This is a genomic window from Methylomonas sp. EFPC1 (assembly GCF_016925515.1).
GTDB classification, from domain to species: Bacteria; Pseudomonadota; Gammaproteobacteria; order Methylococcales; family Methylomonadaceae; genus Methylomonas; species Methylomonas defluvii.
Genome location: NZ_CP070494.1, coordinates 4,482,426 through 4,540,096 on the forward strand (window position 1 = coordinate 4,482,426; position 57,671 = coordinate 4,540,096).

The 57,671-nt window shown below is 49.4% G+C and carries 38 protein-coding genes, 2 tRNA genes, 3 rRNA genes and 1 pseudogene (2 of these 44 cut by a window edge); 18 read left to right on the plus strand and 26 right to left on the minus strand.

Features of this window, described 5'->3' with window-relative positions:
- The 14 genes from tssM to JWZ98_RS20730 all read right to left on the minus strand — a co-directional run.
- Positions 1-813: the 5' end (the start) of a type VI secretion system membrane subunit TssM gene (gene tssM, locus JWZ98_RS20665; RefSeq protein WP_240348119.1), read on the minus strand. 2,700 nt of this gene lie to the left of the window's left edge; the window shows 813 of its 3,513 coding nt (coding positions 1-813); its start codon is at positions 811-813; its stop codon lies off the left edge, out of view.
- A 45-nt stretch (positions 814-858) separates the two neighbouring features.
- A complete protein-coding gene (gene icmH / locus JWZ98_RS20670) occupies positions 859-2,169 on the minus strand; it encodes a type IVB secretion system protein IcmH/DotU (protein WP_205451575.1) in 1,311 nt (436 codons plus the stop codon).
- Between the two features lie 4 nt (positions 2,170-2,173).
- On the minus strand, positions 2,174-3,514 hold the full coding sequence (tssK, locus tag JWZ98_RS20675; protein ID WP_205451576.1) for a type VI secretion system baseplate subunit TssK: 1,341 nt from the start codon (positions 3,512-3,514) through the stop codon (positions 2,174-2,176).
- Positions 3,515-3,593: 79 nt separating this feature from the next.
- Positions 3,594-4,961, minus strand: coding sequence for a type VI secretion system-associated FHA domain protein TagH (gene tagH / locus JWZ98_RS20680; RefSeq protein ID WP_205451577.1), 1,368 nt, complete (start codon positions 4,959-4,961; stop codon positions 3,594-3,596).
- Between the two features lie 730 nt (positions 4,962-5,691).
- A complete protein-coding gene (locus JWZ98_RS20685) occupies positions 5,692-6,096 on the minus strand; it encodes a hypothetical protein (protein ID WP_033159243.1) in 405 nt (134 codons plus the stop codon).
- Positions 6,097-6,212: 116 nt separating this feature from the next.
- The gene (gene amoB, locus JWZ98_RS20690; RefSeq protein WP_033159226.1) at positions 6,213-7,457 is read right to left on the minus strand and encodes a bacterial ammonia monooxygenase, subunit AmoB; all 1,245 of its coding nucleotides are present in this window, start codon (positions 7,455-7,457) and stop codon (positions 6,213-6,215) included.
- Positions 7,458-7,546: 89 nt separating this feature from the next.
- Positions 7,547-8,296 carry a bacterial ammonia monooxygenase, subunit AmoA gene (gene amoA / locus JWZ98_RS20695; protein ID WP_192392144.1) on the minus strand — a complete coding sequence of 250 codons (750 nt, stop codon included), beginning with the start codon at positions 8,294-8,296 and terminating at the stop codon, positions 7,547-7,549.
- Positions 8,297-8,413: 117 nt separating this feature from the next.
- Positions 8,414-9,166, minus strand: a complete 753-nt coding sequence (gene amoC / locus JWZ98_RS20700) for a bacterial ammonia monooxygenase, subunit AmoC (protein ID WP_036280014.1) — start codon at positions 9,164-9,166, stop codon at positions 8,414-8,416.
- A gap of 1,978 nt (positions 9,167-11,144) precedes the next feature.
- The gene (grxD, locus tag JWZ98_RS20705; protein ID WP_171697299.1) at positions 11,145-11,465 is read right to left on the minus strand and encodes a Grx4 family monothiol glutaredoxin; all 321 of its coding nucleotides are present in this window, start codon (positions 11,463-11,465) and stop codon (positions 11,145-11,147) included.
- Between the two features lie 133 nt (positions 11,466-11,598).
- Positions 11,599-11,714, minus strand: a 5S ribosomal RNA gene (rrf, locus tag JWZ98_RS20710).
- Between the two features lie 164 nt (positions 11,715-11,878).
- Positions 11,879-14,773: ribosomal RNA gene (locus tag JWZ98_RS20715) — 23S ribosomal RNA — on the minus strand.
- A 368-nt stretch (positions 14,774-15,141) separates the two neighbouring features.
- Positions 15,142-15,217, minus strand: a tRNA-Ala gene (locus tag JWZ98_RS20720).
- A 117-nt stretch (positions 15,218-15,334) separates the two neighbouring features.
- Positions 15,335-15,411: transfer RNA gene (locus JWZ98_RS20725), tRNA-Ile, on the minus strand.
- A gap of 60 nt (positions 15,412-15,471) precedes the next feature.
- A 16S ribosomal RNA gene (locus tag JWZ98_RS20730) occupies positions 15,472-17,005 on the minus strand.
- Together the 16S, 23S and 5S rRNA genes with 2 tRNA genes alongside form the textbook arrangement of a ribosomal RNA operon.
- Before the next feature lie 486 nt (positions 17,006-17,491).
- Between JWZ98_RS20730 and JWZ98_RS20735 the strand changes: the two genes are divergently transcribed.
- Positions 17,492-18,667, plus strand: coding sequence for an integrase (locus JWZ98_RS20735; RefSeq protein ID WP_205450356.1), 1,176 nt, complete (start codon positions 17,492-17,494; stop codon positions 18,665-18,667).
- Between the two features lie 68 nt (positions 18,668-18,735).
- Here the strand turns inward: JWZ98_RS20735 and JWZ98_RS20740 are convergent, their stop codons facing one another.
- Genes JWZ98_RS20740 through JWZ98_RS20750 form a run of 3 tightly spaced genes read right to left on the minus strand, consistent with a single transcriptional unit; the run spans position 18,736 to position 23,842 of the window.
- On the minus strand, positions 18,736-20,310 hold the full coding sequence (locus JWZ98_RS20740; RefSeq protein WP_205451578.1) for a hypothetical protein: 1,575 nt from the start codon (positions 20,308-20,310) through the stop codon (positions 18,736-18,738).
- An 11-nt stretch (positions 20,311-20,321) separates the two neighbouring features.
- On the minus strand, positions 20,322-22,061 hold the full coding sequence (locus JWZ98_RS20745) for an alpha/beta fold hydrolase (RefSeq protein WP_205451579.1): 1,740 nt from the start codon (positions 22,059-22,061) through the stop codon (positions 20,322-20,324).
- A gap of 23 nt (positions 22,062-22,084) precedes the next feature.
- Positions 22,085-23,842, minus strand: a complete 1,758-nt coding sequence (locus tag JWZ98_RS20750) for a GMC oxidoreductase (RefSeq protein ID WP_033158180.1) — start codon at positions 23,840-23,842, stop codon at positions 22,085-22,087.
- 291 nt (positions 23,843-24,133) lie between these two features.
- On the opposite strand from JWZ98_RS20750, the gene JWZ98_RS20755 reads away from it, so the two are divergent.
- The 7 genes from JWZ98_RS20755 to JWZ98_RS20785 all read left to right on the plus strand — a co-directional run bounded on the left by JWZ98_RS20755 (position 24,134) and on the right by JWZ98_RS20785 (position 32,466).
- The gene (locus JWZ98_RS20755) at positions 24,134-25,366 is read left to right on the plus strand and encodes an NADP-dependent isocitrate dehydrogenase (protein WP_033158181.1); all 1,233 of its coding nucleotides are present in this window, start codon (positions 24,134-24,136) and stop codon (positions 25,364-25,366) included.
- Between the two features lie 135 nt (positions 25,367-25,501).
- Positions 25,502-26,161, plus strand: a complete 660-nt coding sequence (locus JWZ98_RS20760; protein ID WP_033158182.1) for a response regulator — start codon at positions 25,502-25,504, stop codon at positions 26,159-26,161.
- Complete coding sequence (locus JWZ98_RS20765; protein WP_205451580.1) at positions 26,161-27,558, plus strand: ATP-binding protein; 1,398 nt, start codon at positions 26,161-26,163, stop codon at positions 27,556-27,558. The genes JWZ98_RS20760 and JWZ98_RS20765 overlap by 1 nt, the downstream gene beginning before the upstream one ends.
- A gap of 456 nt (positions 27,559-28,014) precedes the next feature.
- Entirely contained in the window at positions 28,015-29,979 is a 1,965-nt protein-coding gene (locus tag JWZ98_RS20770) for a TonB-dependent receptor (protein WP_205451581.1), read from the plus strand.
- A gap of 8 nt (positions 29,980-29,987) precedes the next feature.
- Positions 29,988-30,764, plus strand: coding sequence for a hypothetical protein (locus tag JWZ98_RS20775; protein WP_205451582.1), 777 nt, complete (start codon positions 29,988-29,990; stop codon positions 30,762-30,764).
- The gene (locus JWZ98_RS20780; protein ID WP_205451583.1) at positions 30,761-31,798 is read left to right on the plus strand and encodes a 4Fe-4S binding protein; all 1,038 of its coding nucleotides are present in this window, start codon (positions 30,761-30,763) and stop codon (positions 31,796-31,798) included. The genes JWZ98_RS20775 and JWZ98_RS20780 overlap by 4 nt, the downstream gene beginning before the upstream one ends.
- A 2-nt stretch (positions 31,799-31,800) precedes the next feature.
- Entirely contained in the window at positions 31,801-32,466 is a 666-nt protein-coding gene (locus JWZ98_RS20785; RefSeq protein ID WP_205451584.1) for a sulfite exporter TauE/SafE family protein, read from the plus strand.
- On the opposite strand, the gene JWZ98_RS20790 is transcribed toward JWZ98_RS20785, so the two are convergent.
- On the minus strand, positions 32,456-32,962 hold the full coding sequence (locus tag JWZ98_RS20790) for a TlpA disulfide reductase family protein (RefSeq protein ID WP_205451585.1): 507 nt from the start codon (positions 32,960-32,962) through the stop codon (positions 32,456-32,458). The genes JWZ98_RS20785 and JWZ98_RS20790 overlap by 11 nt on opposite strands.
- Before the next feature lie 186 nt (positions 32,963-33,148).
- Here JWZ98_RS20790 and JWZ98_RS20795 point away from each other — a divergent pair, with 186 nt between their 5' ends.
- Genes JWZ98_RS20795 through JWZ98_RS20805 form a run of 3 tightly spaced genes read left to right on the plus strand, consistent with a single transcriptional unit; the run spans position 33,149 to position 35,904 of the window.
- A complete protein-coding gene (locus JWZ98_RS20795; RefSeq protein WP_205451586.1) occupies positions 33,149-33,892 on the plus strand; it encodes an SDR family oxidoreductase in 744 nt (247 codons plus the stop codon).
- A 29-nt stretch (positions 33,893-33,921) separates the two neighbouring features.
- Positions 33,922-34,647, plus strand: coding sequence for an SDR family oxidoreductase (locus tag JWZ98_RS20800; RefSeq protein ID WP_205451587.1), 726 nt, complete (start codon positions 33,922-33,924; stop codon positions 34,645-34,647).
- Between the two features lie 3 nt (positions 34,648-34,650).
- Positions 34,651-35,904: an MFS transporter gene (locus JWZ98_RS20805; protein ID WP_205451588.1), complete on the plus strand. Its 1,254-nt coding sequence runs from the start codon at positions 34,651-34,653 to the stop codon at positions 35,902-35,904.
- Positions 35,905-36,268: 364 nt separating this feature from the next.
- Here JWZ98_RS20805 and JWZ98_RS20810 read toward each other — a convergent pair whose 3' ends face one another.
- The 4 genes and pseudogenes from JWZ98_RS20810 to JWZ98_RS20825 all read right to left on the minus strand — a co-directional run bounded on the left by JWZ98_RS20810 (position 36,269) and on the right by JWZ98_RS20825 (position 43,280).
- Positions 36,269-39,103, minus strand: coding sequence for a pentapeptide repeat-containing protein (locus JWZ98_RS20810; protein ID WP_205451589.1), 2,835 nt, complete (start codon positions 39,101-39,103; stop codon positions 36,269-36,271).
- A 263-nt stretch (positions 39,104-39,366) separates the two neighbouring features.
- Positions 39,367-39,519, minus strand: a pseudogene (locus JWZ98_RS20815) (IS3 family transposase); the annotation flags it as partial.
- A 100-nt stretch (positions 39,520-39,619) separates the two neighbouring features.
- A complete protein-coding gene (locus JWZ98_RS20820; RefSeq protein ID WP_205451591.1) occupies positions 39,620-41,923 on the minus strand; it encodes a TonB-dependent receptor in 2,304 nt (767 codons plus the stop codon).
- Positions 41,924-42,053: 130 nt separating this feature from the next.
- The gene (locus tag JWZ98_RS20825) at positions 42,054-43,280 is read right to left on the minus strand and encodes a PepSY-associated TM helix domain-containing protein (protein WP_205451592.1); all 1,227 of its coding nucleotides are present in this window, start codon (positions 43,278-43,280) and stop codon (positions 42,054-42,056) included.
- A gap of 456 nt (positions 43,281-43,736) precedes the next feature.
- On the opposite strand from JWZ98_RS20825, the gene JWZ98_RS20830 reads away from it, so the two are divergent.
- From JWZ98_RS20830 to gltA, 5 genes are all read left to right on the plus strand, one after another.
- Positions 43,737-44,963 (plus strand): sialidase family protein, encoded by a 1,227-nt coding sequence (locus JWZ98_RS20830; RefSeq protein WP_240348120.1) that lies wholly within the window; start codon positions 43,737-43,739, stop codon positions 44,961-44,963.
- Positions 44,964-44,986: 23 nt separating this feature from the next.
- On the plus strand, positions 44,987-45,364 hold the full coding sequence (locus JWZ98_RS20835) for a copper resistance CopC family protein (protein WP_033158186.1): 378 nt from the start codon (positions 44,987-44,989) through the stop codon (positions 45,362-45,364).
- A 27-nt stretch (positions 45,365-45,391) separates the two neighbouring features.
- Positions 45,392-46,060, plus strand: coding sequence for a hypothetical protein (locus tag JWZ98_RS20840; RefSeq protein WP_205451593.1), 669 nt, complete (start codon positions 45,392-45,394; stop codon positions 46,058-46,060).
- A gap of 17 nt (positions 46,061-46,077) precedes the next feature.
- On the plus strand, positions 46,078-47,184 hold the full coding sequence (locus tag JWZ98_RS20845) for a HupE/UreJ family protein (RefSeq protein ID WP_225892970.1): 1,107 nt from the start codon (positions 46,078-46,080) through the stop codon (positions 47,182-47,184).
- Positions 47,185-47,532: 348 nt separating this feature from the next.
- Positions 47,533-48,828: a citrate synthase gene (gene gltA / locus JWZ98_RS20850; RefSeq protein ID WP_033158189.1), complete on the plus strand. Its 1,296-nt coding sequence runs from the start codon at positions 47,533-47,535 to the stop codon at positions 48,826-48,828.
- A 187-nt stretch (positions 48,829-49,015) separates the two neighbouring features.
- Here gltA and JWZ98_RS20855 read toward each other — a convergent pair whose 3' ends face one another.
- Positions 49,016-49,795: a WecB/TagA/CpsF family glycosyltransferase gene (locus JWZ98_RS20855; protein ID WP_205451594.1), complete on the minus strand. Its 780-nt coding sequence runs from the start codon at positions 49,793-49,795 to the stop codon at positions 49,016-49,018.
- Positions 49,796-50,824: 1,029 nt separating this feature from the next.
- Between JWZ98_RS20855 and JWZ98_RS20860 the strand changes: the two genes are divergently transcribed.
- Positions 50,825-52,936, plus strand: a complete 2,112-nt coding sequence (locus JWZ98_RS20860; RefSeq protein ID WP_205451595.1) for a right-handed parallel beta-helix repeat-containing protein — start codon at positions 50,825-50,827, stop codon at positions 52,934-52,936.
- A 169-nt stretch (positions 52,937-53,105) separates the two neighbouring features.
- Positions 53,106-55,199 (plus strand): right-handed parallel beta-helix repeat-containing protein, encoded by a 2,094-nt coding sequence (locus tag JWZ98_RS20865; protein ID WP_205451596.1) that lies wholly within the window; start codon positions 53,106-53,108, stop codon positions 55,197-55,199.
- 9 nt (positions 55,200-55,208) lie between these two features.
- Here JWZ98_RS20865 and JWZ98_RS20870 read toward each other — a convergent pair whose 3' ends face one another.
- The 3 genes from JWZ98_RS20870 to JWZ98_RS20880 form a co-directional block, all read right to left on the minus strand.
- Positions 55,209-56,270, minus strand: a complete 1,062-nt coding sequence (locus JWZ98_RS20870; protein WP_205451598.1) for an acyltransferase — start codon at positions 56,268-56,270, stop codon at positions 55,209-55,211.
- A 17-nt stretch (positions 56,271-56,287) separates the two neighbouring features.
- The gene (locus JWZ98_RS20875; protein WP_205451600.1) at positions 56,288-57,448 is read right to left on the minus strand and encodes a glycosyltransferase; all 1,161 of its coding nucleotides are present in this window, start codon (positions 57,446-57,448) and stop codon (positions 56,288-56,290) included.
- A gap of 116 nt (positions 57,449-57,564) precedes the next feature.
- Positions 57,565-57,671: the final stretch of a glycosyltransferase family 4 protein gene (locus JWZ98_RS20880; RefSeq protein ID WP_205451602.1), read on the minus strand. 1,021 nt of this gene lie beyond the right edge of the window; the window shows 107 of its 1,128 coding nt (coding positions 1,022-1,128); its start codon lies off the right edge, out of view; it ends in the stop codon at positions 57,565-57,567.

Sequence of the window (57,671 nt, forward strand, 5' to 3'; positions counted from 1 at the left end):
TAAATTGGCAAAAAAATCGCTAAATCCCGCCACGAGGTCCACTTTCGTGAACAGCACGTAGACTGGCAATTGCACACCCAATTGCGCATTAAGTTCCGTAATCCGCCGCCTGATTGCTGCGGCATGCTGGCGTAACTCTTCCTCTGTCTGCTGAATTAAATCGCTGACGCTCACCGCCACAAATACCCCGTTCAGAGGGCGGCGTGGTCGATATTTTTTTAACAGCTGCAAGAAACCGTGCCAGGCGGTAGCATCCACTTCTTGATGGCTATCTTGGGTGGTATAGCGACCGGCAGTATCCAATAACACCGCTTCGTCGGCGAACCACCAATCACAATCTCGCGTGCCGCTGACGCCTTTTACCGAATGCTTGCCCAAGCGTTCGGCCAAGGGAAAATGTAATCCGGAATTGATTAATGCAGTAGTTTTGCCGGAGCCTGGCGCACCGATAATGGCGTACCAAGGTAATTCGTAAAGATACTGCTTCCGAGCGCGTTGTTTGGCGCTAGTGGCTTTCAGTAAAGTCAAAGCCTCATCGAAACCGCGATTCAGCACATCCAGCTCGGCCGCCGAGGCCGATTGCGCATCGTTTGCATCAGTGCCGCCAGCCAAATCGGCCATCAAACGCTGCTCGCGTTTACGCGATAACAGCCACGCGACCAAGCGGTAAAGCAACCAACATCCGAATATGACGCTTATCGTTATAATCCGGCTTAAATCGGTTTCCAACGGCACACTGCCGGCAATTGCGATTAAAGGCCCGACAAACCAAATCAGTACCGACAAAATCACGATACCGATCAGTTCAAGCACCCACTTTGTTTTAAAAAAACTGATTATCCGTTCCACGCGGTATTCTCACTTAATCAAGATGTCGACGCGCCGATTTAGGGCTCGATGTTCGGGCGTGTCATTAGGCGCCAAAGGCTCGCCATCGGCCCGGCCTTCTGCTCTAGCCGCACCTTTTAGTTGGGCGGACGCAGTCAAAATTGCCAAGACGTTTTTAGCGCGTACCGCAGACAAATGCCAATTGGACGGAAAGCGGGCCGACACAATGGGCTTGTCGTCGGTATGTCCGGTTACCAAAATCGAGTCTTGTTCATTCTCGAGTTCTTTGGCGATTTTTTTCAACATCGGTAGAAACTCCGGTTTGACTTGATCGCTACCGGAGGGGAAGGAATTACGAACGCGAATGATGCTATCGTCGACCACTTCGACCATATTCTGGGCGATTTCATCGCGTAATAACGGTTTAAAGCGTTCCAATCTGTTGGCAATAACCGGTGCAGACGGAGTGATCGTAGCGGCCGCTGCCGCTTGTACCGGCTCCTTGGCCAATTTCAGTAATTCCCGATAGGCAGGATCGGATACCGAATTAATAAAAAACGCAAACCCCAGATAACAAAGCAGCAACAGGCCACCAGCTACGCTGGCAAAAACCCATAAGGGCACTTGCGTTATCAACGAGCTATTACCACTTTTTTGCCCGTGCCAGCGCGGCGACAGCTCCGCGGGGAAATCCCCTCTTACTCGCTGAATCAGTTGATACAACTCAAGACGTTGTTTTTCCAATTCGTTGGCGCCATTGGCCATGACCCGATATTTGCCTTCGAATCCAAAACTTAACAACACATAGCAAAGCTCAATGAGCGGTAAATTTTGCGCGGGTTGTTTCACCAGATGTTCGAGTATTTGGAAAAAGCGTTCGCCGCCCCAGGCTTCTTTATGAAAAAGGATAAGCAGGCTTTGATGCCCCCAATTACTCTGCGAACCCCAAGGCGTGTTTTGGATAATTTCATCCAGAAAAGTACATAAATCGTAGCTCGCCATTCGCATAGTTTCTTGCTGAAACCCTGCATTCAAGCCACGGTTCTCGAATTCTCTGACTTCTTTAGCCAACTTTTGCTTTAGTTCATCAACTCCAGAATATCTAACGGTTGTTCTGAGCCTAGCCGCCAAGGACAGAATGCCGGCTGATAAAGTCAATAATGAACCGCTATCCGCTCCGGAAAGCACACTGAGCGACGGAATGTTGATATTTGAGGTCGGCTGCTGGGGCGGCGGAGATGGCGGTATTTGTGTCACTGATGGCTGCTGCGGCATTCGTCCACCTGGCGAAGGCCGCAACACTGTTTTGTCGTCATCGCCGAAAGGTCCTTGTTGCACCATGTCATCACCCTTTTTTTATTGCCCAGAATTCCAATTCCAATCCCGGAAAATTACCCCCAATATGAAACGCAAAACCGCCGGAATCCATCATCTTCTTCCAGTACGGGCTTTGCTTATCCAATTCGAAATAAGAGCATCCGGCGTGATACGGCAATTGCCTTGGCGCCACGGGCAAAGGATGAATTGAAATACCGGGCAGGGCAGCAGTGACCAATTGCGTGATCTCTTCCACCGGGCCAATTTTCACCTGCGGTGGGAAATGCGTGCGCAACATCTCCGAAGATACTTGCGCACTGGCAGCCAATACGTAGATTGCCTGCTCCAATAATTTCACATCGGGGCGACCCGAGTAATAAACCGACTGGCTATGTTTGGTTAACGGAATTTGAATCGCATTTTGTTCAAGCACCATGCTTAACAGGCGCCGTAGCTCATCAATTAACGGGATAAAGCAAATACGCAAGTCGTCATGCCTATATTCGGGCAACACTGCGGGTCGCTTATTTTGACGGTAGAAGGTTGCTAGATCTCCCATCAACTGCAGGCATAAGGAAAACAAAGTTTCCGGATGTAGCAGCGCATCCCCCGCCAAATGTGCCAGCAAGGGTTCGTAACGATTGATGGTTTGCAGCAACATAAAGTCTGCAACCTCTGCGACGCCTGCACCTTGAGACGTTCCCGCCACGCGGGCTGCCAACGCCTCCCCTCTGGTATGCAACAGACCTTGCAACTCCCGGACGAAGCCGTTCAAAATATTACTGGCTGAAGACTGCAGCACCACGGGAATGTATTTCTCATCCAGTACGACTGTTTTGTCGGCGCGCACTTCAACGATATTGGCGACCCCTAAGCACAGATAGCCTGATCTTTCTTGGTTGCCAAGCATAAGTCTTGGACGAATACTGCCTATTTGCACGGGATAACGAGCGTCGTACCCCGCGTTGTTGTCTCTGACATCCCTATGAGTGATGCGGTATCTCGCCAATCCATCGGGGTTATTGTCGCTATCAACTTCAACAGAGTCAGGACGACTCAACGGCAATGCTAAATACACTACTTCATTGGCGATGTCTTCAGAGACATCAAGTGGTAGCGGCAGTTCGTCCTCGTTTGGCAAATGGAATGGGGTACCATCCTGGAAAATCCCTCTAGCAGCTGCCAGAGTGATTTTTCCTATCGCCAATTGTCCTGCATCTAGTTTTAGCGACGAAAATCCCCAATCATAAGCCCTGATTCCATAGCAACGACCATCAATACGACTTTCAAGATAACGATCATGTTGTTGAAAGTGCTGAGGTCTAAGGAACATGCCTTCTGACCAAACAATCCGGTTATTGATTGACATACTCTATTCGGTACCGTTTATTATTTATTAACAATGACTTATGAAATTTTCGCTACCAATTCAATTGAGTTGCAAACTTTCACCGCCTCGCAAATAGACGCATCTGCTTTTCATAAGCTTCAGCGAACTCTTCTCCAAAAAATCCTTCAATTGCTTGCGTTTTCAGTTCCGGATATTTTTCGCAAAAAAGCTCCCAACATTTGGCTTTTCGCTGAAAAACAATCCCTTCGCCCAACACCTTTTCGAAAGTGTCTGGGTCGAAACGATGCAAAATCTCCCCTAGTGCAGCCTGAATACCTGCCGTCATCGCCAATTGATGAAACTTAACATCCCTAAACGCTTCAGTTACCGCATCATTTGAATTTATAAACGCTGGATTATTCGGTGCGAGCATCAGCTTCAGCACGCTTTCCACATCTGGGTTGAATTTTAGCGGGTTATTGTCAAATGAGCGGATTGTGGTGACGGAAACTCGAAATTCACTTTTCATTTCCGCGCGTGCGCGTAGAACGTCCATCAAGCCTTCGATCAAATTTCGGAATAACACTCCGGTCGCTTTCATCGCTTCCGGCCACTGCTCTTCCGTCAAAAACGATTGATCTTTTATTCCCGCACCATCCAGAAACATCTTCATGAGCGTCGCATCACCCGATTTAGACCTGACAAATGGCTCCGTATTGGGTGCTAGCGTAATCTCTACACTGGCTTGCGAAGCCGCCTGCCCATCTTCACGCTCAATATTAGGCGTATTTTGGAATACGTCTTTAGAATCTAACGCTATGCTCGAAGGAATAGGCTCGGATAAATTTATTGCTTCCAAACTCGGGAACTCTAACCCGGAAGACTCGCTGAGTGGTGCATCCAACGCACCTAAGGAATCTAAGCCTTTTAAGAATTCGGCAATATCTTTACCATCTCTCTGGGGAGGTAGCACCTCGGGCGCGGTAAAGCTATCGTGAAAAGGGGAAGCAGGAGGACGCTCTCCGAAGGGAGAACTCGCTACGTTGTGCGGAATCGAGAAATTCAGAGGTTCGTTGACTATTGACTGTTGATCATTTTGAAACGGTTGGGCAAATGGTGAAGGCGAAATACTCTCGACGCTAATGGGTGAAGCTGGTGATATTTCGGCTGATGGCAGTTCTACAATAATCTCATATTCTCCGATCCGCAAAATTTCACTATCTAATAACCTTGCTTGTGCATCGTTTATATTCAGTCCGGCATTTGATAAATATGTACCATTTTTACTTGTGTCTTTTATTAAGTAACCACCGTCCTCATAAATGATTTCAGCATGGTGGCCTGATACAAAGTTTTCCCCATCAGGCAATACCAAGGTATTTCCTGCTTTTCTGCCTATTGTTCCGCCTAACTGACCGAATTCGGCACTCAATTCAGTAGATAGTGGTAAACCTTTATAAGAAAGTACTTTTAAGATAATTGGCACGATTGTCGTCCTACCGTTAACATTAGTTAAATAGCTTAGCAACTTACGTCAGCATTTATCTAAAAACTTAGTCATTTTATAGCAGTATAAACTTATCAATTGACGCGATTCTCAATCAGAAGAACAGTCATCGCAAATTGTTAGCTGTCGAAATTATAGTTATGTGATGAACGGAAAACTCCTGCTTTTGTAGCTTCTAAAATATGTCGCCTTTCAAACGAGGAATTCAAACTCAATCCGCCGACTTTGCCACTTTAATCTCACTGTAGGAACGCATTTCTATACAAAGAGATTCCTGTCGTTACTTAATATCCCGGCGAGTTGAGCCGGGATATTACTGGATCAGATTATCTTATGAGCTTGAGAGCTCCCAAACATCAAAGTAAGTAATTTACAGTTCTGTAAGATTAAGGATAACAACGGCGGTGACGCATTAAGCTAGCGGCAGTTTCGGTAACGTTTCGGGCCATTAGTTACCTTTCTGATGTCGTCGCTTTGGGAGTCTCTGATTAATTCGTAACATCGAATTTCAGCGTAAATTAAATCAATGATGGGCACCAAGTTGTCTTGCAAAACCGAAGTAATCAGAGGTTCTTTGCAACATAAACTCCTTTTTATTTCATTTTTTCCTGAATATACCAACAACCCTCCTAAGACTCGCCTTGCTCATATTTGGGTTTGCATTTCACTTTTGAGTAATAACCAAAATAGCTTTCGTTAATACGTCATCCTATTTTGTATTTTTTAACTTTTCCTCTCCGCCAGTCACTAAACCAGACATACATTCGACTACGCTTTCGACATAATTTGAATGTGCTTCTGCAAGCTCTTTGGCTGCACCGAAACTTTCTCGTAATTCGATTAATGTTTTTTGTGGATCCGTTGACTTATTAATATCCAACATTTTCGCGTAATTTTTATATGCTTTACGCCTTTCAGGATCTAATATGAATAACCCAGGCATAGCATTCGACGAAGTATCGACGACACATTTTGTCATTAATTCCGGCTCAATTCCGTAGTCCTTAATATCTTTATCTTGCTTCATCTGTTCCAATACTACGGACTGATATTCTTCTTTTTCCGAGCAACCGCTCAGCACTAAAACCCCCAAAATTACTAGCACTTTTTTCATTTTTAACATTTTCCTGCGGTTTCCGAGCATATTACCTAAAAAAAACCCCCGCTATCTTTCAATAGCGAGGGCTTTCAATTTCTTCCTAAGTATTTCGACTTAGAACACTTTCACTATTAGATGAAAGTTGGGATCAGAGGAGCATCAACTGTTACCAATTGACGGTTACCTTTTTCATCCCAGAAGAACAACAGACCTGCGAAACGGCTGTCTGGATCGTAGATCAAGTCAGCTAAACGATATACTTCCCATGCAGCGTCAGAAGCAGTAACTTCGATTGTGCGTGTTTCGCCTGGAGCCAGAGGGCTGTTATCGCTAACAGTTAAACCTTCTTCAGCCAGCAAATCGTCTGGGTAAGCTGTATCATCTTCATGAACAGCTGGATCCAAGAAACGTACACCTGCAGTGTTGAACTCGCCCAAACGTACAGCTGAGTCGCCGTTGTTTGTGATGGTCAAGGTCATTTGCATTGCACGACCTGGTACACGGTATGTAGCGTCATCAACTTTAACTGAAACGTTAGCTTCAGGCATTTGATAAGTTTTCATGCCGCGCAACAAACCAGCTTGCAAAGGAGTTGTTACAGGGTATTTTTCGTTGGTTGCACCCATAGAAGCAGCAACGATTACCATCGTACCGACAGCGAAGATCATACCAACTTTTTTGTCGCCGGCTGAGATCAGAGAATCTGCTTTACCCGTGCTAACAGCGATATGACGTGGAACGAACAATGGACGTTTGATCCAGAACAACAACCATGCGAACGCGATAGCAAACCATACTGCGTGCCAGAAATAAACGTTGTCCAGAGCATAGTTTTCCAAGTTGATTGTTTGACCAGTCAAAGTAGTAACTGGGTTAACAAACTCGCTCATAGAACCAGTAATGGTTACCCATTTACCTGGACCGATGATAGGACCACCGCCTTGTACGTTCATCATAGAGTGAACGTGCCAGTCACCTGGACGACGAGCTTTCAACAGAACTTTAAACTCATAAACTTCGCCCAATTCCAGAGACACTGAACGAGGAACCAATTGACCGCCGATCCAAGAACCTGCACGGATAAATACAGGACCAGGAATACCAACGTTCAAAAATGAAACTTCTGGTTTATCAACAGTTTCCGGCCAGCCTGCGAATACCAGGAATTTACCGGAAATTGTCATAGTTTCATTAACAGGCACTTCTTCTTTTGACCAGTTCAGGTCAAACCAGTGAATCGTCCGCATACGCATGAACGCAGCCTGTGATTTTTCACCGTGAGCAGATGCTGTTGGAGCATAGAACATCGCTGCTGTCATTGCGACCAACAGTGCGACAAAGGACAGTTTTGCAACTTTGTCTTTTATTATTTTCATATTTCCTCCTCTATCACTAGAGAATTTTAATTAAGACTTTCTGGTAGCTATCTAGAACCACCAGGTTCATTTTCTTACTATTCTTCTAATTAAGACGCGTCGTCAGCGATGAAGTCGGTTTTAGCGAACCATCTGCCGAAGAAGTGCCACAAGAAGTAAATAATGATAGAAACGAATCCAGAGAAGAACGCTGATACTGGAGCAACGTCTTTACCGAAAGTTCTTAATGTACCTTTCTCTACCATACGGATGTACTCAGGTGTACCGGTACGAACATAGTGGTAACCTTGCAAGTCAGCCAAAGTCATCATCATGCCGTTGTACTCTACAGGCACGTGCAATGGAGCGATAACAGGCCAGTTACCTGGGTAGAACAACAAGCCGTAAGCCAAACCACCTAATACAGCAGTCAGAGTCATGCTGTTACCCAACATCAGGATAACATCAAGAACGATAGCGCCTGGCAGCAGGTTAGATGGGAAGCAGATGTTAACTGGGAAGTATGTCCAACCCCAGAAGTTCATGTAACGGTTAATCCACTCACCAACCATCAGAGCAACAACAGAAATTGTAGCACCGATTGGCAAACGGTATCTCCACCACAAGCAAGCTTGAACAGCCGCAGGGAATGTAATAGAAACGATAGGAGCCACAGTTACCCATAGACGTCTATCTTTCCAGTCGGTCCAGAAATCCCAGTCACCGCCAGTCAACATATAGTGAATGTGATAACCGCCCAGAACCGCTGTGAACAGTGTAAAAAGAATCATCCAGTCGAACGTACGGGAAACTTGTACCGCTTCCGCACGTGAACGTACAGCTGATTGAGATGCGCTCATTAGCTTACCTCCTAAAGAATTAAAATTATATTTTTTTCACTTCTCTTTATCCTACCGCCACTTAAACAAAGCAGCGGCAGGAAAGGAGATAGTATTTTTACTTTTAAAGATAAGCTATTAAGCCAAATCTTTTTTCAGCAATTTTGCAATTGCCATTACTTCGGTGTTCACAACACCCATGATTGCAAGAGCAGCCCAACCAAAGAATACGAAACCGTAGTGCAATGGAGCAACGAACAACTCTTCCATAAACCAGAATGTGTGACCCCACTCATTCAAACCTACGTTAGGCAGAATCATGAATGGACCGATAACCGCAATCAGATACATCAAGTGCAGACCTTCATGGTAGGTAGGCAGTCTGGTTTTTGCATACATGAAAGCAGCTGAACCAGTGATGATGTAGATTGGGTATGACAGGTAGAACTCGATGATGTGACTTGGAGTAAAGTCAGTGTCACGAACGATAGTTTGGTGCCATGTACCGTCTTGCTCTGTGAAGTAAGAAGCGCCCCAATAGATCGCCCAACCGTAGCAAACCAACCATGTCCAGTGTGTGAAGTGACGACGCAATTCTTCACGTGGAGTGATTGACATGACTTTACGGTCACGAGTTTTCCAGATATAGCCATTGATACCAGCAAACAACAGTACTTCGATAACGATCTCGATATACAGCATGTTCATCCAGTATGTTTCAAACTCTGGAGCAAATGAGTCTAAGCCAGCTGACCAGCCGTAAACACCTTCGTACCAACGAATGAAAGAATAAAAAACCAAGTACAGGGTGATACCTGCCCACAGGTTTTTTTGATTTAAAAGCGGTGCTTCCGCAGCATCAGCCTTAACTGATTCAGTTGTAGCAGCCATTTCTACCTCCTAAAAGATTATCTAAATCCCCGATCGAATCGGGAGTTCTTTGTTTTTCCATGTTATTAGCCTTCATTTCGAAGACACCCCGGTCCCTTGAGGTGCGTGGCAGTCTACCACTTGCCAAATCCTTGTCAAGATAAATTAAGCTAATTTAGCTGAGTGCGTGCTGTCACCCATTTGCAATTTTACTGTTAACAAAACTCGAACACCTATTTAAGCGACGTTTCGATAAAACTCCCGTTCGAATTCAATTAGGATAGATAGGTTACCAAATACTGTGCATGTGATAAGTCGCAGCCTAATTGATTGGATCCAAACTCCGCCATCTATCGCCTCGCATTTTTTCTTACCCTCCACTTGTGTTTCAGGCACCAAAAAAACATCTAGCTCAAAACGTAGCGATCCAGTAAAAATTCACACCCGAGTAGCTTGATAAACCTTCCCTTTGCGAAACGCAATGAAACAGAATGACGGCATTATGATGCTGTATTCAAGCTGCAATTAGTGAAGACGATTCAGGAGCAACGACTGAACGGTGACCCAGATTTGCCTGGACCTCTAGCAGAATGAGAAGATAGGGGGGCGATGGGGCAAGCAGGTGTAAGCCGAGCAATCGGGCCAACCACGAATCAGCAATTGCGGACGGATAATAAATTACTAAAATAGATCTCGGCTTCTTATGCATTGTAGCGGCCGCCGACAGCAAGAATAGCCTACCACTGTAAGATGTTGCACAGCGCGACAACTACCAATCACGCCGAGACTATCCGAGACGCAACCGACTATATCGTCAATTTCTAGAACAACCAGACTTGCATTCGTTATCGGATTAACTGCTCCCTTAGCGCCTCTCAGAAAAAAGGCGCCCGAAGGATCAAAGTTATATCCTCACATTGGATCTAACCTGAGCTTTTGAAAAAATCAGTTTCAAAAATTGCTCAAAGGCGAGCTAGTAACGGGATTGCGCTTGGCGTGATGCTCCCAAAGAGTCTGTTGGATGGATTCCGGAATGTCGAGTTGATCGCGGATGCGCTTGTACGGCCGTTGCGGGGCGTAGTATTTTTATTGATTTTGGTGCCGTCGTGGCGTTTTTCTCTGTAGTGGTTGAAGACAGGGTGTCGAGGGTGGTCGGTAAGATAGCAAACCGAGTGATGATTGAGAAATTCAGAACCGTTGCTCGAGTCCGGGTATCGCAATCGAAGCCCTTCAACGGGAACAGTTACAAACCGGATCTACTCTAGAACGCCCTGAGAACTCTTATTCCAAGTGCCCTTACTTCGGTCCAGCCAGCTAAAAACCCAGTCATGGCTAAGGTCCAGACGAAATCCCAGGCCACCAAATTGCCGCAGTGAGCAACCGTACCGACCTCTACTAAGCTTGGCGGAGCTTCGTCTAAATGATGATTGCGAATGGGATTTTGAGCGGTTAACAGCTAGCCAGGCTTGGTTCCGGACAAACCCTTGGGATATAGGACGCGCAAAGGATTGAGTACCCCCCAGGACCGCCGTCTTCAAGCTCCTGCCGCACGGTTGACGCTGTTGATCCCGATGCACTTCAACGGCCCTGGCAACACCTCGGCTTGATATTTTCGCTTGGGTCCAGGCCGTTTGGCTGGCGAAGCGGCTGGTTTGGCATTTCGATTCAGTAAATGAACGCCGCGAAACCGTGGAAACGAAACATTATCAATCGCAGGCTGAATAGCCCCCAGAAGCCGCAGACCGGGCGGGTTTTCGCAGCAAAATGGAAAAAACCTGCATGGCATTGCGACACCACTTCAAGTCATGCGACAGTGAACATCCTACCTCGCGCTGGGTCGGAACGAGGTGACGTGGACGAAATCGGAGCGCTGAAGGCATAAACGGTCGCGTCATTTTTGCCGATTTTTCTAACAAGATGCCTGAAAAAATCTGTCGGCAAAATAGCGATTCTCCTGTAGCGTTTCCTTTAATTGGCGCACAGAACCAAGACTGCAGACCTATAGCTTTGCGGTCACGCTCGCCAGCATATTATTAAGCTCGCCTTTATTAAACAGATCGATAACGATGTCGCAGCCGCCGATTAATTCGCCGTTGATATACAGTTGGGGATAGGTAGGCCAGTGCGAGTATTCTTTTAAGGCTTCACGGACTTCAGGGTCTTCGAAGATATTGATGTGGGCATAATCCGCATTGCAAGCCTGCAAGACTTGCACCACCCGGCTGGAAAATCCACACTGAGGGAAGTCCGGGGTGCCTTTCATGTACAAGACCACAGGATGGCTGGCTAATTGGGCTTGGATTCTGTCTATTGCACTCATGCGTTTTCTCGCTAAACATTGATGAGAGGGGATTCTAACAACCCCGTCCGCAAAAGAGAAGAGAGCGGCAGTGGGGTGATTTGGGGTCAAAAAAAAAGCCCTGCTATGGGTAAGCAGGGCTTTTGGTTTAAGAGCTTGGCGATGACCTACTTTCACATGGCAACCTGCCACACTATCATCGGCGCTAAGCGGTTTCACTTCCGAGTTCGGGATGGGATCGGGTGGTTCACGCTTGCTATGTTCACCAAGCAAACTGGTTTGGCTGTTTTGCAGCCGTCATGCACAGGTTTGAAGCGTATTCGCTTCCCGGCATTTGCCGTTTACCTGTTTTCATGGAAATCTGTATCGAGCTTATCGTTCTCAGTTGGTTATCAGCTTGTCATCTGACCTGACCCAAACGCATTGGGTGTTATATGGTCAAGCCTCACGGGCAATTAGTACACGTTAGCTACGCCCATTACTGGACTTCCACACCGTGCCTATCAACGTCGTAGTCTCCGACGGCCCTTCAGGGGACTTAAAGTCCCAGTGAGATCTCATCTTGGGAGGGGCTTCCCGCTTAGATGCTTTCAGCGGTTATCCTGTCCGAACGTGGCTACCCGGCAATGCCATTGGCATGACAACCGGAACACCAGAGGTTCGTCCACTTCGGTCCTCTCGTACTAGAAGCAGCTTCCCTCAAATCTCAAACGCCCACGGCAGATAGGGACCGAACTGTCTCACGACGTTCTGAACCCAGCTCGCGTACCACTTTAAATGGCGAACAGCCATACCCTTGGGACCTGCTTCAGCCCCAGGATGTGATGAGCCGACATCGAGGTGCCAAACACCGCCGTCGATATGAACTCTTGGGCGGTATCAGCCTGTTATCCCCGGCGTACCTTTTATCCGTTGAGCGATGGCCCTTCCATACAGAACCACCGGATCACTAAGACCTACTTTCGTACCTGCTCGACTTGTCCGTCTCGCAGTCAAGCACCCTTATGCCTTTGCACTCATTGCCTGATTTCCGACCAGGCTGAGGGTACCTTCGTGCTCCTCCGTTACTCTTTAGGAGGAGACCGCCCCAGTCAAACTACCCACCAGACACTGTCCCTAATCCAGATAATGGATCGAGGTTAGAACTCCAAACATACCAGGGTGGTATTTCAAGGTTGGCTCCACGAGAACTGGCGTTCCCGCTTCAAAGCCTCCCACCTATCCTACACAAGTAGGTTCAAAGTCCAGTGTCAAGCTATAGTAAAGGTGCACGGGGTCTTTCCGTCTAGCCGCGGGTACACTGCATCTTCACAGCGATTTCAATTTCACTGAGTCCCAGGTGGAGACAGTGTGGCCATCGTTACGCCATTCGTGCAGGTCGGAACTTACCCGACAAGGAATTTCGCTACCTTAGGACCGTTATAGTTACGGCCGCCGTTTACTGGGGCTTCGATCAAGAGCTTCTCCGAAGATAACCCCATCAATTAACCTTCCAGCACCGGGCAGGCGTCACACCCTATACGTCCACTTTCGTGTTTGCAGAGTGCTATGTTTTTGCTAAACAGTCGCAGCCACCGATTTTTTGCAACCCCCTTCCGCTCCAGTCGCGAGGACCTTCACGTAATGAGGGCATACCTTCTCCCGAAGTTACGGTATCATTTTGCCTAGTTCCTTCACCTGGGTTCTCTCAAGCGCCTTAGAATTTTCATCCCACCCACCTGTGTCGGTTTAGGGTACGGCCACTAGTAACCTGAAGCTTAGAGGTTTTTCCTGGAAGCAGGGCATCTATCACTTCGCTGTTCTTTCGAACCGCTCGTCATCACGTCTCGGCATAGAGCACCCCGGATTTGCCTAAGATGCATGCCTACCTGCTTAAACGGCCACTTCCAACCGACCGCTGATATAGCCTTCTCCGTCACCCCATCGCAGTTACTACTGGTACAGGAATATTAACCTGTTTTCCATCGACTACGCTTTTCAGCCTCGCCTTAGGTGCCGACTAACCCTGCGTCGATTAACGTTGCGCAGGAAACCTTGGGTTTTCGGCGAGGGGGTTTTTCACCCCCTTTATCGTTACTTATGTCAGCATTCGCACTTCCGATACCTCCAGCCGACTTCTCAATCGACCTTCGCAGGCGTACGGAACGCTCCTCTACCACTCACACTTACGTGTAAATCCGTAGCTTCGGTACTATGCTTAGCCCCGGTAAATCTTCCGCGCAGACCGACTCGACCAGTGAGCTATTACGCTTTCTTTAAAGGATGGCTGCTTCTAAGCCAACCTCCTGGCTGTCTGTGCCTTTCCACATCGTTTCCCACTGAGCATAGATTTGGGGACCTTAGCTGACGGTCTGGGCTGTTTCCCTTTTCACGACGGACCTTATCACCCGCCGTGTGTCTCCCGTGCTGGCACTTGCTGGTATTCGGAGTTTGCATCGGGTTGGTAAGTCGGGATGACCCCCTAGCCGAAACAGTGCTCTACCCCCAGCAGTGATACACGAGGCGCTACCTAAATAGCTTTCGAGGAGAACCAGCTATCTCCGAGCTTGATTAGCCTTTCACTCCGATCCACAGCTCATCCCCGTCTTTTTCAACAGACGTGGGTTCGGCCCTCCAGTTAGTATTACCCAACCTTCAGCCTGGCCATGGATAGATCGCCCGGTTTCGGGTCTACACCTTGCGACTAAACGCCCTATTAAGACTCGCTTTCGCTACGCCTCCCCTATTCGGTTAAGCTTGCCACAAAATGTAAGTCGCTGACCCATTATACAAAAGGTACGCAGTCACCCCACGAAGGGGCTCCCACTGCTTGTACGCATACGGTTTCAGGTTCTATTTCACTCCGCTCTCCGCGGTTCTTTTCGCCTTTCCCTCACGGTACTAGTTCACTATCGGTCAGTAAGGAGTATTTAGCCTTGGAGGATGGTCCCCCCATATTCAGTCAAAGTTTCACGTGCTCCGACCTACTCGATTTCACTAGAAAAAGGTTTTCGTGTACGGGGCTATCACCCTGTATCGCCGGACTTTCCAGACCGTTCCACTAACCTTATCCTAGCTTAAGGGCTAGTCCCCGTTCGCTCGCCACTACTTAGGGAATCTCGGTTGATTTCTTTTCCTCCGGGTACTTAGATGTTTCAGTTCTCCGGGTTCGCTTCAGTGAGCTATGTATTCACTCAAAGATGACGCGCTTATGCGCGCCGGGTTTCCCCATTCGGACATCTCTGGATCACAGCCGGTTTGCAGGCTCCCCAAAGCTTTTCGCATGCTACAACGTCCTTCATCGCCTCTTACTGCCTAGGCATTCACCGTATGCGCTTATTCACTTGACCATATAACCCGAATACGTCTGCTTTTACTTAGCCTTGGAAGTTAATCCTGAGCTTTGCTAGGCTTTCTATTTAAGTTATTTGTCAGCTGACATTTTCGCTGATTTTTTCTGCTTGAGAACGACATGCTGTTTGTTTTCTGCCTTTCCCTTTCGAGAACGACGTCATTCAAACCGCAACTCGTTTTAGTGTTGATCATTGCTGATCATTACTATAGTTACAGATTTCCATATTGTTAAAGAGCTATCGGTACGAATACCAATGCTATAAAGTCTTTATCTGTTGCCGCCGATAAAACTGTATAGCGTTGATGTTCACCCACTATTTTTCTTACGTTTGACGAACTGGTTGACCCTCAGCGTTCAGCATGATGGTGGAGCCAGGGAGGATCGAACTCCCGACCTCCTGCGTGCAAGGCAGGCGCTCTCCCAGCTGAGCTATGGCCCCTAAAGCAGACTAAAGACCAAGACTCAAGCCGAAACGTGACTAGACACAGCGCCAGTTATTCTAACCAGGCGTGTGGTCTGATTGTGTTTCGCCTTATTGCTTTCGCCTTTTATGCGTTGGTGGGTCTGGGAGGAGTTGAACCTCCGACCTCACCCTTATCAGGGGTGCGCTCTAACCAACTGAGCTACAGACCCAGGTGCGTCTTTCAATCGAAATAATTTGTTGTGAGTACGTGTAACGGTGTGCCGTCTTTGTAAGGAGGTGATCCAGCCCCAGGTTCCCCTAGGGCTACCTTGTTACGACTTCACCCCAGTCATGAATCACAAAGTGGTAAGCGCCCTCCCGAAGGTTAAACTACCTACTTCTTTTGCAACCCACTCCCATGGTGTGACGGGCGGTGTGTACAAGGCCCGGGAACGTATTCACCGCGGCATTCTGATCCGCGATTACTAGCGATTCCGACTTCACGCAGTCGAGTTGCAGACTGCGATCCGGACTGGGACCGGCTTTTTGGGATTAGCTTACTCTCGCGAGTTCGCAGCCCTCTGTACCGGCCATTGTAGCACGTGTGTAGCCCTACCCATAAGGGCCATGATGACTTGACGTCGTCCCCACCTTCCTCCGGTTTATCACCGGCAGTCTCCCTAGAGTTCCCGGCATGACCCGCTGGCAACTAAGGATAAGGGTTGCGCTCGTTACGGGACTTAACCCAACATTTCACAACACGAGCTGACGACAGCCATGCAGCACCTGTCTCAGAGTTCCCGAAGGCACTCCGCTATCTCTAACAGATTCTCTGGATGTCAAGGGTAGGTAAGGTTCTTCGCGTTGCATCGAATTAAACCACATGCTCCACCGCTTGTGCGGGCCCCCGTCAATTCATTTGAGTTTTAGCCTTGCGGCCGTACTCCCCAGGCGGTCAACTTAATACGTTAGCTCCACTACTAAGTTCTTTAAGAACCCAACAGTTAGTTGACATCGTTTACGGCGTGGACTACCAGGGTATCTAATCCTGTTTGCTACCCACGCTTTCGTACCTCAGCGTCAGTTTTAGTCCAGGGAGCCGCCTTCGCCACTGGTGTTCCTTCAGATCTCTACGCATTTCACCGCTACACCTGAAATTCCACTCCCCTCTACTAAACTCTAGTTGCCCAGTATCAAATGCAGTTCCCAGGTTAAGCCCAGGGCTTTCACATCTGACTTAAACAACCGCCTACGCACGCTTTACGCCCAGTAATTCCGATTAACGCTTGCACCCTCCGTATTACCGCGGCTGCTGGCACGGAGTTAGCCGGTGCTTCTTGTATAGGTAATGTCAGTCTACCGGGTATTAACCGATAGGTATTCCTTCCTATTGAAAGTGCTTTACAACCCTCAGGCCTTCTTCACACACGCGGTATTGCTGGATCAGGCTTTCGCCCATTGTCCAATATTCCCCACTGCTGCCTCCCGTAGGAGTCTGGGCCGTGTCTCAGTCCCAGTGTGGCTGATCATCCTCTCAGACCAGCTACGGATCGTCGCCTTGGTAGGCCTTTACCCCACCAACTAGCTAATCCGACATAGGCTCATCTATTAGCGCCAGGCCCGAAGGTCCCCAGCTTTCCCCCGCAGGGCGTATGCGGTATTAGCGTGAGTTTCCCCACGTTGTCCCCCACTAATAGGCAGATTCCTATGCATTACTCACCCGTCCGCCACTCGTCAGCGCCCGAAGGCCTGCTACCGTTCGACTTGCATGTGTTAAGCATACCGCCAGCGTTCAATCTGAGCCATGATCAAACTCTTCAGTTTAATTTTAACGTGTCACTAAATAAGATTAGTGACCAATCTTGGCTCGACTACAGAACATCTTTTCTTGCGAATTGACGTGGTTTCTGTGTCGACTATTTCTAACAGCACATAGTCGCTACACATACCCACACAAATTATTTCGATTTCGTTTGTTAAAGAGCCAGAGCATTTCGCCCTGTTGAGCCGGCATATTCTACAGCGTTTTCAGTGTTTGTCAAATTTATTTTTAAGTCACTTCAAAAACCGAAACACTTAAAACAAATCATCCTGACTTACAACCCAAAGCCGCCAAATCCAGCCGACCTCTTCACCGCTCAATCCAACAAACCAGAGCAGTGAAGAGCCGCTCATTCTAATCACCCAAAACCCCCACGTCAAGAACTTTTTTATTCACGAATTGCCTCAAATTAAAAGTAACCCAAGGGGTCATTAAAAACGGGTCGTTGCCTCACATTGTGTGTAACCGAAATCAAGCGGGTTACCACCATGGGAAAACACGAACGACGAGCCTATTTACAGGCTATCCAAAAGCGCTATCGACAAAGCGATAGGGCCACGAAACAAACGATCCTAAACGAGTTTTGCGAAGTCTGCGGCTACGCCCGTAAGTACGCGATCCGTTTGCTGAATCGAAAAGCCAAGCCAACCGCTTCGCCTAGCAAACGGCCCGGCCCCAAGCGGAAATATCAAGCCGAGGTGTTGCTGGAGCCATTGAAGCGCATCTGGTTTGCTAGCGATCAACTGTGCGGCAAGCGCCTGAAAGCCGCGATACCGATCTGGCTGCCTCATTACGAAGATCAATACGGCCCCTTGGCGGATGGCGTGCGCGCCGACTTGCTCAAGGTGTCGGCGGCGACCTTGGATCGCTTGCTCAAACCCTTGCGCGTCCAGCACCCCAAAGGCTTGTCCGGCACCAAACCCGGGTCTCTGTTGAAAACCCAGATTCCCATCCGCACTCATCACTGGGACGAGACCCAGCCCGGTTTTGTCGAAGCCGATACTGTCGCTCACTGTGGCAATTCGCTGGCCGGCGATTTCGTCTGGAGCCTGACGATGACGGACATTGTCACCGGCTGGACCGAATGCCGGGCCACCTGGAATAAAGGCTCGCAAGGTATCCTGGAACAGATTCAGGCCATCGAGAACCTGTTGCCATTCCCTTTGAAAGGCTTCGATTGCGACAATGGTTCTGAATTTCTCAATCATCACCTGGTTCGCTATTTCACCGACCACCCGCAAAAGCCGGCGTTTACCCGCTCCAGGCCTTACAAGAAAAACGACAATGCCCACGTCGAGCAGAAAAACTGGACTCACGCCAGGCAATTATTCGGCTACGACCGGCTGGATAATGCCGCGCTGGTGCCGTTGATGAACGCGGTCTACAGCACGCTTTGGTGCCCTTTGCAGAATCATTTCTGTCCCAGTCTGAAACTGCGGAAAAAACACCGAGACGGCGCCAAAGTCGTGAAAAAATACCATGCCCCGCAAACCCCTTACCAACGGGTGATCAATCATCCTGACATTCCGGAAACCACCAAACAGACTCTCCAGGAACATCATGCCAAACTCAATCCATTTGCTCTTAAGGCCGCCATTGAGCAACAATTGAAACTCATTTTTTCACAAGTCCAGGTTACCTCTAATGTGAGGCAACGACTCTGATACTTCGGTTACCTTTTTCTATGAGGCAATACGCGGACGCAACTATCCGGCCACCGTCGCCAAAAAAGCTACAGTCGATCCATGTTGTCGCTCCAGGACAAATTATCGTTTACGAAAAAACGATAGCCCGGCTGTTGGCCCGTTACCTTGTTCAGCACATACAGACTACGGCCGACGCCGCGACGGCGGTAGCCTTTTTTCTCTTTGCTTACCAACTGGTCGCGCCAGGTGCCGAAGTTGATGTAGGTAAAGTTTCGGCTTGGTGCGCCGTCCGCGGTGTGCTTGATATCCGCTTCGGTTTGCAGCGGGATATGGGTATGGCCTTCGCCGTGCAGCCGAAATCCTTGTTGCAGGAATAAATCCTGAAATGTCGGAAACACCTGCAAATTTTTGAAACTGGCACCGTCTTCTCGATACACCGAACTGGGTCCCAGCAAGTCAAGCAGTGTTTGTACTTGGTCATAAAGCCATAACACGCCGCGTACCAAGTGCAATTGCACCCGGAACATATGCAGCGGGCCGGTGACCATCAACCACACCCTGGCAACGCGAAACGCCAAGCGCCGCCAAGCCGGAGAGCTGCTCAGCGTGTAATCCCAACTCAGCCACAGGCACAGGGTTTCGTATAACTCGTTCTCGATAATGTCCCGCAGTTCGTTGCCGGTTTTTTTGTCACGGGTTTCTTGCAGAATCCGGGCAATTGCCGCCGAGGTGGGCCGGTACAAATCCAATTCGTCCAGAATGCGTTTGATACGGCTGACATTGGCTTGATCCGGGTCCTGATCGTTCAGCTTGAGTTTGCAACGGTAGATAAACGTGGACAGCGCACCGGCCGCAACCGTATCGCCGAAACAGGCCTCGATGAACGGCGCGTAATGGAGTTGCTGCCAAACCTTAGCTCGCCAACCGTCCCCTGTACTCCAGCCCGGTAAATTGCTGCCCGGCGTAAATGCCAAGCTGTTTTCCCGATCCCGCCATTGGCCGTGGGTAATAAACACCCGCAGTTCGGCATCTCCCCAATAAAACGGCAGCCACGGTACGCTGTTTCGGTCGGCAAAATGTTGTTCGTCATCGAAATACATCTTGCCGACCCACTGCCGATACTCGGCTGACAAATTAGCCAGCTTAGGCCCCAAGCACTCGTCGTAATACATCCGCAGGGTGACCGGATCGGTGAAAATTTCCTTATCGTGATTGCCCAGCAAGGTAATCACTTCCAGCCGGGTATTTTTCAGATCGTCGGGAAGCCGTTGTAGATGATTGAAAAAACCGTCCGCGTTGGTGGCGTGCAAGCTCACAATCTCGGCCATGATTTCACGCAGGCATAAGACAAATTCCGGTTTGTCGCGCTCCCACGGATAGACACCGTGCTTGGCCCACACCGCGCTTCGAATCATATCCACGACGTCGCCGTCCAGGATCAGCGTCAATTCGTCGACTTGCTGAGTTTTGCAAGTACTGGCGATGTCGGCGAAGAATTCTGCCCAGACAATTTCCTCACTGCTTTGATTGCCGACCGTGTTATCGGTGAAATGCAGGTCGCTGATACTGATGCACAGCCGGTTCAACCCGGTGGTTGGTCGGGTTTTGGTCGGTTGCAGCGTATCCAGCGTTAGTTGTAAATCTTCTTGGGTACTTGTCATGACTGCATTCCTCAATTGCGATGTTTATTCAAAAATTCCACGAAACGCGGAAAGATGTCCTGCGCGGCATTTTTGCCCATGATCACGTCCGCATGCCCGTAATCCGGAATCACCGCCAGTTCATGGCGGCCGGGGACGATTTGTTCCAGGCGTTGGTGGCAGACGATATTGGAGTTGCGGAACAAGGCATTGTCCTGGCCGGCGACGAATAGGCACGGCGTGTCAATTTCGGCGGCATGTTGGAAATAATTGTCCGGCAAGCTGCGGTAACGCGGTTCGTTGGGCTGATATTTCACGGCGGTGTTATTAGCATTGACCATTTTCAACACATGCCGGTAGTAATTGACGCTACAGCCGCCGAACAAATCACCGCAGCGGCGATGCGTCACATCCTGCAGATTTTCATGTTTGTACAACACAGGAAAGCCCCAGCCCCACATGAAACTGAGCATATGGCACTCCGGCGAGTCGCATTCGTGATGAAACGCCGAAATGGCCGTCGCCAGCAATTTACCCACCCCCCAACCCGGTTCGCGCCGCCAATAAGGGTTCAGATAATCCACGCCCAAAATGTAATCGGCGGCCAGCGGGCCCAGATACAGCTTGATCTTGGCCGGCAGCGGCACGCACGGCGTCAGCGCCACGCCGTTGGCGATCAGGCTGCGCACGCCGGTCACCGCTTTGCCGAACAAGCCCATGGTAAACGCCAGCGCCCCAAAGCAGTGGCTGATGACATGAATGCGGGCGGAAGGACCGACCGCCGCGCGCACGGTGGCGATGGCCGCCGGCATGTCGTATAGCGCCAGATCGTCAACATTGAAGTTGTGTCTATGCAGGTTATAGGAATAGCGGTTACTGATCCGACCGTCCAAAGTCCAGACGTCGCCAAAACCATGATCCAACAGATAACTGGTCAGGTTGTAATGTTCCGGCATGATGAACATATCGCTGGCGGCGGTCAGGCCCGGCACCAGCACTACCACATCGTCGCTAGCCGCGCGCTTGAAGCGCAATAAGCTCAGGCCCAGCCGGTCGGCGGTCGTGAACTGATGGGTGCTGACCTCCGCATCCTTGACGCCTTCCAAGGTATACAGTGGGATTTCCCGCTCGAAGCTGCCCATCTTTGGCAACATGGATGGTTTGTAGACTTCCCACAACGCGCCTAAAAAGAAGCCGCCGAAGCGTTCGATGGCATGCAGACGGTCTTTCAAGGTATCGCCGCTGGCTTTGATCGTCGTCAGCTGTTTGGCAAAGTCCATCACTTCGATATACAACAAGCCGGTGGCGTAAACCTTGGCTTTGGCTTCCTTGTCGGCTTCCACATGGCCCTTGAATAAGTTAGTGAACAAGGTGGTGGTGTCGGCCCATAAGTCCGGGCCGACGTTGTTTTGAATCTGTTTGCGACCGCTCAAGGTCATGGCCTGACCATTGGCATCGGTAAAAAACAGCCGGTAGAGCATTTGTTTGCGGTCGGCGTCGGCGCTGTCGACGAACAGATTGAACACGCCTTTATCGACGTTACGCCGGCCACCGATCAAATCGCCTTCGACATAGCCGATGGCCGCCGATTGGTGAGCTTCGGACTCCAAAAAGGTATCCAGGTCGTCGCTCTGGATGGTCAGATGAAACATGAAGTAATGGTTATCTTCCTTGCCTTGCTGGTAACCGTCCTCAAAAGCGGTTTGGCCCAGGCTGAGATAGCCTTTCATTTCTTCGGTGAATTCGAACGAGGTTTTGCTGTTAGTTGTCATGTCAGTAGTCCTGTGAATTGGGTTTACACGCCCAGGCTGGCATCGGGTTTGATGCCGGTGATGCCTTCCGCAATCCATTCCGCGGTCGCGGAAATGGTCGCTACCGGATTGGCACCGACTGCGCTCGGCAAGATCGAGCCGTCCACCACATACAAGCCCTGATAACCGAAGGCTTGGCCGCGCTGCTCGGGATGGCCGCTGACCACGCCTTTGTCCGGCGAGTCGGCCAGGATGCAGCCGCCTAAAGGATGCACGGTCACGTTATGACGGATCGGTAAGTCCCAGGTCGGCAACGGGAAAAACCAGTCGGATTTGACAAATTTTTTGAAGCGTTCGCCAGTCGCGAGAATGGCTTGATACAAGCTCATGCTGGTATCTTGCGGCCAATCCAGATCAATGTGTCCGGTCTTGTTCAAGGTCAGCGTGCCGTCGCCATGATCCAGGCCCATGCACAACATCACCACGGATTTGGAAGATAAATCGTCCTTTAATATTTCGTGTAGCGAGAACCCCAACGTGCCGTTCCAGACGCCGTTGCTCACGTATTTCTTCAGCCACTCGATTAACGCTTTCACGGCGCGAATCAGTTTGCGTAAAGTGCTGGTCGGGAAAACGCCTTCGATATACCAGGCCAGTGAAGCCGGATAAGAAGCGTCTTCCAGCACGAAGGCTTGCTGTCTGTTGAAGCGGTCGAACAGGTTGTAATCGGTGTATTGGGTGATTACCGGGCCGTAGTTGGGGTCGGCGTCTTTTTTGCCTTCAATCGCGAACGATAAAAAGTCGCCGTTGCCGGAGAACCAGCGTCCCAGTTGCTCGCTAAGTTTGGGCAGGCTGTGATGCACATCGCGGCAGCGCAGCAATAGCTCGTTGCTGCCGAAGGTGCCTGCCGACACCACGACGCGGCGGGTTTTCAGGCTTTCCAGTTTTCCCGTGGCAAAGTTTTGAAATTCAACCCGATAACCGAATTCGCCGCTGGCGGAGCTGTCGTCGTCACCATGCTGATTGAGCGGGATGATATTTTCGGCTTGGCAGTCGGTAAATACCTGGCCGCCATGCTGGTGTTGGCCAGCGTGAATGTAGTTCAGATCCAGCGTGTTTTTCGAGTGAGTGTTACAGCCGATATCGCATTCTCCGCAATAGGTACACGAGGTTTGCGTGGCGCCGTAACGGTTTTTTTCCTGCAAACCGATGGGGATTGGCGAATCCGAAGCGTTATAGTTGTAATCGTTACCAAAGAACACGCAGATGTCGGCCAGCTTGCTGCTGCGGTTTTCGTGGGCGGCAAACTCTTGAAACAGTTCGGTGCGGACGATTTTTCTGCGGTCGTCAGTTTGCCAGGATGGCACCGGGCGAGCGCCCAATACTTGTTTGGCAACTTGATAATACGGGGCCAGGGTGGCTTTATCCAGACCGGTCGGCCAGCCCTGCTCGAAGACCTGTTCGGGCGGTTCGAGGAAGACGTTGGCGTAAATCAACGAGCCGCCGCCCAGGCCCGCCGAAATCACTGCATCCATTTTTTTGTAATTGCGGACGTCAAACAAGCCGCGCAGATTTTTGTTTTGAATGTGGCGTGGTCGGTCTATCGCCTCGCCTTCCACGCTCCAAAAACTGTCGGAAATTTGTTTGGGCGAGCGGGCGAAAGAGCCCATTGGATAATGCCTGCCGCGTTCCAACAGCAAGACTTTGGAACCCCACTTCTGCGCGAGCCGGCAAAAGCTGATGGAACCGCCGAAACCGCTACCGATGACTATCGCTTCGTAATCGAAGTGCTGACTAGCCATTTACACCTCCTCAAGAATGATTTTTTATTATTATTGGCTCATTGTCCTGCTATCGGATGTTGAAGAAAAACGGTGTTGCCGGGTAAAGGCTATTGCTAAAACCCTGTACAGAACAATGTCTTACGGCAGCATGCGTAGACGCTGCCTGGGCAGTATAGCCTAGTTTTTGCCGTGATTCGATTAATGCGAGACGCGCTGCAGACAGAGCCGAGCAAGCCGTTAAACATTCCGTGCTTCAGGGGTAGGCAGGCTATACTGAAGGCCTCTTTTAGCGATAGGTGAGGAGCCGTTATGAAGAAAATATCCGTCAAAAATCCGGTGGTGGAGATCGACGGCGATGAAATGACCCGCATCATCTGGCATTTCATTAAAGACAAATTGATTCTGCCTTACCTAGATCTGCAAATCGATTATTACGACTTAGGTATCGAGCAGCGCGATGCTACCGACGACCAAGTCACCATCGATGCGGCCCACGCCATTCAAAAGCACGGCGTTGGCATCAAATGCGCAACCATCACCCCGGACGAAGCGCGGGTGGCAGAGTTTGGATTGAAAAAAATGTACAAATCACCGAACGGCACCATTCGCAACATCCTGGACGGCACCGTGTTCCGCGAACCGATCATTTGCAAAAACGTGCCGCGCTTGGTGCCGAATTGGACCCAGCCGATCTGCATCGGCCGGCATGCGTTTGGCGACCAGTACCGAGCCACCGATTTCGTCACCAAAGGCAAAGGCAAGCTAAAAATCAGCTTCATGCCGGACGGCGGCGGCCCGGAGCAAAGCTTTGAGGTCTATCATTTCGAAGGCGACGGCGTCGCGTTGGCGATGTACAACACCGACGAGTCCATCGCTGGTTTCGCTCGCAGCTGTTTCAATGTGGCCTTGGATCGAGGCTGGCCGCTGTATCTTTCCACCAAAAACACCATCCTGAAAAAATACGATGGCCGCTTCAAAGACATCTTCGAAGAAATCTACCAAGCGGAATACAAAGCCTTATACGAAGCCAAAGGCATTGTCTACGAACATAAACTGATCGACGACATGGTGGCTTCAGCCTTGAAATGGAACGGCGCCTTCGTTTGGGCCTGCAAAAACTACGATGGCGATGTGCAATCCGACACGGTGGCCCAAGGTTTTGGTTCACTGGGTTTGATGACCTCCACCTTAGTCACGCCAGATGGCAAAACCATGGAAGCCGAAGCAGCTCACGGCACCGTTACCCGCCATTACCGCATGCATCAACAGGGTAAGAAGACCTCGACCAATCCGATTGCCTCGATTTTTGCCTGGACGCGCGGTTTGGCGTTTCGCGGCAAACTGGACGGCAACGCCGAGTTGATCAACTTCTGCGAAACCTTGGAAAAGGTCTGTGTCGATACCGTCGAGGCCGGGCAAATGACCAAGGATTTGGCCTTGTGTATCTACGGCGATGATTTAAACGACTCGCATTATTTAACGACCGAGGATTTTCTGGAAGCTTTGCGAGCCAATCTGGAACGCAGCCTTTCGGCGTCATGAGGCTTTTGCCGTTCGCTGGGTTTTAGTTGCAATCCCAGCGAACTTTTAAGTTGCTTACTCGCTCACAGAACACTGAGAAATCATTGCTACAATCCAGGCTAAGTTAATCACTCAGCCCATAGGTACACAAACATCATGCGCTTATTATTGGTAGAAGATGACGCCATCCTTGGTGATGGTTTAAAAGCCGGCTTGACGCTGGAAGGTTATGCGGTGGATTGGTTAATCGACGGCGCGCAGGCCGACGAGGCGCTGAAGTTGAACCACTATGATCTGGTGGTGTTGGACTTGAACTTGCCGCGCATGGACGGAATGAGCGTGTTGAAGAACCTGCGCCGGCGCAAGGACAGCACCCCGGTTTTGGTCTTAACCGCCCGCGAAGGCGTCGCCGAACGGGTGGCCGGTCTGGACAATGGCGCCGACGACTTTGTCACCAAACCGTTCGACCTAGCGGAAATTTGTGCGCGCTTACGCGCATTGGCCCGCCGCCACGATGGTCATAGCCTGCCAGTGATCGAACATAAAGGCGTTACCATCGATCCCGCCGCGCACCAGGTGTATTTCAACGGCAAGCCGGTTGATCTGGCGCAAAAAGAATTTGAAGTGCTGAGTTACCTAATGGGACATATCGGCCAAGTTATTTCCCGGGCTCGTCTGGAAGAGTCGCTCTACGCCTGGGGCTCGGAAGTGGAAAGCAATGCGGTGGAAGTGCATATTCACCATCTGCGTAAAAAACTGGATAGCAATCTGATTCGCACCATCCGCGGGGTCGGTTACATCATCGACGAGAACTGATGGCCAAACATTTTCGTCTGGCGCCACGCTCCCTGAAAAAGCAGCTGCTGCTGTCGCTCCTAACCTCGCTGTTGCTGGTTTGGGGCGTTACCGCCTACTTCAGTTACAAACAAACCCGCGACGAAGTCACCGAACTGTTCAACGCTGAATTAGCTCAATCGGCACGGGTGGTACACGCCTTTGTCGAGAATATGGTCCGGCAACGTGCACTGACCAAACTCTGGGAGCGCGACAAAGCTCCAGAACTGTTCGACACGCCCATCCTCGGCCACAAATACGAACGCAAAATTGCCTTTCAATTACGCTCAGTGAAAGAGGGGCTGGTGTTGCGCTCGGAAAGCGCGCCGGAATTTGCCTTATCCTTGACGCGAAACGGCTACAGCGAAACCATGCTGGATGGTCAGCTTTGGCATGTATTTAGCCTGAGTACCGAAAACGGCAATTATGTGATTCATGTCGGTCAACGCGACGATATTCGCCGGGAATTGGTGGAAGGCATCGCCGGCCAGCAAGTGATTGGTTTTTTGATCGCATTGCCGATATTGGGCGTAATGATCTGGTGGATCGTCAGCCGCACCTTGTCGCCGGTCAACCAGGTCAAGGAGCAATTGGCCAGCCGGGCAGCCGGCTTTCTGCAACCGCTGTCGGTGGATAATCTGCCGGACGAGGTATTGCCTGTTGTCACGCAAATCAATAGCTTGTTTGCGATGCTGGAACAAGCTTTTGCAAACGAGCGCAATTTTACCTCCGACGCTTCCCACGAACTGCGCACGCCATTGGCCGGTCTGTTGACGCAAATTCAAGTGGCGCAAAAAACCACCGATACGCAGATGCGCGATCAGGCTTTGCAAAAAGCCCAGCAAGCGGTATCGCGGATGACGCATACGGTGCAACAATTGCTGACCTTGTCGCGAGTGCAGCATCAGCAGGCCGGGATTGCCAAGCAGTCTGTTGATGTTAACGAAGCCTTGATAGAGGTGATTTCCGATTTGGATCACGCCGCCCGCGAGAAGCGTATCGATATTGAATTGCAAGGAGAGCCGGCTCTAGTGATCGTCGCCAATCCTCAGTTATTTCAAGTGTTGTTACGCAACTTGATCGATAACGCTATTAAATATTCGCCGATTGAAGGGCATATCAAAGTAGCTTGTCGCCGCGAAAACAAGCGTTTGCAGTTGACCGTGGACGACAGCGGTCCCGGTGTTGCCGACGACGATTATCAGCGCATCACGCAGCGCTTTTACCGTTGCGTGGAAACCGCCAATAGTGTTGAAGGCAGCGGCTTGGGCTTGTCCATCGTACAGCGCATTGTGGCTTTGCATGCGGCGGATATTAATTTTGCCAAATCAGAATTGGGTGGCTTGCAGGCTCGGGTGCAAGTGGCGTTATTGGCTTAATTGGCTTAGGGTGCAAAACTCCGAACGCCGATAGCATGCTCTACTTTGTCAGGAGGCGCTTGGGGGCAAAGTCGACGAATGACTCAGTGTAAAAACCTTTCAGTGAGAATTTCGAACCGCGCATTTGTTAAAAATCAATACGCGGATGATGTGCAGATAGATCGCCGTATCTAACATCCGTTATCCCTGACAATCTCAATCCAGCTAGATAATCATTTTTTAGCCTCTTGTCAGAGCCAATCCAATCAGGCAAATCACACAACCGACACTATATGACCGTGTGAAATCACCTGTTTTCCCCCGATTCTAGAATCGCCAAAATTAATATTACTATTTGATTTTTATTCAATTTATTCGCTCGGCACAAAATTAGCTCACTTACACGTTCGACGCCAATCGTTGCGAGTGCCACGTGTCGTTCTAAAGCTAACTTTTAAATTTGAGTAGGGCAGAATAATGAATAATAAGGCGCATTTTGCTTGGCTGTTAGCCATTCTGGTCAGCGAAGTGTCCGCTCAAACTAACGAGCAGGACCATAGTACACCGATCGCAGAGCTGGATACTATGGTTGTTACCGCCACGCCGGGACGCAGTCTGGCGGTCAAAGACGTACAAGCCAGTGTCGAAGTCATCACCCCGCAACGGTTAAAAAGCCTTTCGCTACGAACCTTGCCGCAGATTTTGCAATATGCTGCCGGTACCGGGTTTGTGGCCGATTCCGGCACTAACTCACGGATTAACCTGCGCGGTTCATCGAATAACCAGACCTTGATTTTGGTGGATGGCTTGCGGAGAACCGGTAAGTTCGGCACTTCCGACTTGACGGGTTTGAGCATCGAAAATATCCGGCAGATCGAGATTATTCGCGGCCCGATGTCGGCGTTATACGGTGCTGATTCAATCGGTGGGGTGATTAACATCATTACCAAGGCGCCGGGCGAGCAATTTGGTGCCACCGGCAGTTTTACCTGGGGGCAGGCGGAACGAGGTCAGCGCGACACCTTTATTGAGCGGGCGGGTGTTTCGACCGGCGATTTTCATGGTCTAAAAAATCGCTTTTCTGCTGAAGTGTTTAATAAAAACGATTTACGAGTGGATACCAGCGTTCCCACGACAACGCTCAAAGATATCGATCGCTACTACGTGAATTACGCCGGCTCTTATGACTTCACGCCGCAGCGCAAACTGCGCTGGACGGGCGAGTTGATGGAACAAAACGACACGGGTACGGCATTTAATCGAGCCCGTAATGTTGAGAACGAAGACCGCAAACAAATCAGCCTAACCTACGATGATGTCTATGACTGGGGCAATGCACGTTTGCTGGGTACTTACGGTCAAACCCTGGCAAATGTCGGGCGGAATGCTCAGGATCCCACGGATATTGAAAAAACCAAATTTGAATTAGGCCAAATTGAAGGCTTTTTAAACTGGTTTGCCGCCGATAACTTGACAGTCACCTTAGGTACTGGTGGACGGTTTCAGGATTTATACATATCGACGTTTGATCGTAACCGCTTTCCCGGCGCCCAAACGCGCCATGTGTTTCACGCGCTATCGCAGATCGATTGGGACATTGTCCGTGATGTGAAATTGGTGGCGGGTGTGCGTTACGATACCTTTAGCGATTTCGGCGACGCACTCAATCCTCGAGCCAGTTTATCCTGGTCGCCAGGCGATTTTAATTTTCGGGTTGGCTATGGTTCTGCTTTTAAAGCGCCAGAGTTTGTCAATATGTTTCCCACCTTTGTCCGTACCAGCCGACGAGGTCCGTTTACCAGTGTGTCAACGATTAGCGGCAACCCAAACTTAAGGCCGGAAACGTCTGAAACCCTGGAAACCGCCGCCAAATACAGTTTTGACCAAAACAATGTTTACGGCAGCTTGGAAGCGATCGGTCACGTCACCTGGTACGAGGATTTAATCCAGTCTATAAATACCGGTAATCGCACGGTGGGCACAGTAATATTCTCAGATTTTAATAGCTTCAATACCGGGCAGGCCAAGGTACGTGGCGCCGAAATCATTTTTAACTTGGGTGTTAAGGAGTATTACAACTTATTCGCCTCTTACGAATATCTGGACGCCGAAGATACGCAAACTCATGAGCGCCTGATAGACCGATCCCGTCATGCGTTTCGCTTTCAAAATACCTTTCATCTCCATCCGCAAGTGGATTTATCACTTAATGGCCGATTTTATGACGGCTATGTCGGCAACAATGCCAATCGGGTGCGTGAGTCCGCTTACCACCATGAGTTTGATGCCAAGCTGGATTATGCCGCCACCCAATGGCTGACCGCCTTTGTGGGTGTCGATAACGTATTTAATCGGGTCACGCCCTATGTCATGGGCTTGCAAGGCACTCCCAATGACCCAGGTGGCCGTTTTTATTACACCGGCTTTAACGTCAGTTACTAGGAGGCGACATGCCGTATTGGTTTATTTTCATCGGCGTGCTGAGCGCTGTGGCTGCCTGGGCCGAGGAAGCCCCCAAAGCGCATGATATGCAACATCACGGGGGCAATCAGCATGCCACGTATTTAAGCGAACCCAGTGTGATTCGTTATTACTTGCCGGATTTAAGCAGTCAGGTTTTGGAAAAGCTGGAATTGCCCAAACTGGGCTTTGAAGGCTATTACGCATTGGTCTTAGAAAAACCGCAGCCCGGCCTGTTAGAAGCCGAAGTGCGCTACAGCTATAAAAACGGTCGCCCGATGAAAGCCAAGCCTCAAGCCTTATTCGGCTTGCAGAAAACCGTGTTGGAAATCGAACCTGATCCGCATCCCGCCGAGCATGCCCGCTACTTCAGTGGCAAAACCTGGCGCTTTAAAGTGCGCTTCCAGGGTCAACCCGTGCCGAATCAAGCTGTGCAATTTCGTTCACAAAACGGCAGTCAACTCAGTGGCACGACCGATCAACAAGGACGCGTGGCGTTTGAATTGCCGGACGACTTTAGTGCGGTTCAACCGGGACAAATGGCCAATCCTCCCGCCGAGTTTGCGATTAGCACCGAATTGAGTACCAACGACCAACGCTATCGCTCCACACTCAAAGGCGATTATTACGTCTCGCCGCTGCATTGGCAGTCTGTGCCTTGGGGGGCGGGTTTGGCCGGTTTGGGTGTTTTGGTGGGGTTTTGGTTAAACAGACGTTTGTCCAACAAGCCGTTAAAAGTCAAAAAATATGCGAGTGCTGTGTCATGAATCTGTCGGTTATGCGTAAAACTGTGCAAGGGGCGTTGTTTTTTCTGATGGTGTATGGCGGCTACTGGTTAGGCCCCTATACCACCGACAAACTCAGCAAAGCCTTGCCGGCATTAAGTTGTGCTTACGATCCGTTAAGTGCCGATTATTGCGCCTTGGTGCCGTTGCAACACCAGATTCATCATGGGTTGGAACGGGTGTTTGCCGGACAAATGCCGCTGTGGATGGCCTTACTGCCCATTGCCATTACCCTGGGCACCTTTGTGGTGTTGTTTGTGCTGTTTAGCAAAGCGTTTTGTGGCTGGGTGTGTCCATTGGGGTTCTTCCAGGACATGCTGAGCATTGTCGGCCAAAAATTGGGTTTGCAGGGCAAGCAAAGCTTAACCGACAGTACCGTCGATAAAATTCGGCCCGTTAAGTGGTTGATGCTGTCGCTGCTGGTGTTTGGCTTTCCGTTGCTGGCCGCCGCCGGTTATGTCGATGAAGCCTGGGGCGCGCCGTTTTGCGCGGTCTGCCCAAGCCGCATCATGACTACCTTGATGACCGGCAGCACCGATCAACTGTATGTGGATTCGGCCAGCGCCAGTTTGACCGGTCTATCCATTGTGGGCGTGTTTTTGTTTGGTTTGATGATCTCACTGGGGTTGACGGTGCGCCAGCCGTTCTGCCGGATTTGTCCCATGCTGGCCCTGCAAGCCATTTTTCGTAAAGTCGGTTTATTGCGCTTGGTAAAAAACGCCACGCCACGTTGTGATAAGTGCGGTTTATGCGCCAATGCCTGCCCGATGGATATTCGGGAAATCCATACTGAAATGCACAAATACGACATTACGTATCCGGATTGCACGCTGTGTGGTCGTTGTGTGGAGTTTTGCCCGGACGATAAAGTATTGCAATTGCGTTACGCCGGCTTGCCGGTTTTTTCTTCGTCCAGCGATTACTTCAAACGCCGCAAACAAAGCCAGAAACAATGGGAAACGATTTCCTTGGCCAACCTGCACCGCAAACCTAAAGCAGCACAAGAGACTCAATAGTCATGGAACCGACCAGCCTAAGCTTGAGTGCCGCGTTTATCCTGGGTTTTACTTATGGTGCCGGAGCCTGCAATATCGCCTGTTTGCCGTATTTGGGGCCGGTGTTTTTCGCCACGGAATCCGGCGGTTTAAAACAGGCCTGGCGCCGAGTCACACCGTTCTCGGTGGGACGACTGGTGGGGTATGCCTGCGCGGGTTTATTGGCAGGGGTATTGGGTGACTTATTGGCCGATACCTTGCAACAAACCGGTTTGCGTTGGCTGCTGGGGCTTGCCACCTTTTGGGTGGCGATTTCGCTGTTTCGCGCCAAACGGGGTGCGCACAAGCCTTGCGCCACCACCCGCCAAACACCCAATCGCCGCTTTGGTTTGGGTACGGGCTTATTTGTAATGGGTCTGGGCATGGCCTTTAATCCTTGTGCACCTTTAAGCGCCTTGTTACTCGCGGCAGCCACTGCAGGGAGTGCACTATCGGGCTTGGGGCTGGGCTTGGCGTTTGGTGCGGGGGCGGTGATTTTGCCGACCTTGATTTTCAGCATCGGCGTTGCGCATTTTGCCAGCGAACTGCGCGCCAACTGGGGACGCTGGCGTCCGCATCTGGAATACGCCAGCGCTGGGATGATGTTGCTGATGGGCGTCGGTACCTGGATGGGCTGGATTACCCCTTAGCTTGGGGCAATTTTGCTAGCAAGCGGTCTAAATCTGCTTCACTTAAAGCACCTAAATGCCGCGTAACGACTTTGCCTTGAGGATTGACCAATACGGTGAAAGGCAGACCTTGACGCTGGTTACCCAATTTAAAGGCCAGGTCCATGCCGCGTTCATCCACCCATTGCGGGTAATCAATCGCAGTGGTTTGCATAAACTGGCTGACGTTTTCCGGGGTGTCCACCGCAAATCCCAAGATCGCCAACTGCTGGGGATCGGTTTGCGCAAAACGCCGATTGAAATACGGAATTTCGCTGCGACAGGGCTGACACCAAGTCGCCCAGAAATTAATCAACAACCAACGTCCTCGCCATTGCTCCAGGCTTTGGGGTTCGCCTTGTAGATTGGTATAACGCACGGACTCAATCCGCTCGACTGGCCGATGCGACTGACTATAGAGCCAGACCGCCGAACTCAACACGGCTGCAAATAACAGATGGGGGAGCCAAAATTTCATGATGGGTCGGAAAATAAAGGTTTAGCGTGAACGGCAGCAGCTAGGGCGCGATAACCAACGGGCATTGCGCCGTGTTGGCCTTCGATGTGGCAATACGGGTAGTTTAAAGGGTTTTCAGCGCTGTTTGCGCATAATGATTGAGTGTGCAGTTTTTTGATGGATTGATTTTTTAACGAGGTGTACATAATGAACAAAGGATGGATGATTTTGCTGGGTTTACTTGGGCTGCAAGTCGCTTATGCGGATCAGCTTGTGGTAGTGGCCGGGGCCACTGGGCGCACGGGTGTGCATGTCGTGCAACAGCTTCAGGGACAGGGAGTTAAAGTGCGGGCCCTGGTGCGCGATGCCAACAAAGCCAAGGAAACTCTGGGGGATGGTGTGGAAACCGCGATAGCGGATGTTAAAGACCCGGCCAGTTTACAACGTGCGTTAGTCGGCGCGACGGCAGTGGTCTCGGCAATAGGCTCGGGCGGTGATTGGTTCGGTGATAACGGCCCGGAATTTGTTGATTACGCGGGTAACAAAAATCTGGCTTTAGCCGCCAAAGCTGCCGGTGTTCAGCATATGGTGCTGGTGTCTTCAATGGGCATCAGCAATTTGCAACACCCTTTAAATCGACGCTTCAATAATGTGCTGATCTGGAAATACCTAGGCGAGGAAGCCCTTAGAAAAAGCGGTGTTCCGTACACCATTATTCGCCCTGGCGGATTGAAAGACGATGCGGCCGGGACACGGGGCATTCGGCTAACGGCTGCCGATAAAGCGGGACAAGGTACCGTTAATCGGGCCGATGTAGCATTAGCGTGCGTCAAGGCATTGTTCAACCCCGCCGCACAAGGTAAAACCTTTGAGCTGACCAACACGGATCAAACCGGCGATGTTAGCGATTGGTCGGCTTTATTTGCTGGCGTGGAGCCGGACAAAGAATGAGCCTGCGTACCGGTTTAAGCAAATGGCTCATGCTCGGATTATGGGTAACCAGTCTGACAGCCAGTGCCGATAAAATTCTGGTTGCCGGTGCCACCGGCGGCACCGGGCAACGCATCGTGCATCATTTGCTGCAACAAGGAGAGTCGGTGCGGATTTTTGCTCGCGATGCTGACAAAGCACAACGCTTGTTCGGCTCGACAGCCGGCTTGGAAATCCATATCGGCGACATTCGTGATTCGCAAGCCGTCACTCAGGCCGTGCAAGGGGTCACGCATATTATTTCTGCGGTCGGTGCACGGAGTCAGGATGAAGACGATCCCAATAGTGCGCGTTATGTCGATTACGAAGGTACGCAGCATCTAGTCAAAGCCGCTCAGCAAGTCGGCATACAGCAGATCATCTTGGTTTCGACCGCAGGTTTGAGTGATTCGGTGTACGCCGAATCGGTCAAAAATCGTCCGATTTTGTTGTGGAAAAAGCAAGCTGAGCAAGCCGTTCAATCCAGTGGCATTCCTTACACTTTGGTGCGTCCCGGTCGTTTGCTGGATGAAGAGGGAGGGCAATTCGGCATGCTCGTGACGCAAGGCGACTATCAACGCGGGGAAGGTATTGCCCGAGACGACGTGGCACGGGTCTGTGTTGCTGCGCTGAAACAACCGGCTGCCTATCGGAAAACCTTTGAAATTTCCCGTGACCGTAATGAAGAGCCGATCAGCGATTGGGCCGAATTTTTTGCAGACTTGCACAGCGATTAAAACATGCAGAATTTAACCCTACGCTTGCTGGCGCGTGACGAGCCGGGCCAGTCCCGGCTTGCGGCTTGGGTGGGCTTTGCGTATTTCTTTTTTCTGCTGAGCAGCTATTACGTATTACGGCCTGTGCGGGAAATGCTGGGGGTGAGCGGTGGCACTAAAAACCTGCCCTGGTTATTTAGCGCTACCTTTGTCGCCATGCTATTAGCCGTACCGGCCTACGGCTGGATTTGCAGCCGTTTTCCACGTCGTCGTTTTTTGCCTTGGGTGTATGGCTTTTTTATCAGCCATTTACTGCTGTTCTATGGCCTGTTGCAATGGGACATCAACAATCTCTGGGTAGCCAGAGGTTTTTTTGTTTGGCTGAGCGTGTTTAGTCTGTTTACGGTTTCGGTGTTCTGGAGCTTTATGACCGACGTGTTCGACAAGCAGCTCGCACAACGCTTGTTTGGATTTATTTCTGCCGGCGGTAGCTTGGGAGCAATGGTGGGCCCGTTGCTGGCAACCGGTCTGGTGGGCGCTATTGGCCCGGCAAGCTTGTTACTGTTGTCCGCCTTATTGCTGGCTTTGACTTTACCCTGCATTCATTTTTTGCTGCGCTGGCAAGCCGGACAAACCACCGACCAATCAGCCCGATTTGCCGGGGATCAGCCCGTGGCGGGTGGTGTCTTGTCCGGTTTGGGCTTGTTGTTGCGCAGTCCTTACCTGTTGGGTATTAGTGGCTTTATTTTGCTGGCCAGTGCCAACGGCACGTTTTTGTATTTGCTGCAGGCCGATTTTGTGGCCAACACGTTTACCGACAAAACCCAGCAGACTCAAGTCTTTGGTGCGATAGATAGCGTGGTGAACGGCTTGTCGATTCTAGTGCAGCTGATTTTCACCCGCCGCATTATCGCCACGCTGGGTGCGGCCTGGACACTGGCCAGTATTCCCATCATCATGGCCCTCGGCTTTGCCGCATTTGGCTGGAACCCGAGTTTGCCCTTGTTGCTGGTATTGATGATTTTACGCCGGGTCGGGGATTACGCCATTCTGCGGCCAGCACGCGAAATGTTGTTCGCGCCACTGGATCGGGTCACCAAATACAAGGCCAAGAACATTATCGATACCGTCGTTTTTCGCGGGGGTGATGCCCTGACCAGTTGGCTATATGCGCCATTCGGCGCCTTGGGCATTGGCTTGATCGCCGCTGTTATTGCCAGCGCTTGGGCGGGCTTGGGATTCGTTTTGGGCCGACGACATCAACAGACACATCGCTGAAAAGCTGGCTGGCTAGTGGCGATTAAATCAAGCTCTGGATTTGTCCCATGCAGTTAAGCCGCATATTTCATTCTAAACCAGCCCCCATTCCGGTTGAAGATTGCCACCAGTCCCGCCCCAAAGCCTGCCATCGATTCCGGTACGATTGCGTAAGCACTGAATGACTGCTTTTGGACGAGTCTAAATGGCGGGATTGACCCAAAAGCGAAAATTGGTTGAGCTTTCCAATGACCGCTGATAAAAAATAAGCTGAATCTGAGTTTGTGGAAGTAAGCTGGGTTGAATGATAGCGAAACCCAGCTAGATGAAATAAATAGTGGCTATCGCAGCCCTCACCATACTTACGTCCCTGAGTAGATTCTATTCAGCCCCGTCTGGGTATCCCGTTTACCCTTGCGAAGTCGATCCCATGGAGGTTTGCCCCTTCGAGGTTTGCCCCTTCGAGGTTTGCCCCATTGAGGTTTGCCCCATTGAGGTTTGCCCCATTGAGGTTTGCCCGATTGAGGTTTGCCCCATTGAGGTTTGCCCCATTGAGGTTTGCCCCATTGAGGTTTGCCCCATTGAGGTTTGCCCCTTCGAGGTTTGCCCCATGGAGGTTTGCCCCATGGAGGTTTGCCCCTTGGAGGTATGCCCCTTCGAGGTTTGTCTCTTGGAGGTTTGCCCCTTGGAGGTTTGCCCCTTGGAGGTTTGCCCCTTGGAGGTATGCCCCTTGGAGGTTTGCCTTATGGAGGTTTGCCTTATTGAGGTATGCCTTATGGAGGTTTGCCCCATGGAGGGAAGCTTCTTGGAGGTTAACCAAATAGAGCAGAGCTCCGTCAAGACAAGCTCCCCTCAAATCTGCCCCAAACATGTCTTGCAAGTGTAAAACGCAGGATCTCAAATTTAAAAAGCCTAAGGAATATAACGCAGCAGTATTTTCTTCGTTTATTCTTTGTCCTCGCAAACGATGTAGCCAATTTCCAAACGCTTCTTTAGTCGGAAAATCGAGATCGGATAGTTTTTGCGTTTGATAAGCACAAGCCGCGTGCATGACCAATAAGGATTCCTCGGCGTTGCGAGATTGATTCAACATTTGCTGAAAGCTGGCCAGATTCATTTTTTCCAGCGGCATGCCGTGCCGCAACAACGACTCGATCAAACGGCAAATAGTCTGCTGCCAATCATGCACCTTGGCAATATCCATGAGCGCGACTTGCTGATGGATAAAAGGATGCAAATAGCCATCAATCGCGGTCGGGCCACACAGTTCAGCCCAGTGTTCCAGAGCTCGGCGAGCATCCCAACCGTCATCGGGATCTTTTTGGTGACGTTCCAACTCCTGTTGTATCTTTTCCAACATTCGTACCAATCGGCAGGCCGTCAGGTACTCGCCAAAGCTTTTATGGGTAAATTCGAAGGTTTTGTCACCTTTGATTTCGCCGCTTTGCCGAAAATAAAACGCGGTCAGCAAGCGGGTAACACCTTTGGAGGCACCGTCTTGAAATTCATCCAAATAGCGTTGCAGACTGCTTTGTTTGCAGCGCGATTGAATGTAGTCCACCGTGGTGGTTCGACCGTCGCCGTGCCAGACAGCCAATGCGATTTCCTCCAAAATCCGCCGAAAATTGGCGAATTCAAGACCGCCGGCACCTTGATGAATGCGACGGTTTTCGTATTGTCTGTCGTACACTGCTTCTAATAAGTCCTGGTAAACCAAATTCAGACTAGTGTTGCTGTCAAAGTTCAGCTTTTTCCGGTCAAAGCTCAAAGCCACCAAGTAATTCAATAGCGGCCAACGAGTGATGTCGGCGAGGTTGTCGCCCCCAAGTGCCGCTGGCATGTCGCGATAATCTTTGCCAGAGACTTCGCCATACTTGGCCCACCAAATTTGACGTTGATCGCTCGCCAACAACTCTTGCGGATCGGCATATAAATCCGGTTCAGATTTTTCCACCAGATAAGGCAGCACTTGTAATACTTGTTTGGCCGCGCGAATCTTGGGCAAATTAGCTTGTACGACCAAATCGCGACCGCTAATCAACACTTGGCGCTTCAAACCTTGCGAAGCGAAGGCATCGAACTTGCGAATCACTTCTTCGACAAAATCCTGAGCTGCCTGCAAGGCTGCCTTGCCCTGCATCGACAATTCGTCCAGGCCGTCGAATATCACCAACAAACGCGATTCGCCGTCTTTGCCATGTAGAGGACTACCCTCAAGATAGCGGCTTTGCGAGACAAAATTTGCAACCGATTCGATCAAGTCGGAACGTAAATCGAATTGATGTAACGGTACGAACAACACTTTGACGCCAACCGTTTCGGCGATATGGCTGGCAAACATTTTGCAAAACGACGATTTGCCGGAACCCGGCCCGCCGCTGATGATGCGCAGATGATCGTCGGATTGGCAGTCGTTGATCCAGCCTTCCAGCTCGTGTTGTAAATCGACGACGTGACGTTTGGCTTTCTGCCGCTCGGCATCAATCGATGCTTTATCCTGTTCCGGCTTGGGACGCTCTTCGTAATAAGCACGCAACGGCACGTAAACGCTGTGCAAACCAAAGGCTTCGGCGAACATGCGTTGATTGAATTGCTCGCTTAACCAAGCGTGATAATGTAACCATTGCCGTTCTTTCTGCGCGGCGTGGGTAAACGGCGTATCGATTGCCGTTTTAATCGCCGAATAATGCTCGGCGTCTTTCAGCCATTCACCATGTAAAGCTAGTGCAAACTTATCCGGTAGTCGTTGCGCCAACGACCGAGCCTGCATGGGTGCCAAGCCCAAACCTTGCAACCACTGTTGCATGCCTTTGCCAAATTCGGCTAATAACGGAAGCTGTTGCGGATATCGGAAAAATTCGGCCGAAATGCCAACTTCTAGGTTGAGCAGATAGTCGTTCAGGTTGTCGGTAAGCCCTTCCAGAATTTGGTCGTCTTGTTGTTGCTCTGGAAACAAGTCTCGGCTGTCCGAGAGTAATTCCGTCATCGCAGAAGTCAACGAACGGTAAATTAATAGCCATGCCAATTGACCAGTTTTTTCTTCCGGCTTAACATCAAGCAAAGCTTCTGCCAGGTTTTCTCCAGCGTTCTCGAATTCACCCTGAAATCCTTTGGTTGCGGCTTTGGCGAGCTTAAATAAAAAACTCTTCGGATCGATTTTTAGCGATCGATTCCAGACGGAAACGGGTTTAAGAAGCGTTAAATCGTTTTGAATGTCCATATGCGCTGCGATGTAAATGGTTTGATGGAAACCAGACCGATTTTAGCGGAAAAAATGGAGGGGCTTGCAAAACTCGCTAAACCGTGCGGAATTATTGGTTTGAACGGCCCAAAAAAGAATAATGCGGCCAGTTAAAAGTGATAAGTTCGAGTCGTCGAAAACTCGAAACTCATCATCACCTGAACAGCCCGGTAGGGTGGGCACGGCTTTTGTGCCCACGCGGGTTGCAATGGTGGGCAAATGTGCCCACCCTACATCTGCTGCTTGCGCCAAGCATAGAGTTGGGATTCGTGTAAACCCAATTGCTTCGCCGCCTTGGCAACTCCCACTTGCAAACCCAGCTTCAGACTTTCTTGTTTGTATTCGGCGCTATGCCGGATGTAGCCGGCTTTGTTGCCAGTCGATTTCGTGCTCATGCAAGTACCTCTCTATGGTTGAGAATACTCGCTTTTTAACGTGTCCACTATTCGTGGAGGGGATCAGTTGAGTAAAAAAGCCAAAAGCCTGCTTTTGTATTCAGTAATTAAAGCTGAGCTCCACCAGAAAGTTACGCCCTGGATTGGGAGCAAATTGGAAGTACTGTTCGTTGCTTAAATTGTTGGCCATGAAGCCGACACTGACGTTTTTAGTGGGACTGTATTTGATTTTGGCATCCATTAACCAGAAGGCCTGAAAACCGCCGTATACATCGTGCACAACGTCAATGTTTTCAGCCGTATCAAATGATTCGGACACATGCCGGCCAATCAAGCTGCCAGACCATTCATTCCAATTGGCTTCCAGACCCATGGTCAATAAATGTTCTGGCGAATTAGGCAAGCGCTTGCCTTCTGAGGCGGGTATGCCAGGACTGGAAAGCGTGGTTGCGGTAGGGGTCCAGGTGTAATTGCTGAATAGCGACAGCCAATTCGTCAGGTTCTGGTCAATTGATAATTCCACGCCTCGGGTAAGCGCTTCAGCGGCATTAATGCGTTGCGAGCCGGTAAAGTTGGCGCGGCGTTCGATCACCCGGTTTGAAATTAAATCGGATAAATGGTTTTCAAAAAACGTGGCTTTAATTTGGGTGCCGGTTTTCTCGATTTTCTGGTCAACACTCACTTCCCAAGATAAGTTGCTTTCGGGTACTAGATTGGGATTGGACAACACCGTCGCGACCACGCCACGGCGTGAATCAACATACAGGTCTTGCAAGGTGGGTGGGCGAAACGATTTGCCTGCCGATGCGCGTAAGGTGGCCCCTTCCCAGGCATCTTTATAAATCAAAGACAGTTTGGGGTTGACTTCGACGCTTTCCTGCGTGGATTCGGGATTGAAGGTATTAAATGCGTAATCTCTGCTGATTCCTGTGGCTTGCCACCAATCGACCCGCGTGCCCAAATAAGCGGTAAATTGGTCAGTAAAGCGGATTTCGTCTTGCGCAAAAAATGAAGTGGTGTCCGTCGACGCATCGGCCACCAAGCGAGTGCCTGTCCGACTGTCGCGATCGTTCCATTGGCTTAGATCGTAATCTTTACGATCCATTTCACCATGATCCACTTCAAATCCCGTGGTGATAATTTGACTTTTGGTCAGTGGAAACACGAGTTGCGCTCTACCGTTGACCATGGTGCTTCGCGTGTGGTTTGACGTACCCGGACCGCCGCCTAAACCCGAGGTGTTAATGACGTTGGTAAACCAGGTGTCCCGGGAGGTGTGGTTGAAGTTGACGGTTAATGCTGTATCCGCACTGAAATTGTGTTCAAACTTCCAAAAGCTGCGCAAATCGTCTTCATGCGATGGCGAATTGAGAAAGACGTTTGGGGTTACTTGCCCCAATACTGTGCCATTCTGCCGAATTCTGCCGCTGATGACCGGATTGCCGTTTGCATCGCGCAAATAGCTGTTAAACGGATCTTGGCTGTAACCAATGTCGGAGTAAAAGTAATGGACACCACCCGAAATACGCGTGTAGTCGTTAAAGTCATAATAGGCTTTGATATGACTGTTGTGCGATTCCCAAGGCGCGCGGCCATGATCGCCTACTAGATAAGCGGTTTGTCCTTGCGCGGTGGTGGTGGGGATTGCGCCCGTGACATCGGTAATTGGGCCGCCGCCCGGATTGGCAAAACCCCAGATGTCACGAATGCCGTCATTCAGTTCGTGGTGGTGGCCCAAACTGATGGCCAAGCCATTGTCGAATACATCCCGGTAGATGCCGCTGGCTGTCATGCCTTCGGTGGCATCAAATTGATAGGTGCCTTTTACCAGCACTTCGCGTTTGGTGGGCTTTTTGGTGACGATGCGCATGGTGCCGGCAAACGCGTTACCGCCATACAGCGCCGAGCCGGCTCCGGGCACCAATTCCACTTGTTCGACATCCTCTGGAAAGATCGCACCGTAGTTAACGGTACCGAAACTCGGATCGTTCATTTTTTGGTCGTCGAGTAAGACAACAGTGCGAGCCGTGCCACTAATGCCGCGGATGGACTGGCGTACCGCACGGTTGGCAGAAGGTGGTAAAGCACTGGTGGCACCAATCGCCATGTACACACCGGGCATTTCTCGTACCATGTCCCCGATACGTCGCACATCGCGGAGTGCGATTTGTTTATCGTCAATCAAGTGCAAGGTGCCAGGAGCGTCCTCGATTGATTGTTCGGATAAAGTTGCTGAAACCACCATAGTACTCAGTTCGGTAGCTTGGTCTTTTTTGGGTGCTTCCGATGTGGTAGCGGGTTGGTCTTTGGAGTCGTCTGTTTCCGGCTCGGCCAAACTGACCTGGCAGCATAGTGCCAGACTGATGGCAGCCGCCAGTTGAGGGTATTGCATAGGGTTGTTCATAACAGTAAAGGGTGGGTTTTATTTAGAATTTGACGTACGTGCTGACCGCTATTGGCTGTGGCGCGACTGGTGATAACCAATCAGGATTAGCGTTAAGCCGGTATTTGTTGGGCATTTTCAGTAGCTCCTTTTACTGTGTTTTTGCGCTGAGTCGCTGGTGATGAATGCGTCGGGATGCGCGTTTTTTAAGCCAATGGATGATGCCGGTAATCAATAAGGCCAACGGCGCAAAGCCGACAATCAGCACCGCAATTTGGCCGGGTGTACCGAGAATTTCGCCGTTATGAAGAGGTAATTGGATGTTGATAAAGGCATCGCCCGCGGCAAATTGATTGGGATCGCGCACCGTCAGCATTTCGCCGTTGTACTGATCCAGCCAGAGCATGGTTGCGCCTTTACTGCGCGTTTCGTTGGGTTGTTTGCCGCTGACCATGAAACTGCCATGGGCATCGGCAGGCAGGTACAAGCGTTGCAGTTGCATTTCGGGAAAACGACGTTGTGCATTGCTGAGAATGGTTTCGTAGGCCAAGGCCTCGGTGCCGGTTGTTTTGGATTTAACGGCACGCGGTACTTCGTGCACACTGGAAAACACATTGACCGCCGGTTTGAACACATCCGGGAAATTGAAGTAAAAGCCGGAAAGCGATACGGCGAATAAGACGACGGCGGTATAGATGCCGACGGTTTTGTGCAAATCAAAGTTGAAGCGGGTAAAGCTGGCATTGCGTTTGATGACCAGCGCTTGCAGCCATTTGCCGGTTTTGGGCCACCATAAGTAAATGCCGGTCATGGTCAGAACCAAGGTCAGCAGGGCGGTAATGCCCATCAGCCATTTGCCGAACGGGTCGACTAATAACTTGTAGTGCAGGCGCAAGATAAAGTTAATCAGAGAGTCGTTGCGGTCGCGATGCCCCAGCGCTTGGCCGTTGTAGGGATTCACCATGACTTCGTGGAAGTGATGATTGTGTCCGGGGCCATCGTGGGGCACTTGGTAACGCACAATCAGTGCTTCATCGGGATGCTTGGGGAGTTGAATATGGTGGGCAGGGTGCTTGATGGGGGAAACTTGGTCAGCGGTGGCCAGGATGTTTTGCAAGGGTTGTAGGGACGATCCGGCTTCAACGGCCAGGATGTCGCTGTTCAGCCAATGATCAATCTCTTCGCCATAAACCAGGATGCTGCCCGTTAATCCGGCAATGGCCAGAAACAAGCCCAGCCACAACGAGATGTATAAATGCAGTTTGAGCAAAACCTTGCGTAAGGTGATTTTCCGCAGCCACTCTAAACGCTTTGCAGCGGGGACTGGACGATGAACGATTGAGTTTTCCTTGGCGGTAAACGGATCGATGACGGACATAACAAGCTCCCTTAGGAATCAGCACAACTTGGATGCGCCAATGGAGCAAGGTCTGCGCCATATCTGAAAATACAAATAAGCTCAGTGATTTGTTGGGGCTTAAATCGGCTAGTGCTTAAGTAGAGCGGGTTATTTCACACACCATTGGATTGCAGTGTGTGAAATACCCTATTTGTGGATTTAAACGAGGTGACGACCGCTACACCGATGTATTGAAAAAACAGGCCGGTTTCTTAGAAGCCGAAGTGAGCGATATACGTCCGGCAAGGTTTAGTGCGCTACGGCCGGATATTTTAAACTGCCAAGTTTTTCGGACGATCAATAAACGGTTGTTAGCCACGCCTTGCGCCGGCGCGATGAAGAGTCTTTTGCGCGGTACCTAAATCATCTGTGGTTCTGCAATCACCGCCAAATATGGTCTAATCTGCCCCTTTTTAATCTGTTTCCATCGCCGCTATGTTCAATTTTAAGGTGCTTGGTTTTGCCTATTGTTTGGTTCTGGCTGGATTATTGTCGGCGTGCGACGAGCAATTGACTATATCTTCGACCCATTTACCGGCGTTAAGCGTTAACCCTCACAATCCGTTTGATACCCAAACGCAGCCCGCGCAAAACCTGTTGAGTTTTGATGTGTATGTCGATAGGCAAACAGTGCATGCTGCGTTTGTCACCACGCCAAGCGGCAGTAAGCAAACCTCGATTGTGTATATGCGTTCGGAGGACGGCGGCTGGCATTGGTCGTCACCGGTGGTGTTAAGTCAGCAATTCCCGCAGCCCGTAGAGGCGAAAGTCGGTAACGATATACAAATTGCTGCCGCCGGCGACAAATTGTTGATCGTCTGGCAAACTACCGGCGAATTGCCCGGCATGGGGCCGTTATTCACGGTTTATTCGAATGATGCCGGCAAAACTTGGCAGCAAGGTGCCAAGCCAACCGGCAGCGATGCCGACCAATCGCATCACGAGCTATTGGCGGATACTGAAGGCCGTTTTCACGCGGTGTGGCTGGACGACAGAGACGAGAACGGTTACCAAGGTGTGCGCTATGCGCGCAGCAGCGACAGCGGCAAAAGCTGGGAGATGGCGCAGACGATAGACGATTCCAGTTGCTCCTGCTGCTGGAACCGCCTGGCTTTCGGCGCCGATGGCAAGCTGAATGTGCTGTACCGGGATATGAAACCGCGGGATATGGCCCTGGCACAAACTGCCGATGGCGGCGCCAATTGGCAACGCTTGAGTACGGTAGGTGAGTTCAACTGGATTTTCGACGGCTGTCCGCATAACGGCGGCGGCTTGAGCGTGGCCGGCGACGGTTCCTTACACAGTTTGGTATGGACCGGCGCGGAAAATCAGGTCGGGCTGTATCATATGCAATCCGCCGATAATGGTAAAAGCTGGACGCCGCCGCAACGGCTGGGCGAAGCTGGCGCGTTTCATGCGGACATCGCGTTCGGCGCCGGGCGCTTAGTAGCGGTGTGGGATGCACTGGGGCCGGAAGGCTCTAAAGTGTTTGTCTCGGAATCCGTTGATAATGGCGGGCATTGGTCGACAAGCAAGTTGCTATCATCCGCCGACGCTTCGGCGACCTTCCCGCGCATCGTCGCCACGCCGACGGGCTTGTTAGCAATGTGGTTAGAGCAGACACCCACCGGCAAGCAATGGTCGGCGGCGGTTTTACAATGATTTTTATACTTTAAGAGGTGGTCATGCCCAAGTTAGACATAACAAAAATAATAAAACCCGGCTTGTTGGCGCTCGCGTTATTCAGCCCGGTCTCAGTATTTGCGCACGCGATTCTGGTGAAATCGCAACCCGCCAAGGACGAGACCGTCACCGAATCGCCCAAGCAAATCGATCTGTGGTTTAACGACGCCGTCCGCAGCGAATACAAAGCCCTGGCCGTCATCGACAGCACCGGCAAGCGGGTGGATAACCACGATGTCGCGCAAAGTCTGACCAATGGCGCCAACATTTACGCCACTGTGCCAACACTGGCGCCGGGCACCTACACTATTCGCTACCGCGTGGTTTCCGAGGACACTCACATAGTCACCGGTAAGTTTGAATTTACCGTCAAACCCTAGTCTGCATTCTTCCATCGGTTTATTTCTATGAATATTCAGCGACTTCCCGTCTTTTTTATCGCCAGGCTCATGGCCTGCGTCTTGTTACTCAGCGGTTGTGACAAACTCGGATTTAGCAATAAGCAATCCAACGCGCTGGGCAACCGCCCGGACCTGGACTGCATCATCGCCAACGATTTTTACGCGGTGCACTTCAGCGCTTATCTGCAGCCGGATAAAAACGATAAAAATCCTGATCCTAAAGCTGCTTTTGTGCCGTTTTGTCAGAAAATCCCCAGAGCCGGCAAGATGTTTTTCACCGCCGATTTGATCGACCGCGATATTCGCGCCACGCCGATTGGCATTAAATTGGTGGAAGTGGAAAAAACCGGCCAGAAAGCGCCGGATGATGTGCGCGAAATCCGCACAGTCGCCGAAATCCCGTCCAAACTTTATCCGAAAGGCGCGGTAGAAGCGCAAGCCGATGTGGATAAAACCGGCGATTATGTGCTGTATCTGTTGATCGGCGAAGCGATGGAAGACGATGATAAATTCCGCATTGCGCTGGAAGTGGGTGTCGATCCCCAGGGCGCCGATTTACCACTAGTGGCAATAGGTGGCGTGGTGGCCTTGGTGCTGCTGGTGCTGGGATTTTTGGTTTACCTGCACAAACGTAGAAAAGCCGCGCAAATCAATGGTAATGGGGAACAGCCCTAATGACGAGCGGATGGAAAATGCTTAGGCTGTTTGCCTGCTGGCAATGCCTGCTGCTGGTTTGTTTGCTGCTGCCATCGGGCTGGGCAGCGGCGCACGCCCCTGGCCTTAGCTCAATCGATGTGACTGTCAAATCCGACCAAGTTATCGCTAAATTGACCTTTGCCCTGCAAGACATCGAAGCCTTTGCGCCGATGGACAGCGACCTGGATGCGGAAGTCAGCGCCGCGGAGCGCGAAGCGGCCAAGCCGGACATCGCCAAAATGCTGGCTGCGCAGTTGCGGGTTAATATTGATAGCGTTGATGTGCAAGCCGTGGCGCCGGGGGCTGTCGTTTACGACGAACAGAACAACGCCCATGTCGAATTTATTTTTCAATCTGTGCCGCACCAACAGTTACAGGTGCAATCCAAGTTATTGGCCTGGCTACCTGACGGGCATCAGCAGTATGTCACGGTGCGCGACGCCGCCGGTAAAACGCTAAGCGAGAAAATGCTAAGCAGGGCCGACGACCAGTTGCAATGGGCATTGTCTCCTGCCGATCAATCCGTGGCGCAAAACGATTCCCGATTTTCCGCGTTTGCCGATTTTTTGAAGCTGGGCATCGAGCACATCCTCACCGGTTACGACCACCTGTTATTCCTGTTTGCCTTGCTGGCAGTCACGCATAGTTTCTGGCCGGCGATCAAGATCGTCACCTTCTTTACCATCGCCCATTCCATCACCTTGGCGTGTGCAGGGCTGAACATCATTGAGCTACCCAGCAGCTTCGTCGAACCGGTGATTGCGTTGACCATTATTTACGTGGCAGTGGAAAACATCATGCGCGGCGACCACCCCAAGGGCCGGCAATGGCTGACCTTCGGCTTTGGCTTGATCCATGGCTTTGGCTTTGCCAGTGTGCTGCGGGAAATGAATATTTCCAGCGGCGACACCGGCATCTTATTGCCCTTGCTGTCGTTTAACCTAGGCATAGAAACCGGCCAAATCGCGGTGGCATCGGTGGTGTTGCCTATCATCTGGTGGCTAAACAACAAGCCTGCATTTGCCGAGAAATTCTTGAAAGGTTGTTCGGCCATGGTAGCCTTGATGGGGGCCTATTGGCTGTTGGAGCGGACGGTTTTGTAAACCGCCCTTGAGGGGGGGGGCCTAGCATCAGAAGAGGCAAACACCGAGTTGCCCCAGAATTTTAGCGATTCCGGGACGTCTTGAATAGCCAAGACCATTGACGTCTGCAAAGACGCCTGCGCCCTCAACTGTGACAGCGCAGGCAACGGGTTTCGCATTGCGCTACCCATCCTCGAAATTTGCCATCCCAGTCCCTTAGGCCGGGTAGCGCAACGCGAAATCCATCAATCAGGCCCTCGTTTTTCGTTAAATTGTAAACAATCCCGATCTAAAGCTGTGTTTATTCGCTATTTGCAATAGAATACAAACCATCCCCTTCTCAACAGCTAGCTCTCCGGAGAATTTGACATGACTGATAAAAAAGTGACGTTAAAACAGGAAGACCAAGACCGCGTAATCGAATTACCGGTCACACCCGGCACCATGGGTCCGTCCGTCATCGATATTCGGTCTTTATACGCACAGACCGGCCATTTTACTTACGACCCCGGCTTTACCTCCACCGCCAGCTGTACGTCAAAAATCACCTTCATCGACGGCGACGCCGGCGTACTGTTGTATCGGGGCTATCCCATCGAACAACTGGCGGAAAAATGCGATTTTTTGGAAGTCTGTTATCTGCTGCTGAACGGCGACCTGCCCAACGGCTCGGAAATGAAAGGCTTCGTCACTACCATTAGCCAGCATGTGATGGTGCACGAACAGCTGATCAAATTTTACAGCGGCTTCCGCCGTGACGCACACCCGATGGCGGTATTGGTGGGTGTAGTCGGCGCACTGTCGGCGTTCTATCACGAAGTAATGGACATCAACTGCAAGGAAGACCGGTACATCTCCGCCATCCGCCTTATCGCGAAAATGCCGACCATGGTAGCGATGTGCTACAAATACAGCATCGGCATGCCGTTTATCTACCCCAAACGCAAACTGGGCTATGCGGAAAACTTTATGCGCATGATGCACGGCGACCCTGGCGAAGATTATCTGGCCAATCCGGTGTTGGTCAGAGCGTTGGATAGAATCCTGATCCTGCACGCCGACCACGAACAAAATGCTTCCACCTCCACCGTGCGTCTGGCCGGCTCCAGCGGCGCCAATCCTTACGCTTGCGTCGCGGCCGGTATAGCTTGCCTGTGGGGTGCGGCACACGGCGGCGCTAACGAGGCGGTGTTGAATATGCTGGAAGAAATCGGCGATGTGTCGAAAATTGGCGAATATGTCGCCAGAGCCAAGGACAAAAACGACCCATTCCGCTTGATGGGTTTTGGTCACCGGGTTTACAAAAACTACGACCCGCGCGCCAAACTGATGCGGCAAACCTGCCACGAAGTGCTGGACGAATTGAATCTGAACGACGACCGGCTGTTCAAACTGGCGATGGAACTGGAACGGATTGCCCTGGAAGACCCTTACTTTGTAGAGAAAAAACTCTACCCCAACGTGGATTTTTATTCCGGCATCGTGTTGCGGGCCTTGGGCATCCCCACCGAGATGTTTACCGCCATCTTCGCCTTGGCCCGCTCGGTGGGTTGGATCGCGCAATGGGACGAAATGATCTCCGATCCGGAATTGAAAATCGGCCGCCCTCGCCAGTTATATAAAGGCGTGACTACTAGGGATGTGAAATCCATTTCTAATCGGTGATAGGGCAGGAGCCTCCAAAAATTCCCTCTCCCTCCGGGAGAGGGCTAGGGTGAGGGAATCAAAACAAGTAATTCACCTTATTTAATTCTCCTCAACCTCTCGGCAACTGCTCCCAGCGTTGCCCCACCTCCTGTATCCGTGCAACAGGAGAGGGAGCGTCATTTGCCCCCAATATTAAAAAGCACCTTCAAGAAGCCGCCGCCGAACGCTTCAACACTCTAATCTGCAAAAAATCCCAGGCAAAACGCAACAGAAATACCGGATTTGTAGAGAAATAGCGCTTAATCAAGCGCCTGTCCTTAGCCATCCGATAGCACCATTCCAACCCACTTTTTTGCATCCAAAGCGGCGCCCGCTTAATGTGTCCGGAGTGAAAATCAAAAGCCGCGCCCACCCCCAATTGCACCGGAGCGTGCACTCTATCCAGATGCTCCGCAATCCATTTTTCCTGCTTGGGCGCACCTAAGCCCACCCAGAGAAAATCCGGCTTGGCGGCATTGATCAAATCGACCAATTGTTGATCTTCTTCTGCGGACAAGGGCCGAAACGGCGGAGAATGCCAGCCCACAAGCTCGGCTTCAGGATAGCGTTTGCGGATATTGGCAACCAAGTCCTCCAAGACTTCGTCTTTACCGCCGAGAAAAAAATGCCGCCAGCCCAATTGCTGCCCTTGATCCAGGCATTTCAACATCAAGTCCGGCCCGCACACTCGGGTTTTAATCTGCGCTTGGTGCACCAGCTTGGCGTACCAAACCAAAGGCAGACCATCCATGGTGGACAAGGCTCTATTGGAAATATCACGTAACTCATAATCGGTAAGACAGGCTACCGTGGTATGCACGTTGGCGATACAGACCTGATGAGCTTGGCCGCTGGCGATCCACTCCTGAAATAGTTGTAACGTAAGCTCGTAATCCAGGATAGGGAAGCGAATTCCGAAAATATCTACTGACTTGATTGACTGCATTCCGTGCTCCATCGGGCGGCGAATTGAAAGAGGTATTATTGATTCTATCATGCCGTTAGCATCGCTATATTCACGCCCGGAGTCAATCCCCGCTAGCGATTGATAAACAATGTAGGATGGTTAAACAAGCCAGAAAATCCTGGTTTCGTCGTCCCGCAAAAGGCAGTAACCCAGACAATCAATTTCCCATATCTAACAGTAATAACGAGTATTTCGGATAGCTAAACGCTTGCGGAACGCCGCCAGCGCTCATATTGCGTCTGCGCTCCAGACTAGACTATAGTCACCAACAAAATACTAGGCGCCCCCCCCTGATGATTCATCGCTGCCTACAAAACATCTGCCGTTACCAACCAAGGCCTGTAGCGCGCCAATGCACCCTGTGTGACTGCTCACGAATCCTCCAGGAAAGGCTTGAAAGCAGGCTACAGCAAACCATTAAGATTTAATTAAAATAAAAATTTGGCTTGGTTATCAAGCCATTATGTTTTAGGCTGTGCCTAGCCTCTAATTTCATCCGTTTATAACTCAACACGGCAGGCAAACACAGACCGCTTGAGATACACATCAACCGCGCTGCTTTTGCCTAACCGGACGAGACGTAAGCATTAAAGGCGCAGACCAATAAAACCAGGATGGGTTACATAAACACCATTGTCGATTTGTATCGAACAAATAGGTTGTTATCAACACATTTCAACAGCATGTCAGAACGGCGCGCTTTAGTTCAGCTGTTAGCTCGGCGCACCAAATTAGCTCATCAAAATTAAACACAACCTGAGTGCGGTTGAAAAAGCGTTACTAGAGAGGTTCCGTACTACGTTATTCAAAAGAGCTGCTAGTATTGTTTAAGTGTTGGCGATGCAGAACCAATGGAATATCCCGCAGGTGACCCAATTCTGAAACAATTTCAAAGTATCTTCGTAACCAAGGACCGGAACACTACCCCTCAAATATTAACTAAATTAGCTGACTGTATTCCGTGGTCTGTCAGGCTATTGGAGCATGAGTTAATAAAAGGAGAAAATTATGTTATACAAATTTATCATTACTCTAACAATTGTGACTTGCTGCTCGGCAGCAGCGGCACAGGATTTCTACGTGTCTCCCACGGGTAGCGACAAACTAAACGGGTTATCCCCTAGCGTCAATTTCTGGACCAAAACAGGCCCATTCAAAACAATTACTCGTGCCCAGCAAGCTATCCGGAAATTAAAAGCTGATGGTAAGTTTAATCAAACGATTACCGTGCACGTCGGCCAAGGCATTTACCGATTGCAAGCCCCGTTAGAATTTAACGACTCCGACTCTGGTTTGCCTGGGCAAGAAATTATTTGGGAGGGAGTGAAAAATGAAACCTTTTTGTCAGGAGCAATGTTACTAGACAACTGTGAACCTTTTGACATTACTAATCCCCTTGGAATCCTCAGTTGCTCAGTAGATAACCATACTATCGAACAAATCAAAACAGCATCAAATCCACGAATTGCGGGCGAAGCACCTCAATTCGAACTCTTCGTAGATGATGTCAAAATGCATCTGGCTAGATGGCCAAATAATAGTTGGCTCTACATTAGAAATGCGGTAACGACTAAAACCGAATTTAAAGTATTTCAAAAATTGCCCAAGCTATCAGGGGATCTAAGCAAAGCACAAGTGCATATTTTTCCGGGAAATGATTTTTTCGATCAATATATAGGTATATCGATGATCGACACGGCAAATAATCAAATAACACTGTCATCTAAAACACACCCCAAACTGACAGGAGCGCGACGATTTTACCTACAGAATTTCGCATCCGCATTGGATGCACCTGAAGAGTGGTTTTACGACGCTAATCTCGGAAAAATATACTTTATCCCCCCTAAGGGTAAAACGGGTCAAGAAATATCTATTTCACGCGCCAAAGGCTTATTGTCCATTGATTCGGCAAGTCATATAGAATTTAAAAATTTTGCCATTCAACACGTGACTGCTGACACAATTAAAGTATCAAACTCAGAAAATATACTCCTTGATACCCTAAAAGTAAGTGACGCCGGCGGCAAAGCAATTATTGTAACGGATAGCAAAAACATAACCATATCCAATTCTGAACTTTATAACTCCGGCCAAGGAGGAATATTTATATCCGGTGGAGACCGGCCCAAATTAGAATCCTCTCACAATCATGTTTACAATAACCATATCCATGACTATGACACCATACTTTACAATTATTCCCCTGCCCTAGAGCTTGCTGGCGTAGGAACAACTATCAATAATAATCTAATATCCTCTGGTTTTGGCGTTGCGCTTCTCATCACCGGCAACGACCACCTGATAGAAAAAAATGAAATTACAAATATTTGTCAGCAATCGGGAGACTGTGGAGCAATATATTCAGGGAGAGACTGGACGTACCGCGGCAATATTATCCGCTACAATAATATCCACGACCTGGATGGCTACACTTTAAATGGTAACACCTTAGACATAGAGAATAGTGTAATACAATACACACGAGACGGAGCAAGAGGAATATATCTTGACGATGCCGCAAGTGGCTACACTGTTTTTGGAAACATTTTAAATAACCCAGGCTCCATGGGTGTACACATAGGTGGGGGGCGGGATAATTTAATTGAAAACAATATTATTCTCTCGGATAGGCTAGGTATTTTTGTCGACTATCGCGGCTCATTTTTCGACTGGAACATACCTAGAGACAGCTTAAAAAGCATGCCGATAACAAGTTCGCTCTGGCAAAATAAATACCCTAAAATTGGGGCCACAATGCATGTAGATACTTGGCCAGAAGGAAATATATTTAGACGAAATGTAATTATATCAAGTAAACCTGATGGTCGTGCCCTACGTTATTGGATGCCCAAAGAGACAAATATCGTTAGCGACAATGTAGTCTGGCATACAGCGGCTGACTTTAAAGTTGATTATACCTTGCTAGACGTTCCAGTAAGAATAAATGGTGGTACGTGGACGAATTGGGTCAACAGGGGAATGGATACAAACAGCTTAAATGCGGACCCATGCTTAAGTATCTCGAGAAACAGTATTAAGATTAATTGTGCCGATTCGCCTCTTTACCAGGTCGGCTTTCAACCCATACCTTCTGACATTGGTTTAATTGCCAATTGATAAAATTATTTTAATAATTAATAGCCCATTAGAGCCGTCTATTGGGCTTTTTATTAATTAAGAACCACAAAACCCAAACACCGTTATATGGTACAGCTATTGCAATAATGCCAACAACCTCTCTGTGCTACCTATATGTTTCCGCCAATTCAGCTTAACGTGAACAACTATGACGAACCCTATTAAATATATATTTCTAAGCACAGTCGTTTCCTACTCTGATTTTGCTTCAGGCCTCGATCTATTTGTATCCCAAACTGGTAGCGATCAAGCGAATGGACTAAGCGCTAACTTGGAGCAGGCAGGTGGAAATGGTCCTTTCCAAACGATTGAACGCGCACAGCAGGCAATTAGAACTTTAAAAACCGATAGGAAATTTACCGAGCCGGTAACAATCCACATTCAATCAGGCACCTATACCTTAAGTAACACCTTATACTTCGACGAGCGAGATTCTGGAACCCCATCTAAAAAAATACATTGGCTTGGAGAAAATGGCCCTGTACTAATATCGGGCGGTATAACCCTTCAAAATTGTAAGCACGAAATCAGCACTATCTGGAGCTGTAAGACAGAAAACACGGGGCTTGATAATATTAAATATAATGCAGCAACCCGAAAGCACGGCAACATTCCTGGTTTTGATCTGTTTGTCGGCCAACAAAGACTGACCCTTGCTCGCTGGCCAAACACTGACTGGGCCCATATTAAAACCCCACACGACAAGCAAACCACTTTCAGCAGCTTTGAAAAGCTCCCAGAAATTAACAAAAATGATCTCAATAATGCCCAAGCACACATCTTCTCAGGCAATGATTGGTTTGATGAATATATTGGCATATCTTCAATCGAGCAAGGCCAAATTACCTTGGCAACTAAAGTCAAATACCCGTTGGCCAGCGGAAGAAGGTATTATCTACAAAATATACAGTCTGAACTAGACTCGCCAGGCGAGTGGTTTTATGACCAACCCAATAATACAATAAAGTTTATTCCACCAAATAACTCAACTCAAAACCTCATAACTGCCGCAAAATTAAAAAACTTGGCGATAATAAAAAATGTCAATAACATTGATTTTAGCAATCTGACATTCAGCCACAGCACTGACATCGCTATTACGATTAACGACAGTAATCACATCACTATCGATCATTTTGAGTTTAGCCACACTGGGGCGAAGGCCATTGAAGCAAAAAACAGTAACAATTTAGTCTTCTCTAATAGTCATGTCTATGACACTGGAGAGGGTGGGATATACATTAGCGGCGGAAACAGGAATACTCTAGAGTCTGGCAATAATATCGTTCACAACAACCATATTCATGATTTCGGTAATATTTTAATGACTTATACGCCCGCCATAGAGATTGCCGGCGTAGGCGCTAGGATTACACATAACCTGGTTGAACAAAGTCCTGGCGGTGGGATATTAATAAATGGCAACGACCATTTGATAGAGAAGAATGAAATTCATAATGTCTGCGAACAGGCGTCAGATTGCGGTGCGATATATTCTGGTAGAGACTGGACATATCGCGGGAATGTTATTAAAAATAATAGTATTCACGACCTATCGGGATACGGCTTAAAGAATGTTGACATTGCCAATAATATCATTAATTACGTTCGCCCCAGTAATGTAAAAGGGGTGTACCTTGATGATGGAGCGAGTGGATTTACTGTGATAGGCAATATTTTAAATTACGCAGGTTATGCAGCCATATTTTTAGGCGGGGGGCGCGACAATTACATAGAAAACAACGTTATCTTGACGGAAAGCTTCGGCCTATGGATTGACAATCGGTGGCCTGATTATAAATGGTCTGAAAATAAAAAAAGCCTAACCACCATGCCGTATAGAAACCGCACATGGTCTAACAAATATCCTAAACTAAGCGAACCAATGCATAACGAAACATGGCCAGAGGGCAATAATTTACAACGAAATATTATAGTATCCACGAATGCAAAAAACTCTGCTTTTCGATATATATTGCCAAAGAATAGCAATTACTTTAATCAAAACTTAGTATGGGGCGATTTGGGCCAAATAAATGTTGACTATATTATACTCGATGAAAATACCAGACATAATAGCGCGACATGGCAGGGCTGGGTAGAGAAAGGATTAGAAAACAACAGCGTCTTCGCCGACCCTTGTCTGAAAATCACGGGAAACCAAGTATCATTTTGCCCGCAATCCCCTGTTAGCAACATTAATTTTAAGCCTCTCCCCACAGATATCGGTATAATTAAATAATTGATCAGCTCAGTAAGCAGGAAAAAGCTTTTCCCGTAACACTAGAAAAGGCCTTTCAATTAATTTTGTAACCGCTACCGCCAATAAAATTGCCCCTATATATTTAAAAATCAAATCCATACCTGGCGTCACATTGAATAATGTGAATTTCTTGACAATCGCTTCAATAATCCTAATCATAACAAACTGATAAACATACATTGCATAAGAATATAATCCCAGCCAAGCCACCCCCTTTATTATTAAATTATTTCGGTCAAAAACTCTGAGCCTGTAACAATACAGCAGAAACGCCCCCGCAGTTAAATATGCAATTGTATGCCTTACTGTCAATTTGTAAGCGGGGCCGCCGTCAAACCTAATCAAAATTAAAATTCCTGACGCGAATATAATCAACAGAAGAAACTTCATTGAAGCAACCTGATTAAAATTTTCTTGTTTAAAAATCTTTAAATACGCCAAAAACATACCGAAAGCCAATGCATCAATTCGATAATGTGTTTGGAAATATATCTTCTCCACATCTACTGAATAATAGACAGCCATAGATCGAAAAATCAAGCAGGCAATCCAAATAACAGGAAGCACCAACACCATAGCGTTTATATTGCCGGACTCTCGCTTACTGAACATTAAAAAACCAAACGCAAATATTAAGTAAAAGTGCTCTTCTACAGCTAAGCTCCATAAATGCTTAAGTGGTGTAGTATAATAATTCTGGACATGAAAAACATTTTGCAGCAAAAACGTCTCCCACGAATACCGGCCAGAAACTAGCAACAAAAGTAAATACACATATAAAACGGGCCATATTTTAAATGCCCGCCTTATTAAAAATTTCCCCGCCCGGAACCTTCCTGTTCTTTGGTATTCAGCAAATATAAGTCCACCAATCAAAAATCCACTCAAAACAAAGAATAGATCCACACCAGCCCAACCTAATACCCTCCCTGGCATCAAAAGCATATCTACCGCTGATATACCAGTTAATGTCCCATTAAAATGCCACCCCATAGCAAGAAGAATAGCAATTCCCCTAATAAAATCCAAATACGTTTCCCTGGTTTTCATATCGAAGTTTCCAAAAGTTACAGCACCGAATTGTAGATTTTCATTAATGCAGAATAATTTTCTTCATCGGTATATTTTTCGTTAAAAACGCTCCTAGCATTCTCAGAGAACCGTTCGAGTTCTTTGGGATGATCAACGAGCCACTTAGCCTTATCCGCCAAATCATTCGCATCAGTCGGCGTAAATAATAATCCGGTTTTACCATCCTCAATAATGTCGAGCATGCTGCCTAATCTTGATGCTAGCACGGGCAATCCGTGAGCGAGAGCCTCCACCAAAACCAAAGGAAACCCTTCATACCATTCGGATGGAAGCACCAAAAAACTGGCCTGTTGCATTAATACACTAACTTCCGAAGGGGACCTCCTGCCGAGAACGGTTATATTAGCAATACCTTGAAGGCTATCTTCAAGCGGTCCGCTACCGGCAATCTTCAACTCACACTTACCTTCCAACTTGGACCAGGCTTTAACTAATGTTCTAATACCTTTTTCATCACTGATGCGCCCAACAAATAAGGCAAAACCAGGTTTAGCTTTTGCCATCGGCGCAGTAACTTTATACGGATCCCCGATAAAGTTAGGCTTAATCGCTATCTTTTCGACAGGAAATCCCGCTTGAACAAATTTGCTTTTCGCAAATTCCGTCAACGCTATAAATTTATTAACTTTGTTAGACCAAGTGCCTTGGTTACGATGATGAGAAACCATATGCGCCACCACCAGACTTCCCATTTTCGAACCACGGTAACAGCCGTAGAAAACAGCTTGATAAGGTGACCCTGAAATACATTGCTCGCATATTTTGCCCCCCCGCATTAGGATAGCACCTGGACAAATTAGACGGTAATTGTGCAGGGTCTGCACAACAGGAACGGCCTCTTGAATGCAAGCGTCATAAATAGATGGGCTAATTTGCGGAAAAAAATTGTGGACATGAACTATATCGGGCTTGAAGGCTTTTAATCGCTGAAGGGCGATTAACTTACTATCCCGCGAATATCGCGTACTAAGTGCAGTTTTGAATTTACCAAGTAAATTGCTTGGTAAATTTTTGTTATCGACCTCCCATAACTCAACGATATCCCCGTGCGACATCAGTAACTCCGCCTCGGCAGCCACTACACCATCCTCACCGCCAACTTGCTGGTATCGATTATGCACCATTAGTATTTTCACTAAAAACCCTCGCTTTCTAGCTATTGGCTATTTTTATATTTAAGATAACATTTCTTTTACAACACATAACAGGTGTTTGCCAAACTGAGTAATTCAGTGCAATCCAATTTACACATCTAGTTCGCAATGAAAGCCTTTATGCCATCAACAAAATTTGCCGCCATATTTTCTATAGTAAATTTCATACTACTATCTAACGCATTTGTACGTAATTTATTCAGCG

Coding starts and splice junctions, on each gene's coding strand:
- JWZ98_RS20760 (WP_033158182.1), top strand. CDS start 25,502: ATGCGCTTATTATTGGTAGAAGATGACGCCATCCTTGGTGATGGTTTA.
- amoA (WP_192392144.1), bottom strand. CDS start 8,296: ATGAGCGCATCTCAATCAGCTGTACGTTCACGTGCGGAAGCGGTACAA.
- JWZ98_RS20830 (WP_240348120.1), top strand. CDS start 43,737: ATGTTCAATTTTAAGGTGCTTGGTTTTGCCTATTGTTTGGTTCTGGCT.
- JWZ98_RS20780 (WP_205451583.1), top strand. CDS start 30,761: ATGAATCTGTCGGTTATGCGTAAAACTGTGCAAGGGGCGTTGTTTTTT.
- JWZ98_RS20855 (WP_205451594.1), bottom strand. CDS start 49,795: ATGCAGTCAATCAAGTCAGTAGATATTTTCGGAATTCGCTTCCCTATC.
- JWZ98_RS20870 (WP_205451598.1), bottom strand. CDS start 56,270: ATGAAAACCAGGGAAACGTATTTGGATTTTATTAGGGGAATTGCTATT.
- JWZ98_RS20795 (WP_205451586.1), top strand. CDS start 33,149: ATGAACAAAGGATGGATGATTTTGCTGGGTTTACTTGGGCTGCAAGTC.
- JWZ98_RS20835 (WP_033158186.1), top strand. CDS start 44,987: ATGCCCAAGTTAGACATAACAAAAATAATAAAACCCGGCTTGTTGGCG.
- amoC (WP_036280014.1), bottom strand. CDS start 9,166: ATGGCTGCTACAACTGAATCAGTTAAGGCTGATGCTGCGGAAGCACCG.
- JWZ98_RS20840 (WP_205451593.1), top strand. CDS start 45,392: ATGAATATTCAGCGACTTCCCGTCTTTTTTATCGCCAGGCTCATGGCC.
- JWZ98_RS20775 (WP_205451582.1), top strand. CDS start 29,988: ATGCCGTATTGGTTTATTTTCATCGGCGTGCTGAGCGCTGTGGCTGCC.
- JWZ98_RS20790 (WP_205451585.1), bottom strand. CDS start 32,962: ATGAAATTTTGGCTCCCCCATCTGTTATTTGCAGCCGTGTTGAGTTCG.
- amoB (WP_033159226.1), bottom strand. CDS start 7,457: ATGAAAATAATAAAAGACAAAGTTGCAAAACTGTCCTTTGTCGCACTG.
- JWZ98_RS20805 (WP_205451588.1), top strand. CDS start 34,651: ATGCAGAATTTAACCCTACGCTTGCTGGCGCGTGACGAGCCGGGCCAG.
- JWZ98_RS20865 (WP_205451596.1), top strand. CDS start 53,106: ATGACGAACCCTATTAAATATATATTTCTAAGCACAGTCGTTTCCTAC.
- JWZ98_RS20685 (WP_033159243.1), bottom strand. CDS start 6,096: ATGAAAAAAGTGCTAGTAATTTTGGGGGTTTTAGTGCTGAGCGGTTGC.
- JWZ98_RS20745 (WP_205451579.1), bottom strand. CDS start 22,061: ATGACAACTAACAGCAAAACCTCGTTCGAATTCACCGAAGAAATGAAA.
- JWZ98_RS20755 (WP_033158181.1), top strand. CDS start 24,134: ATGAAGAAAATATCCGTCAAAAATCCGGTGGTGGAGATCGACGGCGAT.
- JWZ98_RS20825 (WP_205451592.1), bottom strand. CDS start 43,280: ATGTCCGTCATCGATCCGTTTACCGCCAAGGAAAACTCAATCGTTCAT.
- JWZ98_RS20810 (WP_205451589.1), bottom strand. CDS start 39,103: ATGGACATTCAAAACGATTTAACGCTTCTTAAACCCGTTTCCGTCTGG.
- JWZ98_RS20785 (WP_205451584.1), top strand. CDS start 31,801: ATGGAACCGACCAGCCTAAGCTTGAGTGCCGCGTTTATCCTGGGTTTT.
- JWZ98_RS20765 (WP_205451580.1), top strand. CDS start 26,161: ATGGCCAAACATTTTCGTCTGGCGCCACGCTCCCTGAAAAAGCAGCTG.
- JWZ98_RS20860 (WP_205451595.1), top strand. CDS start 50,825: ATGTTATACAAATTTATCATTACTCTAACAATTGTGACTTGCTGCTCG.
- JWZ98_RS20740 (WP_205451578.1), bottom strand. CDS start 20,310: ATGACAAGTACCCAAGAAGATTTACAACTAACGCTGGATACGCTGCAA.
- JWZ98_RS20800 (WP_205451587.1), top strand. CDS start 33,922: ATGCTCGGATTATGGGTAACCAGTCTGACAGCCAGTGCCGATAAAATT.
- icmH (WP_205451575.1), bottom strand. CDS start 2,169: ATGGTGCAACAAGGACCTTTCGGCGATGACGACAAAACAGTGTTGCGG.
- JWZ98_RS20845 (WP_225892970.1), top strand. CDS start 46,078: ATGCTTAGGCTGTTTGCCTGCTGGCAATGCCTGCTGCTGGTTTGTTTG.
- JWZ98_RS20770 (WP_205451581.1), top strand. CDS start 28,015: ATGAATAATAAGGCGCATTTTGCTTGGCTGTTAGCCATTCTGGTCAGC.
- JWZ98_RS20820 (WP_205451591.1), bottom strand. CDS start 41,923: ATGAACAACCCTATGCAATACCCTCAACTGGCGGCTGCCATCAGTCTG.
- JWZ98_RS20735 (WP_205450356.1), top strand. CDS start 17,492: ATGGGAAAACACGAACGACGAGCCTATTTACAGGCTATCCAAAAGCGC.
- tssK (WP_205451576.1), bottom strand. CDS start 3,514: ATGTCAATCAATAACCGGATTGTTTGGTCAGAAGGCATGTTCCTTAGA.
- gltA (WP_033158189.1), top strand. CDS start 47,533: ATGACTGATAAAAAAGTGACGTTAAAACAGGAAGACCAAGACCGCGTA.
- grxD (WP_171697299.1), bottom strand. CDS start 11,465: ATGAGTGCAATAGACAGAATCCAAGCCCAATTAGCCAGCCATCCTGTG.
- JWZ98_RS20750 (WP_033158180.1), bottom strand. CDS start 23,842: ATGGCTAGTCAGCACTTCGATTACGAAGCGATAGTCATCGGTAGCGGT.